The organism is Parasphingorhabdus flavimaris (assembly GCF_013371215.1).
Taxonomy (GTDB): domain Bacteria; phylum Pseudomonadota; class Alphaproteobacteria; order Sphingomonadales; family Sphingomonadaceae; genus Parasphingorhabdus; species Parasphingorhabdus flavimaris.
Genome location: NZ_JABWMH010000002.1, coordinates 115099 through 172769, shown reverse-complemented (window position 1 = coordinate 172769; position 57671 = coordinate 115099). Strand labels below are relative to the sequence as shown.

Sequence of the window (57671 nt, the reverse complement as noted above, 5' to 3'; positions counted from 1 at the left end):
GGCAGAAGCACGGCCCAGCGACAAGTGTTTTTGCTATTTTCAATCGGTGGTGACCTCGGCGAAGTCCTGCGTGTGACCATCGCTCGACAATCACATTTCAACTTTGCTGGTCGGACTAGTGCAATGTGATCGTGGACAATTGTCTGGCGAGATTCAGCGCGGCGACATAATCCGTTTCGAAAAACACCCCGGCATGATCTCCGGACAGGCCCACCCGCACCAACATTTCCTTCGGCTGATGCTGCACACCCGACAGGATTATCTTGGCACCGGAAACCCGGGCCTGCTCGATAAATTCCTCGATCATCGTCACCCCGCTGGCATCGAGCATCGGCACCAGCCGCATGCGCAGGATGATGACCTTCGGCGTGCGTCCGATCTTGCGCATCGCATCCAGCAGCTCGCCCGCCACGCCGAAGAACACCGGTCCGCTGATACGGAAGACTTCGACGCCTTTGGGAAGATCGTCACGCTGGTCCAGCTCGTCGCGATGGAATTCGTCATCATCGTCCGCAGCATTGCCATTGTCGAGCAGTACAGTCTCGCTCATCCGCGCCATGAATAATAGCGACGCCAGAGTGACCCCGACGCCAATCGCCACCGTCAGATCAACCAATATGGTCAGCCCGAAGGTCAGCAACAAAACCGCCCGGTCGCTATTGGGCATGCGCAGCAAGGCTATGAACCGGTCGATTTCGCACATGCCCCATGCGACGACGAACAGAATCGCGGCCAGTGCCGCCATTGGTACATAGGCCATCAGATCGCTGGCGAACAAAACGAAGATCAGAATGAACAGAGCGTGCATCATGCCCGCTACCGGTGTCTTGGCGCCGGCCTTGATGTTGGTCGCGGTCCGCGCAATCGCCCCGGTTGCGGGCAAGCCGCCGAACGCCACCGAGCCGAGGTTGGCGATCCCCTGCCCGATCAGCTCCTGATTGGAACGATGGCGGCTGCCGGTCATGCCGTCCGCGACGACGGCGGACAGAAGCGCCTCGATCCCGGCGAGAAAGGCGATGGTGAAGGCCGAGGGCAGCAGCTCAACCATCCTTGCCCATGATATGGCCGGTAGCGACGGCATTGGAATGGTCGATGCCATATCCGGGAAACGCGTCCCGATGGTATCGACGGGAAGCCCAAGAAACGCGACGACCGCCGCCGTCAATATCAGGGCGATCAGAAAACCCGGTAGTTTCGGCGCAAATCGTCTCAGCGCCACGATCACCGCCAGAGCGCCCAGCCCGACCAGCACCGTTGCAATATGCACCGATGCTATCGCCCCGGCATAAGCCTGCCATTTGGGCACAAATTCGGACGGGACATTTTCGAGCGAAAGACCGAGAAAATCCTTCACCTGGCTGGAGGCGATGATCACCGCGATCCCGGCGGTAAAGCCGGTCACCACCGGATGGGGGATGAATTTGATCAGGCGCCCGATCCTGAAAACCCCGGCGGCGATAAGGATCAGTCCGGCCATCAACGTGGCGATCAGCAAGCCGTCATAGCCGTGCTGGGCGATGACGTTGAACACCACCACGACAAAGGCGCCGGTTGGGCCGCCGACCTGAACCCGCGAACCTCCGAAAAAGGAAATCAAAAATCCGGCTATGATGGCGGTGACCAGTCCCTTGTCCGGCGACGCTCCGCTGGCGATGGCAAGCGCCATGGACAGGGGCAGCGCGACAATGGCAACGGTCAGCCCGGCAATCGCATCGGCTTTATACAGGCTGAAATCATAGCCCTCACGCATGGTTGTGAGGATTTTGGGAGTGAAGCTATCCACCGATCGACTTCTTATTCCGCTTCCGCCTTCGTCTGGTCGAACAGGATCGAGCCCACCGGATTCGCGGCCTTGCCGTCCATCGTATCCCGCAATCGTACACCGCGGCCAATTCCCGTACTCGGCGCATTTTCACCAATCAGCTCGATGCCGGCGCTTTCCAGAGCGCCGATAACCTTGACCAATGTATCGATGACGCCGCGCACCTGTCCGTCCGACGATTCCATGCGCTGAATGGTCGGCAGCGACAACCCGGCCAGCCCGGCCAGCTGCCGCTGGTCAATACCCAACAGGGCCCGCGAAGCCCGCATTTGTTGCGCCGTGATCATCTACAAGCTCCCTTTGATATATGAAACATCAAATATCAGTATTAACAATTTATTCTAAGTCTGTATAGTCAACTTTTGGCTTTGATCATTATTCGGGGCCTGCAATCCCGACACCGCGACAGGCGAATTTTGATGAGTGGATTTGAGACATTGCTGGATAGATTGTTCGACGATTTGCCCGGCGGCGACACAGCAAAAACAAGCCGACCTGGCGAGCATCACTTGCCAAAAACGGCTTTTCAGGCGGCCGTCCGCGGCATTCGCGGTCGCTGCCCCAGTTGCGGCGTTGGCCGCCTGTTTCCGCGACTGCTCAAGCCGGTGGACCATTGCCTGACCTGTGATCAGGACTGGACCGCCCAGCAGGCAGATGATTTTCCTGCCTATGTGGCGATCATTTTGACCGGCCATATACTGGCACCGGTCATCATTTTCATGATCAACGAAACCGATTATACAATGTGGACCAATCTGGCGATTATCATCGTCATGGCACTCACGCTTATCGCTGCTCTTTTGCAGCCGGCAAAAGGCGCGATCATTGCCATGCAATGGTGGATGGGGTTGGATGATTTCGAAAAGCCCATGCGCCCTGCAAAAGACCAGTCACAGGACAGGTCACAAAAACTTCCATGAGCGTTTGACGGTCGCTCCGACTGAAGCTCCAGCCGATCGTCCGCCCCACCGCGCTCCGGGCTATGCAGGCAGGCTGATATTCCATCGACGGCGTCGCAACATGTGCAGGATTTGCATGCCGTAACCAAAGCGTCATCAAAAATTCATCCAGGAGTCGTCCAAATAGACGATTCCCGTCACACCTCACGGCTAGAGGCCCGATACATCAGATTTATCGGAGGGCAAAATGGCTAGAATATCTAATTTTCGCAAAGAGTTACTAATTGGATCGGCGGCTGTTCTGCTCGCACTTCCCGGTACTGCATGGGCCGGCACGGTAAACGGCGTGGTCAGCGACCCCAGCGACACCAGAGGATTGCAATCCGCCCAGGTCCGCATCGTCGAGCTGGACCGGGTGGTCACCACGGACCGCGATGGCAGCTATCGTTTTCCCGATGTACCGGCTGGCACCTATACGCTGGAGGCCCGCTATATCGGCGCAGACACCAGCCAGACCAGCATAACCGTTACCGAAACGGGAATAACCACCGCCGATATTATCCTGAAGACCGGTAATGGCGAAGAAATCCTTGTTATTGGCCAGAGCGCCAATCAGGCGAGTTCCCTGTCCCGCAAGCGCGAAGCCGACGGCGTATCCTCGGTCCTGACCCGCGATGCGATTGGCCAGTTTCCCGATCAGAATGTCGCAGAATCGCTGCGTCGCGTCTCGGGCGTGAACATCCTCAATGACCAGGGCGAAGGCCGTTTCGTCTCGGTCCGCGGACTTGATCCCAATCTCAATGCCTCCTCGCTCAACGGGGTGCGTATCCCCTCACCCGAAAGCGATGTCCGTTCGGTGGCGCTGGACGTGATCTCCAGCGACCTTATCGAATCGATCGAGATCAAGAAGTCTCTGACTCCTGACATGGACGGCGATACCATTGGCGCTTCGATCGAGATCAAGACCGTCAGCGCCTTTGACCGCAAGAAAGACCTGCTGACCGGAAAGATCGAGGGCAGCTACAATGATTATGCCGACCATATCTCGCCAAAGGGCAGCATCGATTTCTCCACCCGTCTGACCGACGATATCGGCGTCGCCGGCGGCCTGTCCTATTACAAGCGCAAGTTTGAAACCGACAATATCGAGGCCGAAGGCTGGGACGTCAACGATGATGGCGTCGTCTATGCCGAGGAAGTCCAGTATCGCGACTATGATGTCGAGCGCGAACGGATCAGCGCTTCGCTCTCTTTCGATTTCCGCGCCAGCGACAGCACCGAACTTTATGCCCGCGGTATCTACAGCCAGTTTGACGACCAGGAATTCCGCGGACGCACGACCTTCAAGCTCGACGAGGAAGCGAGCAGCGGCGATGCCAATAGCGCATTGTTCGATGACGCCGACGGCGAAATCGAGATCGAACGGGACATCAAGGACCGTATGGAAAGCCAGAAAATCCGCTCCGTCGTGCTCGGCGGCAAGACCGAAACCGGCCCCTGGAAAATCGAATATTCGGGCAGCTGGTCAAAATCGAGCGAATATGAAAATGGCTCTCTCGATCCCACTACCTTCTCCAACGCGTTCGAAAATGACGGTGTCAGCGTCCTGTTCGACTATAGCGATCCCCGTATCCCGCTTTACAGCTTCGCCTCGGGTGGCGCGCTGGCCAATGATGCCAGCGTCTACGAGCTTGACGATGTCGAGCTGACAACCCTGTCGGATGCCCGGGACGAGGAATATTCGGCGCGTCTTGATGTGTCCCATATCTTTGCCATGAACGGCGGCGATTTCACCGTACAGGGCGGCTTCAAGGGGCGCTGGCGCGAGAAAAGCCACGATAACAACGTGGAATTCTACGAAGATGGTACCGGCAATTACACATTGGCCGATGTTCTCGGCACACAAACCTATCGCATCACCGACCTCGGCCCGGTTGCCAGCCACACCGGCCCGACCGAATATTTCCGGGCCAATTTCGGCGATTTCGAGCTGCAGGAAACCGACAGCCAGTTTGATTCGGCCGTCTCCGACTATGTGAACCAGGAAGATATTTACGCCGGCTATCTGCTCGGCCGCTGGGACAGCGACAAGCTTCGCGTCATCGGCGGGGTTCGCTTCGAACGCACCGAAAATGTCATTTCGGCCAACACGGTGACCCTGGTTGAGGAGGACGCAACCTTCGGTGGCGTGCTGTTTACCGAAGACACGGTTGTGGTCGCGCCCAACAGCTTCTCGCGCAGCTATGATGACTGGTTGCCAAGCCTCAACATTCGCTTCGAACCACAGCGGAACCTTGTCTTGCGCGCTGCCGGCTATCGCAGCGTTGTGCGCCCCAACCTGTCCAACCTTGCCCCCCGCTTTGCGGTCGAGCAAAATGACGACGATGAACGCGAAGGCGAATTCGGCAACCCGAATCTGCAGCCTTACGAGGCCTGGAATTTCGACGCTTCGGCCGAATTATACTTCAGCTCGAACGGCGCCCTCACGGCCAATGTCTTTTACAAGGATATCAAGAATTTCATCGTCGATTCCCTGGAGGAAGACGGCACCCGCTTCGGCATTGATTTTGACGAGGCCACCATCCCGATCAACGGACCAAGCGCCGAAGTCTTCGGTATCGAGCTGGGCTTTGCGCAAGCGCTCAATTTCCTGCCCGATCCGCTCGACGGCTTTCTGGTGAATTTCAACTATACTTATACCGATGCCACCGGTACCGTACCGACCGACGGCGACATCACCGACTTGCGCAGCATCACTCTGCCAAGCAGTTCCAAGCACACGTTCAACGCGGTTCTGGGTTACGAGAAGGGCCCGTTCGATTTCCGTCTGGCAGGCACCTATCGGGATCGCTATCTGGATGAACTCGGCGCGGAAGCCAGCGAGGACCGCTATGTCGACAATCACTTCCAGCTCGACGCCAGTGTCAAATTCAAGCTGAACAAGAATGTGCGGCTGTTTGCGGAATGGATCAACATCAACAATGCCAAATATTTCGCCTATCAGAATTTTCAATCGACCCAGCGCTTGCTGCAATATGAAGAATATGGCTCGACCTTCAAATTTGGCGCAAAGATAACGATGTGATGAGAAATATAGTCTCACCTCTCCTGCTTGGCAGCCTGATGCTGTCCGGCTGCATGACCACCGCCGCAACAGTCTCTTCGGCACCGACTCTGGACCTGACCGCTGACTCGGAAACGGTTCCGGTCGGTACGGTCAACCGCGACGCGGCCGATGATCCGGCAATCTGGCGCAATGCCGCAGATCCGGCGAACAGCCTGATCATCGGCACCGACAAGCGCGCGGGTCTCTATGTCTACGGGCTGGACGGATCGAAAAAATCCTTCCTTCCCGAAGGCGAACTCAACAATGTCGATCTGCGCGAAGTCATGATCGGCGGCGAAAAGACCGTGCTGGTCGGGGCCAGCATCCGCAACGATCGCGCCAATGCCCAAGTCGGCCTCTACAAGCTCGACACGGAAACCGCGGAACTGTCGCTGCTGGGCAAATATCCGGCCGGTCCCGGCGAAGCCTATGGCTTCTGCTTCGGACAGGACAGCGGCGGAGAGACCTTCGCTTATATGATCGAAAAGAGCGGTTTTGTCCGCGAAATCACCCTGTCCTTTGATGGCGGCACGCCAGCCGCAACCATCGGCCGGGAGCACAAGCTGGCAACCCAGCCGGAGGGCTGCGTCGTCGATGACCGCACCGGACGACTCTACGTCGGCGAGGAAAATGCCGGCATCTGGTTGTTCGATCTGAACGCGGACAATTTCGTCCCGCAACGCTTCGCCAATATCAATGGCAGCGAGCTGGTCGCCGATGTCGAAGGTCTGGCGCTTGCCCCCGAAGGCGCAAATGGCGGCTATCTGGTTGCCTCCAGTCAGGGCGACAATGCCTATGTTCTCTATGATCTGATCACCGGCACCTATGTGAACCGCTTTCGCCTCGTCGACGGCGTCATCGACGGCACCTCGGAAACCGACGGCATCGAAGTCATATTGGGTGATTTTGGTCCGGCCTATCCCGAAGGCCTGATGGTGATGCAGGATGGCGCCAATGAAGGCGGCACGCAAAATTTCAAGCTGGTCAGCTGGTCAAAGATCAAGGCTGCGGTTGCGCCATAATCGCGAAACCTGGAACGGAAGAGAGCGCTTTTGCCGCGTCTCTCTTCCGTCATTCCACCTAAACTGCTTTCCTACAGCTGTGCCAATCTCCTATTCTCTGCCCTGTCCTTCGCTATGCGCAGGACCGGCTCTTTGATAATTGAACAGATTGAAAGGTCACACTAGAAACGCTATTAACGGTCGGGGAACGCTAGAAATCAGAGCTTTCTGGTCAAAAGTCACAGAAAATAAAATCGTCAATCTCTGTCGGGTTCGGAATAGGTTTAGCCGCGTCCGATCAGCGCCATTGCCATATTATCGGCAACATCGGAATCCGGCAATTTCTGCGCCGCGCTCTGTTCCCAGATTTCGGTCAGACGCTGCGGGATCATCGCGACCCTCCGGTTGACTTCGTTGACATCGTCATCGCCCAAATATTCCAGACCAACGCTGATGATGCCACCTGAGTTGATCACATAATCCGGCGCAAACAGGATGTTACGGTCAAAGATTCGCTGCCCGTCTTCAGGCGTCGCCAGCTGGTTATTGGCACCGCCCGCAACGATCGGAACATTGAGATGGGCGATGGAAACCTTGTCCAGTATCGCGCCCAAGGCATTGGGACTGAACACATCTGCCTCGATCCGCATGACCTCGTCGAGGCCGACGACGGTGGCGCCGATTTCCTTGGCCAGCGCCGCTGCATGATCCTTGTTGATATCGGCGATGCTCAGCTTCGCGCCATCCCTGGCCAGCAAACGGGCGAGACCGCCGCCGACGCTGCCGACGCCCTGGATCGCGACATGGACGCCGTCCATATTATCGCGACCGAGCTTGTGAGCCACCGCGGCCTTCACGCCCAGATAGACGCCCATTGCCGTGAACGGACCCGGATCGCCGCCGGCTTCGCCGCTGTTGCTGACCGGCAGGCCGGAGACATATTTGGTCTCCTTGGTCAGAGCGACCATGTCTGCTGCGGTAATTCCGACGTCTTCCGCCGTGACATATCGCCCGCCGAGCGACTCGATCATCCGACCGAATGCGGCAAGCATTTCCGGCGTCTTGGTACGATTGCGGTCGGCGAGAATCACCGCTTTGCCGCCACCCAGCGGCAGACCGGCCATCGCGTTCTTGAAACTCATGCCGCGCGAAAGGCGCAGCACGTCGGTTACCGCGGTTTCGCGATTCTCGTAATGCCAGAATCGGGTGCCACCGGCCCCGGGGCCGCGATGCGTGCTATGCAGGGCGACAATCGCGCTGAGACCGGTTTCGACATCATGGAAAAAATGGACCGCTTCATGGTCGTCAAAATCCGGCAAATCCCACATCACGCTCATGGCGGTAATTCCTAGCAAATTGGTGTAATTAAATGTCCCATAGCTGTAATTTAATTACAAATAAAGAGAGACTTTCCCCGCATGGCCAGGTGGTGATGGCCTTGTGCTGCTTTACTTCTCGGGGAAAAATGGGGCGATCGAGGGGTCTTGAACCCCCGACCTCCGGTACCACAAACCGGCGCTCTAACCAACTGAGCTACGATCGCCACAAGCCGCGCACTATATAGCCGCATTGCGATGGGGTGCATAGGGATAGGCAGTGGCAATCGTCAAGCATTTAGCGGCGCAATTTTGAATTAAAGCGCATCCCCGCGCTGGCGATGGACAAGACGGGCCGGTTGCCGCGCGGCATCGATCAAAGCGCGCTCCTCGACCAGTGCGCTTTGCATCTCGACGGTCAGGTCGGCACGGAACCAGCGCGTGGTCAATTTTGTCTGGCTCTGGACCTCGGGCGCGGCCCCCAGGCTGGCGGGATAGGACTGGGCCCAGAAATCATTGAGGCTCGCATATCCCAGTTCCGGTCTGCGCCCCAGAAACTGCCGCGCAGGCGTTAGGTCCGACGGAACAGCCCCCAGCATCGCCAGCAATATCGCCTGTTCGGGCCGCAAGGTATTGATATTGATCGGGGAAAGGTCGGTGGTCGGCAATGCGCATATCCACGGTGCCAGGCGAACGAAAACATCATCTGTCACCCCCTTGATCGTCCGCAATTCGCTGACATCGACGATCAACGCGTTGGCGGTGCGATAGGGTTGCTCCTGCTGCAGATAATATTGATCCTCGGCCCCGCGCGGGGCAGCGACCATATCGCTATCGATCCAGTCGGAAACCGATGCCGCAATATCGGCGGCATCGCCATCCAATATGCCGAGCATGACCATCAGCCGCGAAAATTGTGCGAGTCCTTCCGGCCTGGCTGACAAGGTCGCTTGCTGTTGCGTCACGAGGCTGTTGATGTTGAAGCAGTTCCCCCCGTCGGCAAGCGATGCCGTGATCATTCCGCCGGGTACCGGAAATGTCTGCTCCCGGCCGTTCCAGCCACCGGCATTGATGGTCCGCCCGGGAGAAGCAGATACGATCTGCCCTGCCGACTGGATCCCGATTGCTTCGGCAGCAATCAGATAGGCTTTCGCCTGTGACAGTTCGCGCGCATTGGAGGCCAGCTTGGTTGCGCCAGCCAGACGGTCGATTCCGTGAGCCGCCAGTATCGCAATCACGGCCACGAGCAACAACACCGTCAACAGCGCCGCGCCGCGTTCTCCGCCGGATATGATATGCTTTGGCGGGCTCACAAATAGCCTGTCCCAACGAGGAAGAGGTGGCGATAGGAGCGCCCTGCCCGTTCGAACCGGATTTCGATCGCCCGCGGCAGATCGGCCAGCCTTTCGGTTTGCCAGCCAGCGGACCACTGGCCGCGCCGGTCGCGGAATCGCACGGTCAGATCTCCGAGATCGGAGATCAGGACAGCTGGTTGATCGATTGAACCGCCATCGGTCATCCGGTATCGCCACCGCTCCAGATTGCCGTCGGTAAGCCGATATTCGACCCGCTCGAGATTGGATCGTGCCTCGCCATTGATATTGCTCTGGCCGCCCCGGGTGAATTTGAGGAAGCCTGCCTCGCTCCCGCCCTGTTCGCTGTCAAACGCAGGCATCTGGTCGCCGGCTTCATCGCGATAGGTTCGTGGCAAAGCCTGGCTCAAATCGGCTTCCATCAAGGAAACGAAACGCTGCATCTCCGCCATTTGACCAAGATTGTCGGCGGTGACCGCATCGCTGTCGACCGCGGAGCGCAACATGATCACGCCCGCCACCGACAGCATCGCAAAAATGAACAGCGCCACCATCATCTCGACCAGAGTGAAACCGTTGCGATCGCAGGAATCAGAGGAACTTTTCACCATTGATCGCGCTTATATGCAAAATGACCGAAGCCGCAAAGAGCGGTTGCGATCAACGGCGATTCATTTATCGTCCTACCGACTAAGCAGGAGCCGGTCCGAACGTTCGCATGACAGATTCCAATGACACATCGGCTGACTATCTCGTGGCCTCGGGAAAGGTGCAGCGCTTTCCACGCGAGGGAATCGAACTATGCATTGTGAAAAACTTCCTCGATCAGGCGGAATGCGAAAAGCTCGTTACGCTGATCGACCAGCAACGTCGCCCTTCGACCATCGCGGATCCCAATGGCGACAACTATTTCCGTACCAGCGAAACCTGCGATCTCGATCATTCGGATGGCTTCGTCGCAGGGATTGACCGGAAAATCTGCGGTTTTTCCGGCATCGACAAAGCATATGGCGAGCCCTTGCAGGGCCAACGCTATGCGGTTGGTCAGGAATTCAAGGCCCATACGGATTTCTTCGATCCGGGCGGCGGAGATTTTGCAAAATATTGCTCCATCTCCGGCCAGAGAACCTGGACATTCATGATCTATCTCAACGAACCGGTCGCCGGCGGAGCAACCCGCTTTCCGCAGTTCAAGAAGAGCTTCACTCCCGTGTCCGGAACGATGCTATGCTGGAATAACCGCAATCGCGATGGTAGCGTCAACGACCGGACCCTGCACCATGGGATGAAGGTCCGGAGCGGCACCAAATATGTGATTACCAAATGGTACCGCAAAAAGCCCTGGCCCTGGAACCGTTGAAGAAATGGCGCAATAATAATGAAACTCAGTCGCTATCGCCCCGGTCCCGGCATGATGGTTTCCGCTGCATTCATCGGCCCGGGAACCGTCACGGCCTGTACCCTGGCAGGCGCCAATTTCGGCTTCGCGCTGCTGTGGGCTCTGGTATTTGCCACCATCACGACGATCATTCTGCAAAGCTTCGCGGTCCGCATCGCGCTGGTCACGCAGCTCGGCCTGGCCGAAGCCATGCTGAAAACCATTGCATCGCCAATTGGCCGCATTCTTGCCTCCCTGCTTCTGATTTCCGCGCTTGTGCTCGGCAACGCAGCATATGAAGCGGGCAACATGTCGGGAGCTGCGCTGGGTCTGGAAGCCATCAATGGAGGCCCACTGGCATTTGGCATAGCGCCGGTGATCATCTCCATTGCCCTGTTCGCGTCGTTGATGCTGGTTTTCACAAAGCCTAAATGGATAGAGAATATCCTGATCGCTCTGGTGATGCTGATGAGCCTGGCCTTTCTTCTGACCTTTCTGCTTATCAGGCCGGATCTGGGCGCTCTGTTGCGAGGCTTCATTCCCTCGGTCCCCGATGGCGGCCTGATGACCGCAATTGCCCTCATCGGCACCACTATCGTCCCCTATAATCTGTTTCTTCACGCGGCGAGTGTCCGGGAGCGCTGGGATGCAAAGCAATTGCCCGACGCACAGCTGGACACGACGCTCTCGATCGGCATTGGCGGACTGGTATCGATGACCATATTGGCAACGGCAGCGGCCAGCCTGTTCGGCAGTGGCAAGACGATCGAAAATGCCGTGGATATGGCCCAGCAGCTTACACCTCTGTTCGGCAGCATGGCGACCTTCACGCTGGGCGCGGGGCTATTCGCGGCGGGCCTGACCTCCGCCATCACCGCCCCGTTGGCGACCGGCTATATCGTGCAAGAGATTTTCAAATCCTCCGGCTCGCGCAGGCCGTTCCAGATCGGTGCCCTGATAGTGATCATCTCCGGCACGGTCGCGGCGCTCTCAGGATATCGTCCGGTTGAACTGATATTTGTCGCCCAGATTGCCAATGGACTGCTGCTCCCTATTGTCGCGCTGTTTCTGCTCAAGCTGGCCAATGACCGGAATTTGCTCGGCCAATATGCCAATGGCCTCAAGGCCAATATTCTGGGTGTCGCCATATTGCTGGTCACTACCGGACTGGGTTTCCGCTTGATTGCCCGTGCATTGGGCTTCTGGCCGTGACGTCGATGATCGATCTGAATGCGGACCTCGGCGAGACCGATAGCCCGGATGGCATCGCCCGCGATATTGCAATCATGGACATTGTCTCCAGCTGCAATATCGCCTGTGGCGGTCATGCGGGGTCGCCAGATGTCATGCGGACCATGTTGATGGCCGCAAAATCCGGTTCAATCGCCCCAGGCGCCCATCCCTCTTATCCCGATCGGGCCGGTTTCGGCCGGACCTCCATGGACATCTCGCCGGCAGATCTCGAAGCCAGCCTGACACGGCAACTGCAGGACATCACAGAGATTGCGGCAGAAGTCCGCGTAAACCTGACCCATATCAAGCCGCACGGCGCACTTTATAACGATGCGCAGGACGACCCCGGCCTGTCGACCCTTCTGGTCGATATGGCAGCGCGCGCCAACCTCGCTCTTGTCGGCATGCCTGGCTCGCTGGTCGAGCGGAAAGCCAGCGACAAAGGGATTTCCTTCATCGCCGAGGCATTCATCGATCGCCAATATAGCAGCAACGGCAGGCTGGTTCCGCGCAGCGAAGCCGGCGCGGTAATTGCAGATGAAGACGACCGGATTCGGCAAGGCCTGAGCCTGGCGAAAGCCACGCCCTTGCCGGCACAAGACGGCACTTCTCTGACGATTGGAGCACAGACGCTTTGCCTCCATTCGGACAGCGACGGTGCCCTGGAAACCGCCAGGCGGATGCGCACGGCTCTGGAACAAGCGGGTATATTGATCGGGTCCGGTAGATAGTGACCATGGACGATGCTGCTATCCACATCTGTGATGACTGGATCAATATCAAGCTGCCCGACTGGGAAGCCATCATTGCCGCTCAGATAGCCTTTTCAGCCAGTCGATACTGGACCGAGATCGTTCCGGGTATCGACAGCATAGCTGTGCAATTTGACCCCGCTCTCACCGCGCCCGACGAAGCTGCCAGAATGGTTTCCAAACAGCTCGCCGACCGGACCGTCGTCACCCCCGGCGCACTCCCAGCCGTAACAATTCCCGTCTGCTACGAGCCGGAATTCGCCCCGGATCGCGACTATATTGCCAATAGACTCGGGATCGCGGCCAAAGACCTGCCATCCTGGCACGTTGCACAACTGCACCGCGTCGCCATGCTCGGGTTCATGCCCGGCTTTGCCTATCTCGAGAGCAACGAAAACAGTCCAGCAATTGGCCGGCTCGACAATCCGCGACAATTGGTTGCCGCGGGTTCAATCGGTATTATCGGCCAGCAAAGCTGCATCTACTCCTTCGACAGTCCCGGCGGTTGGCCGATCATCGGCCGGACGCCGCTCCGCTTGTTTGATCCTTCGAGAGACCAGCCGGCTTTGCTCTCGGCCGGACAGAATATTCGTTTCGAGTCCATTTCAAAGGAAACATTCGAACACTGGCAACCGGAGGCGGATGGATGAGCATCACGGTTATAAAAGCCGGGTTGCAAACCAGCTTGCAAGGCGCTCCATTCACCGGTCATCGGCATCTCGGGATGCCCGCGGCAGGCGCGGCCGATTGCCTGTCACTTGCGCTGGCAAATTTCCTCGTCGGCAAGTCCTTTGGCGCGATCGGCCTGGAAATCACGCTGACGGATGCCATTTTCCAGTTGAACGCCCCATGTTCGATCGCCGTCGTTGGCGCTGCTGCCTATGTCCGGATTAACGGCCACGACCATCCCCAGCATCATAGATTGAGACTGGTTGCGGGAGACAATATCCATATCGGCCCCAGCCGACCCGGATGTCGAACATATCTTGCCATATCGGCAGAAATCGAGGCAGAACCTCTGCTGGGCGGCCAGTCAACCTGTCTGGCCGCTGGCCTCGGTGGCTTTCATGGACGTGCGCTCAGAGCCGAGGACGTGATCGCGTTCGCCGATAGCGAGTCCAGCGTCGAGTCGGCGCGAACCACACCAGAAAATCTGCGGCCATATTACAGCGATGACCATGTTCTGAGGATTACCGCCGGTCCGGAAGCAACCGGACCGAACATGCCGATTTTGGATAACCTGTGTCTGGATCCCTACACCGTCGGAGCCCGCGCCAATAGAATGGGGCTGGTCCTCGAGGGAATATCGCTGATCGCCAGCGAAACATCCAACATGCCAAGCGCAGCCGTGTTTCCGGGAACAATCCAATTGCCGCCCAGCGGACAGCCCTATCTGCTCGGCCCTGACGCTCAGACAACCGGAGGCTACCCCCGGATAGCGCAGGTCATTCGCGCCGACCGTCACTTGATCGGGCAGCTGGGTTCGGGATCGCGGATCCAGTTTGTCCAAACCACAGCTGAGCGGGCCACAGAAATATACCGGGAAAAGCTTTCCCTGCTATCTTCCTGGCTGGGCCAGATCAAATTGTGGTAAAAGTTGAGGCTAATCAATAGCCTCAACCATGTATTAGCTCTTTTTGAGCGACAAACCACCAAAGCGCTTGTTGAAGCGAGCCACCTGGCCACCCTGGTCGAGAAGACGCTGGTTGCCGCCTGTCCATGCAGGGTGCGATGACGGATCAATGTCGAGTTGAAGCGTGTCGCCTTCTTTGCCCCATGTCGAACGGGTTTCAAAAGTCGTGCCATCGGTCATCTGAACGGTGATCATGTGATAATCTGGATGCGTATCGGATTTCATTTTCGGCTCCTAAACAGGCTGGTTACCGACCAGACCCAAAGCGAATAAATTTAACGGAAGCGGCGCATTAACCGCGGCATGGCAAAAGGGCAAGATTCTTTTGCAAAAGCTTACGTCGAAGGCGGATCGGCGATCATCGCGGTGAAGTTCGCTTCGGCAGCCAGTTTGTCGCCGATCATCGCCTGCCCGGAGAATTTGCAGACACGCGCACGCTTCTGTTCAAATTTCACGTTCAAGGACAGCAAGCAACCAGGCTCGACCGGTTGGCGAAACTTCGCCCCGTCGATGGCCATAAAATAGACCAGCTTGCCCGATCCAACCATGTCGAAGCTCTCCATTGCCAGAACGCCGGCGGCTTGCGCCAGCGCCTCGACAATCAGGACACCCGGCATGATCGGACGACCCGGAAAATGCCCCTGGAAAAAGCCTTCGTTTATTGTGACGGCCTTGATCGCCCGGATGGATTCATCCTTGATGAGCTCTTCCACCCGATCGACCAGCAACATGGGATAGCGGTGCGGTAACACCGCCATCACCTTGGTCACATCATAGTTGAGAAGTTCGGTCATCAATACTCAACTAGCGGCTTGCTGGCTGGGCCGCAGGTGGCTGCTGCTGATTTGCTTTGCCTGGCTCCCATCCGGCAGGTGGCGTAATCGATACCGATGGCACCAGCTTGTTCAGTTCGATAACAATCGCATCGGTGATATCAACATGGGGCTCGCGCGCGATAACGGCTTGCGGCGACAGAACCAGATCGACATTCTTTGCTTTCATCGTCGCTTTAACCGCCGCTTCCAGCTTCAAGGCGATCTGTTCTTCGACATATGCTGTTGCAAGATTGATTCTCTGCCGAAGCCCGGCGAGTTCCTGCTGGGCAGATTGCTGCTTTGCCTGCAATGCCTGAGCCTGAGGCTGTACCGATTGCGGGGTTGCGCCAGGTTTTTGAACCGCTGCATTATAAGCTTCTACGACTGGCTTGAGTTCCGTTTGCAGCGCCGCCGCACGAGCATTGATTGCATCAATGTCAGTCTTATAGGTGGTCTGCATCTGCGTCATCGCCACCGTATAAGCCTGCGATTTCGCCATCGCTGCTTCGTAATTGGCCATGGCTATGCTCGACTTCGATTGTGCCATCGCGGGCGCGGACACCAATGCCGGTGCTGTCAATGCTACCATAGCAACTGCGGCTGATTTCAGAATCGTCTTTGAAATAATGGTCATCAGAATTGGGTTCCTACGTTAAATGTGAATAGTTTAGTATCATCACCCGGCTCTTTCAACAGAGCCTTGGCGACGTCGATCCTGAATGGACCAAATGGTGAATTCCAGTTCACGCCAATACCCACCGACAATCGCGGGTTTATCGAGTCGCCGAAGAATCTTTCCGTGAAACTGGTCGCGATCGGATTTGCGACGCCACCGGTCATCGCATCAAATGTCGTCACCGCTTCACCAGCGGCATTGACGGTCAAATATTGCGGCGCTGATTCAAACGTGGCGTTCCCGTTGGCATCGAGAACCGGATCACCGGCCGCATCAAAAACCTGGCGCGAGCCGAAGCTCTGGGTTTGGGCATCGGTCAACAGCAAAGGCTGGACGACATTGAACACGGCCCCGACATCGACGAAGATGGATGGGCGCAGACCAAGTTCGCGCGCACCGGAACCAAGCGGGATTTCAAGCTCTGCCCGTGCCAAATAATAGGCTCGACCGCCGATAGCATCGTCAGTCTGGGTACCATTGGTTACTTCCACAAGCTGATTGATCGGATTGCCGTTGGTATCCAGTCCCGGGATTGTCGTTGAGCGCACGACGCGTGGACCAACACCCCGGATGTCAAAACCCCGAATCTGCGGTTCACCCAGGAAAAAGCGGTCAGTCAGCCGAACATCATCGATACCGTCCGCTGCACTGCCTCGATCTTCAAGCGGGTGGATATATCCACCCTCGGCACTGGCCGTAAAGATAAAGTCGCCCAGGACACGCCAATGTTTGGAAGCATTCAGACGGCCACGGAGATATTTTACGCTACCGCCCAAACCGGCAAAATCTACACTGCCGACTATTGATTGGCCACGGGTCGGCCGGATACGATTGTCGCGATCGTCATAGATTAACGATGCGCCGAGCGACGAGGTTGTGCGACTGCCCAAAGCATCGCAAAGAAAGCGTCCGGCTACAAGCGGGTCACACTGATCGCCCGGACTATTCCCCCTTATCCCATCGCCATTGCTGTCCTGAAAGAACAGGCTTGGTTCGAGCGTCACGTCATCGTGGCTGAGGCCGTAGCGCAGCGAAGCGGACAGATATTCGGTAATCGGGACACCAGCCCGGATTTGGAAACCTGTGGTAAGCTGTTCAAAGGTGGTTTCACGATTGTTATTCACAAAGTTGAAGCTGTTCGTGTCACGGCGAAAAATGTCGGCGCCCACTGCAATATTCCGGTCAAACAGATAAGGTTCGGTAAAACCCAGCTCGATCGATTGGGAGTAGCTAGAATAGCTGGCACTGGCTCGCAGTTCCTGGCCTTTCCCACGGAAGTTCCGCTGCCGGATAGATGCCTGCAGAATAAAGTTTTCAACACTGGAGAAGCCAGCAGAAAGCTGCAGTTCGCCGGTCGCCCTTTCTTCAACATTGGCTTCCAATATGATGCGGTCGGGAGCGCTGCCCTGCCTCTGCTCGATTTCCAGTTCGTCTTGGAAAAAGCCTAAAGATTTAATCCTGTTGGCAGACCGCTTGACCTGGAAACTGTTAAACGCATCGCCTTCGTTGAGACGGAATTCGCGGCGCACGACCTTGTCCTGGGTCAGCGTATTTCCGTTTATGTCGATCCGCTCGACATAAACCCGGTCGCTTTCCGCCACCTGGAACAGAATGTCCATGGTCAGCGTGTCTTTGTTCCGCGTGAATTCGGGCCGGACATCGGCGAAAGCGTAGCCGAACAGGCCGGCAGTTTCCGACAGGCGTTCGACCGTGTCTTCAACCTGCTTGGCGTTATAGAAGTCTCCCGTTTTCATGGGAAGCTGAGGGGTCAGGAATTCCGGCGTGAAATCACGGATGTCGCTTTCCACGGATACTTCACCGAACTGATAGCGATCGCCTTCTTCGACCACATAGGTGATGATGAAATCACGCTTGTCAGGTGTGAGCTCGGCGATCGCGGAAATGACGCGAAAATCCGCATAGCCCTCGGTCAGGTAGAACTGGCGGAGCTTCTGCTGGTCAAATGCCAGACGATCCGGATCATAAGTGTCGCTTGAACTGAAAAAACGGTAGAAACGCGATTGTTTCGTGACCATTTCACCGCGCAACTTGCCGTCGGAAAACTCTTCGTTGCCAATGATATTAATCTGCTGAACCTTCGACTTCGGTCCTTCATTGATCTCGAAGACAATATCGACGCGATTCTGGTCCAACTGTACCATCTTCGGCTCGACATTGGCCGCAAACCGGCCTTTGCGCTTATATAGTTCGATGATTCTAGCCACATCGGCCCGAACCTTTGAACGGGTAAATATCTGTCGGGGAGCCAGGCGGATTTCGGGATAGATCTTGTCTTCCTTGATCCGCTTGTTGCCTTCCAGCAAAATGCGGTTGATCACCGGGTTCTCGACCACGTCGATTACAACCGCACCATCGTTGTTGCGGATGCTGACGTCCTTGAACAATTCTGTCTCGAACAGGTCCTTCAAAGCCTGGTCAGCCGATTCCTGTGTGTAAGTCTGTCCGACGCGTAATTGCATGTAGGACAAAACGGTGGTCGGCTCCAATCGCTGGGCACCGCTGACCACGATGGATTTAATGGTGTCCTCAGCCGGCACCACCGGTGCAGCTTGCGCTGCTTCCTGTGCTTGCAAAGGAACAGCCGTACCACCCAAAATGGTGCCGCACATCAATAAGGGTAGAATCCGCTTTTTATGATTCACAGACCAACTCGCTTTCACACCATAAACCCAAAACAAAATAAAACTGGCACCAGTGCACCAACTTCGCGAACCCCCTGCCCCAATGCAGCGAGTCAATCAATGGTCAATCAGCCGGACAGCGCCCGGAACAGACCAAATGAGGACAAATCATTAAATGTCACCACCAGCATGAACACCATGACCAATGCAAATCCGGACTTGAAAGCCCACTCCTGCACCTTTGGACTGGCTGGCTTCCGCCGAACCGCCTCAATCGCATAGAACATCAGATGCCCTCCATCCAGCATGGGGATTGGCAGCAGGTTGATGAACCCCAAGTTAATTGAGATCAGGGCGACAAACAGAACGAAGGTTTCAAGCCCCATCTTGAACTGCTCGCCGGAAACCTGAGCAATTTTAAGCGGCCCGCCCAGTTCCTTGATCGAGCGCTTGCCGGTGATGACCTGACCGAGAGTGGTGGTGATTTGGTCCACAATCGCAGCGGTCTTTTCCACTGCCACTACCGGAGCCTCGATAGGGCTGACTTCCCGCCACTCCACCTGACTGGATGACATTCCCAGCAAACCGAGCCGATATTCGTTTCCGAACCGGTCTTTCATGATATTGACGCCAATCTTGCCCTGCCCGGCGATAAGCTGACCATCCCGCTCGTAGACAATCTCGACGTTCTGATCGGGTATCATTATAATTTTCTGCTGAAGATCTTCGAACAGGTCAATTTTCTCGCCGGCAACGGATATGACTCTGTCCCCGGGTTGCATACCGATTGCCGCTGCGGTCGAATTTTCCGAAATTTGTTGCGCGATCGGCAGAGCGGCGCTCGTGCCATAAGCGATAACAAAACCCATGATGATCAGTATTGCGAAGATAAAATTGATCGCTGGTCCGGCAATCACGATTGCGGCGCGCTGCCATAGTGATTTGGACTGGAAGGTCTGGTTTCGTTCTGCCGCGGGCAGGCTGAGCCATTCCTTGCTCTTCATGCCCGACGGATCCATATCGCCAGCGAACTGGACGTAACCGCCCAGCGGCAGCATACAGACTTTCCAGCGGGTTCCCCGCTTGTCCGTCCATCCGGCGATTTCCTTGCCAAAACCGATGGAAAAAGTTTCTGCCTTCACACCGCACCAGCGGCCAACCAGATAATGTCCCATCTCGTGCACAAACACGAGTACGCCAATGACAATGAGAAACGCCAGAAGCGTCAGCAATATACCGGGGTTGTCCGTCAAACCTTGAATTCCTCGACCAGTTGCTCGGTCCGAACGCGCGTCTCTTTGTCTATCGCAAAAATGTCCGCCAACACGCTCGGTTCCGGCGGGCTATAACTATCTAACAGCCGCGTTACAATCTCCGTGATGTCCAGAAACTGAACCGCACGATTGAGAAATGCGGCGACGGCGACTTCATTGGCAGCATTGAGCATCGCCGGCTTTGCGCCGCCCGCCGTAATTGCAGCTCTGGCAATCTTGGTGGCCGGGAAACGGTCCTCGTCGGGCCGCTCGAAATCGAGCCTGCCGATTTCAGCGAGATCGAGTGGCGCGCAATTGGTCATCATCCGTTCCGGCCAGGCCAGAGCGCTGGCAATCGGTATCCGCATATCCGGCGAACCCAGCTGCGCCAGCGTCGAGCGGTCATGATATTCGACCATCGAATGAATAACCGACTGGGGGTGTACCAATATCTCGATATTCTCAAGACCGACCGGGAACAGGTGATGGGCCTCAATCAGTTCGAGCCCCTTGTTCATCATGGTTGCGCTGTCGACCGAGATCTTCGCGCCCATATCCCAGTTGGGATGGGCTACCGCCTGCTCTGGCGTAACACCCGCCATCTGCTCCCGCGTCCATGTGCGGAACGGGCCGCCGCTTGCGGTCAACGTAATCTTGCGGACCTGATCGATCTTCCCGCCCTGCAGGGCCTGGAATATCGCATTATGCTCGGAATCGACGGGCAGCAGGGTCGCTCCTGCCTTCCGGGCCTCGGTGATCATCAACGCACCGGCAGAAACCAGCGCTTCCTTGTTGGCCAATGCAACTGTCTTCCCGCAGCGCAAGGCGGCAAGCGTCGGCGGCAGACCGGCACAACCGACAATCGCGGCCATGGTCCAGTCGACACCCCTGGAGGCGGCCGCAATCAGCGCTTCTTTCCCGCTTGCTGCCTCGGTCGAGGTTCCTTCCAGCTGCAGTTTCAGCTCCTCATAGGCATTGTCATCGGCAACAACCGCGATTTCCGCAGAAAATTCCCTGGCCAGGGCGGCAAGCTGCGAAGCATTGCCATTGGCGGTCAGCGCGACGATTTTATATTGTTCCGGATGCTGGCGAACAAGGTCCAGCGTCGACTGACCAACCGATCCCGTCGCGCCAAATATGGACACCGATTTCGTCATCACAGCGCGCCCAGACTGTCGGCAGCCATGATCAGCGCCACAACCGGAGCGACCGGAATCAGACCGTCAAGACGATCCATCACGCCGCCGTGGCCGGGGAAGATAGTCCCGCTATCCTTCGCGCCGGCCTTTCGTTTGAGCCAGCTTTCGAACAAGTCACCCATCTGCGCGAGAACCGCAAGAGGGATGCTGAGCAGCACAAGATGGAAGGGCAGCGCCCAATAGACGTGCAATATGAAGCTCACCGCTGCTGTCAGTATTACACCGCCGATCAAACCAGCCCAGGTTTTATTGGGGCTGAATTGCGGAGCCAGTTTCGGTCCGCCGATGGCCCGACCGGAAAAATAGGCGCCGATATCGGTCGCCCAGACCAGGGCCAGCGTCCAGAGCATGATCAATATGCCATTGTCGATACCGCGCAGATACAGAATCGCCAGAGCCGGAAATCCAGCATAGAGGACACCCGCCGCAAGTTTGAACGAGCGGTCGAATATTGCAACGAACATCGCTGCACCGAGGATCAGGCCAAGCCCCAGGAACGATGGTCCGGCCGCCCACGGAGACATGATCGCCAGGGGAACCGACAGCGCGTACATCGCCAGCCGCCGGTTTTCGTGACGCCCCGTCAGCCCTGCCCATTCACTCATGATGCCGAGCGCCATGAGCACAACCAGCAGCCACAAGAACATCCCGGCAAAATATCCCGCCAGCAAAGCCGCCGCGATCAGCAGCACGCCGACAATGATGCGGGTCTGCAATTCGTTCGACTTGCCGGGTTTCGGAGCAGCGGGCTCATCCATGCTCAGCGTCCACCGAACCGTCGCTCGCGGTCGCCGAATGATTTCAGAGCCTTCTCAAGCTCCTGTTTGTCGAAATCGGGCCAGAGCGTGTCGGTAAAATAGAGTTCGGCATAAGCCGCCTGCCACAAGAGAAAATTGGACAGGCGCAACTCTCCCGAAGTCCTGACCAGCAGATCGAGCGGCGGCAAGTCCGCGGTATCCAGCCCACCGGATATATGGTCGAGAGTGATCCCGTCCGGTTCGACGTCGCCCCGCTTGACGGTGGTTGCGATTTGCTTGACTGCCCTGAGCATTTCGTCCTGCGCACCATAGTTGAGCGCGACCGCGAGCGTCATCCTGTCATTCCCGGCCGTTTTCTCGATCGCACTGTCGATCATCACGACAATATCCGGCTCAAGCGCCTGGTAATTGCCGATGACCTTGAGACGCACGCCATTTTCAACAAATTCATTGATATCCGACTGGATATACTGGCGCAGCAACCCCATGAGATCGCTGATTTCATCCTCTGGGCGATTCCAGTTTTCGGATGAGAAGGCATAAAGGGTCATCACTTCGACGCCCATTTCGCCGGCTACGCGGACAATATTGCGTACCGCCTCGACGCCTTTCTTGTGGCCCAGGGCGCGCGGCAGATGCTTGCGCTTCGCCCAGCGTCCGTTGCCATCCATGATGATCGCTATGTGACGGACACCATGTGTCGGGTCTGCTATTGCGCTAACGCTTTGCGCTGCATCTCCAGAGCCACCCTTGGAACGCGTAAGCTTCACTGGGTGAGGATTTCCTGTTCTTTTGCGTCAGCCAGCTTGTCGGCCTCCGCAATCATCTCGTCGGTCAGCTTCTGCACTTCGGTTTCGAGCCGCTTGCGGTCATCCTCGCTGATTTCCTTCTTGTTCTCGTCGGCCTTCAGATCATCCATGCCATCGCGCCGGACATTGCGGATAGCGATGCGTGCCTTTTCGGCAAATTGACCGGTCAGTTTCGCAAGGTCCTTGCGGCGCTCTTCGGTCAGATCGGGGATCGGAAGCCTGATATTGGGGCCATCCGTCATCGGATTAAGGCCAAGACCGGCTGACCGGATTGCCTTTTCTACCGGCTGAATATTGCTTTTGTCCCAGACCTGCACCGACAGCATGCGCGACTCAGGCACCGACACCGTAGCGACCTGGTTAAGGGGCATTTTCGAGCCGTAAACCTCTACCGTTATCGTATCCAGAAGTGCTATGTTGGCCCGTCCTGTACGCAGACCGCTCAGATCATGCTTGAGCGCTTCCAGCGTGCTGTTCATTCTTTTTTGCAGATCGGCTTTGTCATATTTTGCCATTGCTGTTTCCCCTAAATATTATTCGGTTGTTCCGACCATGGTTGCGGTACCGCCGCCACTCAAGACGGTCGCCAGATTGCCCTGCTCGCGGATCGAGAATACGACAATCGGTATCTTGTTTTCGCGGCAGAGTGCCACGGCGCTGGCGTCCATGACCTTCAGATTGTCTTTGAGCACCTGATCAAAACCCAGTTCATCATAACGCGTTGCGGAGGGATCCTTCTTCGGATCGGCATTATAGACGCCGTCGACGCTGGTGCCCTTGAAAAGCGCCTCGCAGCCCATTTCTGCAGCGCGCAGCGCCGCTGCCGTATCGGTGGTGAAATAGGGATTGCCGGTTCCCGCAGCAAAAATGACGATGCGGCCTTTTTCGAGATGGCGGACGGCCTTGCGGCGGATATAGGGTTCGCACACGCTCGCCATCGGGATTGCCGACAGCACGCGGGTATCACAGCCCATTTGCTCGAGCGCATTCTGGACAGCCAGCGCATTCATCACCGTCGCCAGCATGCCCATATAATCCGCGCTGGTCCGCTCGAAACCCTTGGCAGCTGCAGCCAGTCCGCGGAAGATATTGCCTCCCCCGACCACCAGACATAATTCAAAACCCGCCTCTTTGGCCGACTTCACTTCTGCCGCGATGCGATTGACCGTTTCCGGATCGATCCCGAATTCGCTTGAGCCCATCAAGACTTCACCGGAAAGCTTCAGCAATATCCGTTTGAACGCCGGTCGTTTCATGCAAATCCTATCCCGCCGGAATCAATGCCCGGCCCCAAATACAACAATGGCGCAGACCATAGATAGTCCGCGCCATGCTGCCAAGCGTTACCGCCTGAAATATTCAAACTGCAGCCCGATTAGCCGGCAACCGCAGCAGCAACTTCCGCTGCAAAATCTTCTTCTTTCTTCTCAATGCCTTCACCAAGCTGGAACCGGACATATTCGGTGAGCTTGATTTCAACACCGGCTTCTTTACCGGCTTGCTCGACGACTTGCGCGATAGGAGTTTTATTGTCCATCACGAAAGCCTGGCTGAGCAATGCATTTTCCTTGGCGAATTTTGCCATCGCACCGTCGACCATCTTCTCGACAATATTTTCCGGCTTGCCTGATTCAGCTGCCTTTTCCGTCGCGATTGCGCGCTCGCGTGCGAGCATTTCCTGGTCGAGGCCGTCAGCGTTCAGCGCCAGCGGGAAGGCAGCAGCGATATGCATCGCAATCTGCTTGCCGAGTGGCTCGAGAACGTCAGCGCCAGCCGTGCTTTCCAGCGCAACCAGGACACCGATCTTGCCCATCGTGGGTGTGACAGCGTTGTGGACATAAGGAACGACCAGCCCGCTCGAGACGGCGACCGTCTTCATGCGGCGGATCGTCTGGTTTTCACCAATTGTCGCAACATTGTTGGTCAGCACGTCTTTTACGGTGCCGCCAGCAGGATAATCTGCCGCAGCCAGAGCTTCGACATCGTCATTGTTCAGACCCAGTGCAACGGTTGTTACCTTGGCAACAAAATCCTGGAACTGGTCATTCTTGGCAACGAAATCGGTCTCGCTGTTCACTTCGACAGCAACACCCTTGGTGCCTTCGACCGAGACGCCGACGAGGCCTTCTGCTGCCGTACGGCTAGATTTTTTCTGAGCTGCGGCGAGACCTTTGGTCCGCAACAGATCAACCGCTGCTTCGACGTCGCCATTGGTTTCGTTCAGCGCTTTCTTGCAATCCATCATGCCAGCGCCGGTGCGCTCGCGCAGTTCTTTCACTGCTGCTGCTGTAATAGCCATAATCTGTTCCTCAATTTCTTGATCGGGAAATGTGAAATTGGGGCGACAAAAATGTCGCCCCGCTTATTTTTCGTAGCAGCCAATATATGGCTGCAAAAAGATGCTTCAAGCTCAGGCTTTTTCGTCTGCCTTTTTGTCATCTTTTTTCGCGGCAGCTTTCTTGGGAGCCGCTTTTTCTTCCGCTTTCGGAGCTTCAGCAGGAGCTGCTTCAGCCGGTGCCATTTCTGCTGCAATCTCAGCAATATCGGCAATAGCTGCTTCCTCTCCGGAAGTCATCGCACTTGCATTGGCTTCGCTCGAAACAATTTGCTCGACCGGAGGAGCAACCGCTGCTCCGAGATCTGTGCCAGCTGCAACCGAAGCGTCCTGGCCGCCCTTGGTGGCTGCTGCAGCAACCGATTCGCAATAGAGGCGAATGGCCCGTGCGGCATCGTCATTACCCGGAACCGGGAAAGCGATGTTGCTGGGATCAACGTTCGAATCGAGAATCGCGACAACCGGAATACCCAGAACATTGGCTTCCTTGATGGCGAGCTCTTCCTTGTTGGCATCGATCACGAACATGACATCGGGAATGCCGCCCATGTCACGGATACCGCCAAGCGACAGTTCCAGCTTGATGTGCTCGCGCGTCATCTGCAGGACTTCCTTCTTGGTAAAGCCAGCGGTGTCACCACCGAGCTGCTCTTCCAAAGTCTTCATCCGGCGGATCGAGTTGGAAATTGTCTTCCAGTTGGTCAGCATGCCGCCGAGCCAACGATGGTTGACAAAATGCTGGCCGCTTGCGCGCGCTGCTTCGGCAATCGGCTCTTGCGCCTGACGCTTGGTACCGACGAACAGGACCTTGCCGCCAGCCGATGTGGCGTTGGCGATAAAATCAAGTGCCCGTGCGAACAAGGGCACGCTCTGCGAAAGGTCAAGAATGTGGACGCTGTTGCGGGCGCCGAAGATATATGGCTTCATCTTCGGGTTCCAGCGGTGGGTCTGGTGGCCGAAATGCGCTCCGGCTTCAATCAATTGCTGTAGGGTGACGACAGGGGCCGCCATAATATTTCTCCTTATCCGGTTATGCCTCTGGAAAGCTGAGAACCTCAAACGACCTGAAAGACCGCTATCGGCACCGGTATGAGTGCTTTCCATGTGGAATGAGCGTGCCGTTAAGGCGAAGCGGAGTAGAATGCAACCCTAAATTGGGTTCAGGCGAACATGTTTGCGCCCTCTTGCTGCGCCAACCATTTCACCGGCCGGTATCACAAGCCCTTCCGAACACTAAAGAACTTGCGGAGATAGAAGTCATGGTCGGAAACCAGCGGTACCAGTGCGTCCGTCGCCGATAACCAACGACTGACCGCGTCTAAATGGCATCATGCAACCTTTTGATTCCCGATTCGTATTTTTGTCATGATTTGATAAAGCGCTTGACAATGAGAACAGAAATAGAACATTAAGCGCTCATTGAAAGAACAAACGAGGTCGTATCATGCTCACTATCGCTATCGCCACTTTTTTTGCGCTCGCCTTTGCCGGCGCCCTGTTGGTCATCGGCCTGATGTTTGTTCAATATCACGGAAAAATCCGCAGCGTCATTGAGAGCGGAATTGCGACCAATCAAACGTCAGCAGCATCGCATTCGCCGACCTATCGTCATCGGACGGTAAAAACGCAGCAGCTGGCTACGCGCCACCGCTCGCTGCAGTCCGCTCCGCTGCGCGCTGCCGCTTGACCTTGGCATAGCTTCTGACGCTGAACGGGATCATCGACAGATAGGCGATGCTTATCGCCGTCAGCATGATCCACGGCGCGCTGATCAGGGCAACGCCGAGCAGCCCGATCACCGCTATGCCCTCCAGTCTGATATTCTTGCGGAGCCGCAGCGACGACCAGCTGTAGGTCGCGGTATTGGAAATCATCAGAAAAGCGATGATCACGATCCACGGAGATACCAGCGCATAATGGCGGAAGATTTCCTGATCGGTTATCAACCACAAATATAACGGTAGCATCGCCAGACCCGCGCCGACGGGCGCCGGAATACCGGTCAGGAAGCCTGCTGATTTGTGAGGCTGGTCTTCATCATCGATCAACGCATTGAAGCGCGCCAGCCTGAGCGCACAACCGACGGCCATGGTCAGCGCCAACACCCACCCGAATTGCGGCATATATTGAGTCGACCAGAAGAACATGACCAGCGCCGGGGACACGCCAAAAGCGATAACATCCGACAGCGAGTCTAGTTCCGCGCCAAAACGGCTCTGTGCATTCAGCAATCGGGCAATGCGGCCATCAAGACCATCCAATATGCCTGCCAGCACAATCGCTGACGCTGCCAGCACCCAATTTTCCATATAGGCAAACCGGACGCTGCTCAAACCGACGCAAAGCGCGAGCGCAGTGACCGCATTGGGCACAAAGGCCCGCAACGGGATGCCTCTCTCGGGCCTTTTCATCGAACCTTTGTCAGCCATCAAATTTGCTCCGATCGAAAGCCGGTCAGCCTGCTGATCATTGGCCGACGCCTTCAATCTCTTTCATCTGGCCGGTGACCGCGATCACCGTTTCTCCGGCGATGGTCCGTTGACCGAGGACGACATTGGGCTCTGTCCCCTTGGGCAAATAGACGTCAACCCGGCTACCAAATCGAATCAGCCCTATTCGTTGTCCGACAGCTACGAAATCGCCTTCCTTGACAAAGGACATGATCCGGCGTGCCACAAGGCCAGCGATCTGCGTAAAACCGACCTTCAGACCATCATTGCGCTCGACCAGAAAATGCTGCCGCTCGTTTTCTTCGCTCGCCTTATCCAGGTCGGCGTTAAGGAACTTGCCCGAAATATAGGCCTGTCGCCTTACCGTTCCTTCGATGGGCGTGCGGTTGATGTGAACATCAAACACGCTCATGAATATAGACACCCGGATGAGTTCCTCATTACCGAGGCCGCCTTCGCCCTGCAATTCGACAGGTGGCTTTACCGGCATGATGAGATTCACGAGGCCATCGGCCGGCGCAACGATATATTTTTCGTCAAGCGGCGTAACCCGCTTGGGATCGCGGAAAAACGCCAACACCCATATGGTAATGCCGGCCATCGGCCAGGCCAGGGTTTCCCATGCCATGACGGCAAAAAACGCAGTGACCAGCCCTGCGATAACCGCAAATTTGCGACCTTCAGGATGGATCGGCGGAAAAGCCCACTTGGCTTCTCCCAGCCCCTTGTTCGAATATTTCTCAATTGCCATGAACGCTACTTAGGGACGGCCCATTAATCTGACAACACTCCCGTTGATTTATCGAGAAGACGGTCATCAGGCTTTTGCGCGAGCGTCCGCAACTCGAGGTTGAACAAATGACAATCTTTGCTAAGAGGCTCGCAACATCTATTCCTCCCTTTTGCTCCCGTTGCAGGAAAGTCTAAGCGATATGTCGAAAATTAAGGTCAAAAACCCGGTCATCGAAATTGATGGCGACGAAATGACACGGATCATCTGGCAATGGATCCGTGAACGGCTGATTGAACCTTATCTCGACATCGATCTTCATTATTACGATCTCTCGATCGAAGTGCGCGACGACACCAATGACAAAATCACCGTCGATGCGGCCAATGCGATCAAGAAGCACGGCGTTGGCGTCAAATGCGCGACGATCACCCCTGACGAAGACCGGGTCGAGGAATTTGGTCTGAAGCGGATGTGGAAATCGCCGAACGGCACCATTCGCAACATTCTTGGCGGGGTTGTCTTCCGCGAGCCAATCGTGATCGACAATGTCCCGCGTCTGGTACCGGGCTGGACCGATCCAATCGTTGTCGGCCGTCACGCATTCGGCGACCAATATCGTTGCACAGACTTCAAGGTACCGGGCCCCGGCAAGCTTCGGCTGGTCTTCGACGGTGACGATGGCACGAAAATTGACGAAGAAGTGTTCCAGTTCCCGTCACCCGGCATTGCCATGGCGATGTACAATCTCGACGATTCGATTCGCGATTTTGCCCGCGCCTCGATGAACTATGGCCTCAACCGCGAATGGCCGGTCTATCTGTCGACCAAGAACACGATCATGAAGGCCTATGACGGCCGCTTCAAGGATCTGTTCGAGGAAATTTTTCAGGCAGAATTCAAGGACAAGTTCGACAAGGCCGGAATCACTTACGAACATCGTCTCATCGATGACATGGTTGCTTCGGCTCTGAAATGGAGCGGCAAATTTGTCTGGGCCTGCAAAAACTATGATGGCGACGTCCAGTCGGACACGGTTGCACAGGGCTTCGGTTCGCTCGGCCTGATGACCTCGGTGTTGATGACACCGACCGGCGACTGCGTCGAAGCGGAAGCAGCGCACGGCACGGTTACCCGCCACTACCGCCAGCATCAGCAAGGCAAGGCGACATCAACCAATCCGATCGCGTCGATCTTCGCTTGGACACGCGGCCTGATCTATCGCGGCAAATTTGATGATACACCTGATGTCACGCGCTTTGCCGAAACACTGGAGCGCGTCTGCATCCAGACCGTCGAAAATGGTCACATGACCAAAGATCTCGCGATCCTCATCGGACCAGACCAGTCGTGGATGACGACCGAGCAGTTTTTTGAAGCGGTTCGTTCCAATCTCGAAAAAGAAATGGAAAACTGGAAATAGTCATTCCGGAATGGTGGGAGCTTCGGGCGATTGGATATCCTCTCGCCCGAATCCCAATCCGATGACCCGCCCGGGAATCCGTCGCAGCAACGGCACCCGGTTTAGCAACCTCAATGCAAATAGCGGCCTCTCGATCGGCTTTGCCCGTCGCAACAGCGGCGCAATCACCCTGTCCTGAGCAAGTTTCTGCAGCGTCTGCATCCGCCGCACCGGCTTTATCCGGCGCGCGCAGACCTGCTCCAGCAGCGGATCGGGATCCTCTCCCGCCGCCATTGGGCCGGCCAGAATATTAGCCGCTGAGACGGCGTCCTGCACCGCCATATTGATCCCGACACCGCCAATCGGCGACATTGCGTGCGCTGCATCGCCAATCGCCAGCAATCCCGGACGATGCCAGCGCTCAAGGCGATCAAGCGCCACTTCCAGCATCTTGACCTGGTCCCAGCTGATGATTTGATTGAACGCCGCAGTCAGATCCGGGACAAGCGAGCGCAATCCCGCGCGAAACGCGTCCAGCCCTGCGGCCTTCACCTGATCGGCCTGTCCCTTGTTGACGATATAGGCGCATTGATAATAATCATTGCGGTCGATCAGCACCATGAACCTGCCCGCTTGCACGGTTCCGAAGACGTCACCGCCCTGCCCCTCCGGCTTGTTGATGCGGAACCACAGAACATCCATTGGCGCGCCGATATTCCGCAACGGCAGTTCGGCTTTGCCGCGCAACACCGACCTTCTGCCATCGGCAGCGATGACCAGCCCGGCATTCAGGCTCTGCCCGTCGCGCGTCTTGACCCCGCAAACCCGGTCGGTCTTGTCGTAGAGAAGGTCCACCGCTTCGGTCTCCATCCGCAAGTCAAAGCCGCGATAATGCCTTGCCTTGCGCGCGATGAAATCGAGCAAATCCCATTGCGGCATCATCGCTATATAGGGCGCCGCCACCGGCAAATGGCGAAAGTCGACGGCCTTCATCCGGCGACCGGCGATATCGATCGAGGCTTGCTCCAGCCTGCTATGTGGCAATTGCAGCAATTCATCCAGCATGCCCAGCTGATGGAACAGCTCGAGCGTCGACGGGTGAACCGTGTCCCCGCGGAAATCCCGAAGAAAGTCGGCATGTTTCTCCAGCACAGCCACTTTCAATCCGGCGCGAGCGAACAGCAATCCCGCCATCATCCCCGCCGGACCGCCGCCGACGACCACAATATCCCGATCCATTTCCATCATTCGCGCCTTCCATCACGTAAGCTGCTGACAAATAGCATCGTTCGCGTATAGAGTCGCCCCATGCACAGTCCGCTCGAAAACCCAGCCTTCATTGACGCCATCGTGATTCTCGGTGCGGCAGGAATCATAATTCCCGCATTTGCCCGGTTCAGGATCACGCCGATCATCGGATTCATTCTGGTCGGCATCCTGCTCGGTCCCTCGGGACTGGGATCGTTGCAGAACCAATATTCCTGGCTGCAATTCGTCACCATTAGCGATCGCGAGGCAATCGAGCCGTTCGCCGAAATGGGGATCATATTGCTGCTCTTCTCGATCGGACTGGAACTGTCGTTCAAACGCCTCTGGTCGCTCCGCCGGCTCGTTTTCCGCGTCGGCGCGGCGGAGTTGCTGGCATCCGGATTGATCATTGCGTCTGTTCTCTATCTTCTCGGCCAGAATGCCCCCGGCGCGCTCGGGCTGGGGCTGGCGCTGGCGCTGTCGTCGACAGCTCTGGTGCTTCCCATGTCCGGCACGAAAAGCCCGGTTGGCCGCGCGGCGCTGGCGATGCTTCTGTTCGAGGACGTCGCCATTGTTCCGATCATTTTCCTGCTCGGCGCGATCTCTCCCGCGATCACCGCCGATGGCGGCTGGGATGATCTGGGACGAACATTGCTGCTGGGCGGTGCGGTCATTGTCGGCATGCTTGTTCTCGGACGGCTCGTTCTTCCGCGAATTTTTGCCCAGGCGGCACGGACCAAGAGCCCCGAACTGTTTCTGGCGGTAAGCCTGCTCGTCATCATCCTCGCCAGTCTGGCGACCGCCGCAACCGGATTGTCACCGATCGTCGGCGCCCTGCTCGCGGGTCTGCTGATCGCAGAAACCGAATATCACGGCGAAGTCGAGGTCATCACGCAGCCGTTCAAGGGACTGGCGCTGGGCGTATTCCTGATCACCGTCGGTATGCAGGTCGATATTCGCGTGGTGATTGAAAACTGGGCCAGCCTGGTTACCGCCGTCGTCGGCGTCGTGCTGGTAAAAGCGGTGGTCACCGGCAGCCTGCTCCGCTTCGCCGGTGCCCGGGCCGGCACCGCCACCGAAGCCGGCGTCCTGATGGCCAGTCCCTCCGAAACCACATTGATTGTCCTGGCGGCCGCCACGCAAGCGCAGCTGATCCAGCCACAGACCGCGGCCTTCTGGCAGATTGTCACCGCCATCGGCCTGACCATCACGCCGCTGCTGGCCCGTTTCGGCCATGACATCGCGCGGCGTATGGAAATGCGCAGCGGCGGTGGCACAGCCTCCGATGAATTGCCGGTGGAAGCGCAGCAGACCATCATCATCGGCTTTGGCCGGGTGGGCAAGCTGATCGCCGACCTGCTGACCACCCATAATCAGAAATATCTCGCGGTGGAGACCAATATCGACACCGTCGCCAGAGCCCGCCGCGAGGGCTATCCGATCATGTTCGGCAATGTGTCCCGCAACGAAATGCTCGACCGTTTGCGGCTTGGCCATGCAAAGGCTCTGGTCCTGACGATGGACGAGCCGGTGCTCTCGGTACAGATTGTCAAAAAGGTCCGGGCCTGGGTACCCGACTTGCCGATCATTGCGAGGGCGCGGGACATTGAACATGCCGCCGAACTCTATCAGGCCGGCGCAACCAATGCCGTGCCAGAAGCGCTCGAGGGATCCCTGCAATTGTCAGAGGCCGTGCTGGTCGAAAACGGCGTTGCCATGGGACCCGTCATCGCCTCGATCCATGAATTGCGCGATATCTACCGCAAGCAGATTCAGGAAGAAGGCGATCTGGAACACGAACCCAAGCTGAAATCCATGTCGACATCTACCGGTCAGGCGACCGCCGACGATCTGGTGCCCGACGGACTCAGCCCGCAAGAACAGACCTGATAGCCGCAATCGCATCGTCGGCCTTGGCCCCGTCGGGACCGCCTCCCTGCGCCATGTCCGGACGACCGCCGCCGCCCTTGCCGCCGACCGCTGCAACGCCCGCCTGAACCAGATCGACAGCGCTCAGTCGCTCGGTCAGGTCATCGGTCACACCAACCGCAACCGTCGCGCGGCCGTCATTGACGGCTACCATAGCACTGACGCCGCTACCCAGTTGCTGCTTGGCCTGGTCGACCAGACCGCGCAGTTCCTTGGGGTTCAGGCCCTGAATGACCTTGCCGCTGAACGCGACATCGCCGATCGTTTCTGTCTCGGTCGCCTGCGCGCCGCCGCCACCGTCGCCGGCCAGCGCCAGCGCGGTTTTCGCCTCGGTCAGTTCCCGGTCGAGCTTCTTGCGCTCTTCCATCAGAATGGCGACACGGTCAGCCGCTTCTTCGGGTGAGGATTTCAGCGTCGCTGCGATCGATTTGAGCTTGGCGTCACGATCGGCAAACCACAGCCGTGCCGCTTCGCCGGTAAGCGCTTCGATCCTTCTGACTCCGCTGGCAACCGCCGATTCAGAGACGATCACCATCAGCCCGATATCACCGAGCGCGTGGACATGCGTCCCACCACACAGCTCTACTGAATAATCGAGATCGGCCTCGCGGCCCATCGAAAGCACACGCACTTCCTCGCCATATTTCTCGCCGAAAAGCGCTAGCGCGCCGGCTTCGACCGCCTCGTCGGGACTCATCAGCCGGGTGGTGACCGGGCTGTTGCCGCGAATCTGCGCGTTCACATCCGCTTCGACCGCCTTGATCTGGGATTCGGTCAGGGCAGAGGGGTGCGAAAAGTCGAACCGCAGGCGGTCGGCTGCGACCAGACTGCCCTTCTGGGTCACATGGTCGCCAAGATGATGCCGCAACGCCTTGTGCAGCAAATGGGTGGCGCTGTGATTGGCACGCAGCGCGCTACGCCGGTCTTCATCCACTTTCAGATGAACCAGGTCGCCGACCGACACCGAACCCGACTTGATTTCGATCTGATGGGCATGGAGCCGTCCTAGCGGCTTTCGAGTGTCGGTCACGCTCGCGGCGAAACCGTCTTCACCGGATATCTTGCCGGCATCTCCCATCTGGCCGCCGCTTTCGCCGTAAAATGGCGTCTGATTGGTCAGCAGCGTGACCGTGTCACCGCTCTGCGCGGTTTCAATTTCGCTACCATCCCTGACCAGAGCCACGACAACGCCCTCGCCTTCCTCTGACGTATAGCCGGTAAATTCGGTACTGCCTTCGCGCTCGGCAATGTCGAACCAGACCGTGTCGGAAGCCTGGTCGCCGGAGCCTTTCCATGCGGCGCGGGCGGCTGCCTTCTGCTCGGCCATTGCCTTGTCGAAGCCTTCGCGATCGACACCCAGTGACTTGGCGCGCAGCGCATCTTCGGTGAGATCATAGGGGAAGCCATAAGTGTCGTAGAGCTTGAACGCCGTTGCCCCGGGCAGGACATCGCCCTCGCCCATATCAACGATTTCCGCGTCGAGCAGCTTCAGGCCATTGGCCAATGTCTGCCGGAAATTGGTTTCCTCACGCAGCAAGGTTTCCTCGATCAGCGGTTGCGCGCGGATCAGCTCGGGAAAGGCATTGCCCATTTCACCGGTCAGCGAACCGACCATCCGGTGCATCAGCGGATCGGCAGCACCCAGCAAATGGGCGTGGCGCATGGCCCGCCGCATGATACGGCGCAGCACGTAGCCACGACCCTCGTTGGACGGCAGGACGCCATCGGCAACCAGGAAGGAAGAGGCGCGCAGATGATCGGCGATCACCCGGTGGCTGGCCTGGTTGTCGCCGGTGGTGGCCGTGCCGGTCAGCGATCCCGATTCCGCGATCAGCGCCTTGAACAGGTCGATGTCGTAATTGTCGTGCACGCCCTGCATGACAGCGGCCACACGTTCCAGCCCCATGCCGGTATCGATCGACGGCTTGGGCAGATCAACGCGATCGCCTTCACCGCGCTGGTCATATTGCATGAACACCAGATTCCAGATTTCTACGAAACGGTCGCCGTCTTCATCCGGACTGCCCGGAGGGCCGCCGGGAATATGTTCGCCGTGATCATAGAAAATCTCGCTGCACGGACCACAGGGTCCGGTATCGCCCATCGACCAGAAATTGTCGTCGGTGGCGATGCGAATGATCCGCTCGTCCGGCAGGCCGGCGATTTTCTTCCACAGGTCAAAGGCCTCATCATCATCATGATAGACGGTCACGGTCAGCCGGTCGGGCGAAATGCCCCAGTTTCTGGTGATCAGGTCCCACGCCTGATGGATCGCCTGTTCCTTGAAATAATCGCCGAACGAAAAATTGCCGAGCATCTCGAAGAACGTGTGATGCCGCGCCGTATAGCCGACATTGTCGAGATCATTGTGCTTGCCGCCGGCGCGAACGCACTTCTGGCTGGAAGTGGCCGTCGAATAAGGGCTTTTCTCCGCTCCGGTGAAGATATTCTTGAACGGGACCATCCCCGCATTGATGAACATCAACGTCGGATCATTATAGGGAATGAGCGGCGAAGAGGGGACGATCTCGTGACCCTGAGCGGCAAAATAGTCTAGAAAAGACCGTCTGATATCATTGGTGGTTTGCATCGTTTCGACTTAGGCGAGCGATCTGCCGTTGACAATCCCGAGAATGGATCAAACGTCACGCATAAGCGTAAGGGCCGCCCTTTTCGAGCGCCGTGCGATATTGCGGGCGGGCATGGATACGCTCCAGCCAGGCCAGCAGATTGGGATAGCGTTCGTCCAGTCCCGCGCGAACCTGGCAGGCCTCGAGCGGGAAGCTCATCATGATATCCGCCGCGGTGAGCTGGCTACCGGCAAAATAGTCGCGGCCCGCCAGTTCGCTTTCCAGCCAGACGAGCAGGTCCGTGACCATCTGGCCAACCGGCTTGCGGGCCGGCCATCCGAGCGGGCCGAGACGTCCCACCACCAGCAGGCCATAGAGCGGCGGCATCATCGAACCTTCGGCAAAATGGAGATACTGGTTGTAAAGCCGCGCTCCCTTTTTGTCGGCAGGTGCACCCAGTTTTCCACCGGCCTTCTCGACCAGATATTCGGCGATCACGGCGGTTTCGATAATCACTTCGCCATCATCCTCGATCATCGGCGACTTGCCGAGCGGATGAATGGCCTTCAGACTTGCCGGCGCCTTCTGGGTTTTGGGGTCGCGTTCGTAACGCTTGATTTCATAGTCGAGGCCAAGCTCCTCCAACAGCCAGATTATGCGTTGCGAGCGGCTGTTTTCGAGATGATGCAGAATGATTGTCATTGCAATTAGGCCCTTCCGGAATGCGCAAAGTTTGCCAAAGTTGGGGCCAAGCAAGCGTTGTAAACGGCCAGTTGTCAATCTTTTCCAACATTTCGGAACATTATTGCCGATAGGAAATGCCAATAAAATGGGCCGTCCTACAGTCGGGGGACAGAAGGACGGCCCTATGCCAGGGATCGCCTCGGGGGAGAGTGATCCGGCAAAACTGGTAATATTCTGATTTCACGGTTTCGGCGCAAGCCGACCCACCGGAAAGATCTTCGACCGGTAGGCGCGACCATCAAGACGGCTATCCGTCTTGATGATCCAGTCACCTATTTCTCGTCATCGCCGTCATCGGCCTTGCCAATCGGACCGGTCATCATTTCCTCGGCCACTTCTTCCTGCTTGCCGCGGATCTGATTTTCCAGCTTGGCCATCATCTCGGGATTTTCCAGAAGGAAGCGTTTGGAATTCTCACGCCCCTGCCCGATGCGGACCGAGTCATAGGAGAACCAGGCGCCGGATTTCTCGACAACCCCGGCTTTCACGCCGAGATCGATAATCTCGCCAACCTTGGAAATGCCCTGGCCGTACATGATGTCGAATTCGACCTGCTTGAACGGCGGAGCGACCTTGTTCTTGACCACTTTGACCCGGGTCGAGTTGCCGACGATATCGTCGCGTTCCTTGATCTGGCCGGTGCGCCGGATGTCGAGCCGGACCGATGCATAGAATTTCAGCGCATTGCCGCCCGAGGTGGTTTCCGGATTGCCGTACATCACGCCGATTTTCATGCGGATCTGGTTGATGAAGATCACCATACACTTGGATCGACTGATCGAGCCGGTCAACTTGCGCAGCGCCTGACTCATCAAGCGGGCTTGCAGGCCGACATGGGTATCGCCCATTTCGCCTTCGATTTCCGCGCGCGGCACCAGAGCAGCGACCGAGTCGACCACCAATATGTCGATCGCATTGGATCGGACCAGTGTATCGACAATCTCCAGCGCCTGCTCGCCGGTATCGGGCTGGGAGATGATGAGTTCGTCGGTATTGACACCCAGCGCCTTGGCATAAACGGGGTCGAGCGCATGTTCCGCGTCGACAAAGGCAGCGGTGCCGCCGTTTTTCTGCGCTTCGGCGATGACGTGCAAGGCGAGCGTGGTCTTACCGGAGCTTTCCGGCCCATAGACTTCGATCACGCGTCCTTTCGGCAATCCCCCGATGCCAAGCGCAATATCCAGTCCCAGGCTACCGGTAGAGATAGCCTCCACTTCGAGCGCCTTGCGCTGTCCGAGCTTCATCGCCGAGCCTTTGCCGAAGGCACGATCGATTTGCGCCAATGCGGCGTCCAATGCTTTTTGTCTGTCTGATGAGTTCAACTGATTATCCGATTCTACGACTTTTAAATTGCCGGCCATTTGCCTGTCCCCTTCGCTAAATGCTTAACCATCATCAATCAATGATTGTGATGATGTACCGCATTTGTTCTCATAGAACAAGGGGAGAACATGAATTTTTTGCTTCGCGTCTATTCTACTGAAAGATAACGACAAAAAGACATATCTTTGCTATGACTTGGCATGTTCGGCCAATGTCTCTCCCACCGCCTCGGCTATCTGCGCCACTGAAAACGGCTTGGGAAGGAAATTGACCTTGTCGAGATCGATCGATTTGCGCAATTGCTCCTCGGCATAGCCTGACATGAACAGGATCGGCAGGTCGGGATAATGTTTGCGAACATGCTTGGCCATGGTCGGCCCATCCATGTTCGGCATCACCACATCCGAAACGATGATATCGAACGGCTGGTCCGCGTCTCCGCGGGCGGAGAGCAAGCCCAGGGCTTCCTCGCCCTCGCTGGCGGTTTCCACCGTATAGCCCTGACGGATCAGCGCACGTTCCGCGACCGCCCGCACCATGTCCTCGTCCTCGACCAGCAGGATATGACCATTGCCCCACAGTTCCTTTCGGGCCGTGGCCTTGACCGGCGGCGAACTCAAAGTGGCGCGCGCAACATCTTCCTGCGTCGGGACGTGGACCGGGAAATAGATCGAGAAAGTTGTCCCTTGGCCGGGAGTGGAATCGGCGAAAATATAGCCGCCGGACTGCTTGATGATCCCGTATACCGTCGATAGCCCCAGTCCAGTGCCCTTGCCAACGGCCTTGGTGGTGAAAAACGGTTCGAAAATCTTGCCGATGACATGCGGGGGAATGCCGTTGCCGGAATCGGTGAAGATCAACGCGGTATAGTCGCCGACCGGCAGAATATCGCTCTTTAGCGCCCGGACATCGGTGGCTCCGATCGACCGGGTCGAAATCGAAATCTTGCCGCCCTTTGGCATCGCATCGCGGGCGTTGACACCGAGATTGATGATCACCTGCTCGAGCTGCCCCGGATCTGCACGCACCAGACCGAGATTACGACCATGCCGCACCTCCAGTTCGATCGTCTCGTCGAGCAGACGCTTGAGCAGATTCGAAACATCCGCCACCACGTCGGGCAGTTGCAGCACTTGCGGCCGCAACGTCTGCTGGCGCGAAAAAGCGAGCAACTGGCGAGTCAGCCCGGCCGCCCGGTTGCTGTTATTCTTGACCTGCTGGATATCGTCATAATCGCTGTCACCCGGCGCGTGGCGCAGGAGCATGAGGTCGCAATGGCCGATGATCGCGGTCAGAATATTGTTGAAATCATGCGCCACGCCCCCGGCCAGCTGCCCGACGGCCTGCATTTTGGTCGCCTGCGCGACCTGGCTCTTCAATTTCGATTCTTCGCTATTGTCGCGAATGGACAGCAGCACCGCCGCTTCGCCGAGCCCGCGAACGCCGGCAATGCCGAGCGCAACCGGTTCTTCGCCGCCATTGCGCAATCGTACCGCGAGATCGCCCGCCTTTGGCGGACCGCTGGCGTAGCGACGCACGGCATCGGCGACCGCCGACTTGTCGTCGCGGATCATCAGGTCACCAGGATAGAGCGGCTGCTCCTTCTCGCCAATGCCTGCGGTTTTGGCAAAGGCCTCGTTGAGGAACAGGAACCGTCCGTCACGGTCGGTCAGCGCCAGTCCCAGAGGCAGCAGAGAGAGCATTGACTCAACTTGCTCCAGTGCCTTGCCGCGTTCGACCATCCCGCCATCGTCATCGATCAGCAGGATCAACGCGGGGGCTTTCTCCTTTTCCCGGTCAAGCGGGATATGGAAAAGCCGGACCGGCGTGCCATGCCGCCCTTCCCGTTCGAAAAAGATCGTGCCCTTGTCGTCCGAACGCAGGAAATTGATGAAATTGCGCCCGGCAATATTGGCATCCACCCGGCCGGTCGCGCGCAGCGCAAAGGCCTGGTTGGAAGCCCGTATCCGTCCTTCGCCGCCTATGACACTTGCCAGAATTCCGGATTCCGAAAAGGCCCGGCCCCCGCCGCCACTGACCAGGCGGGTCATGTCGTCGAGTATGTCCGCCTGAATTTGCGGGATCATCTGCCACAGCAGATATTCGTCGCCCTGCCCGGCCCTTACGACCTTGGCGTTATATTCCGCGATCCCCCGCTTCAGGCCTTCAGCATAGCCGCGACCATCCCGCCAGGCGGTGCGGCCAGCGGTCGCGAGCAGTTCGTTACCGCCGGCCTGCAGCGGCAATTCTGGCGGAACCGCCGGACCATTGAACCATTTGGTGAAAAGCTCGTTGGCGCAGACCAGCCGGCCGGCCCGATCGGTGATTGCCAGACCGATTTCCGACTGATCGGCGACCATCCGGGTGACCGCCCAATCCCCCGGTTCGGCATAGTCTCGATCGGCCGAGGCCGCCTGTGGCCTCAGAAAATAAGCGATCGCCGTCATGCTCATAACCAGAGCGACAAAGGCGCTGATCACGGCAATATTCTGCACCTGCCAGTAGAGCAGCCCGGCCGAAGCCACCATCGCCACAACCAGCAAAGCCGCTCTTATCCGGACGCCTGTCTGCGCCTTGCGCGTACTCGGGTTCAACAACCCGCTATCGATTTTAGCCTTACTGGCCATCGCCAGATCTTTCCCCGAGAATCTTGTTGAGCCGGTCCCGGCGTTTTCGTCCGATCCACCAGCGCCATCCCCAGCTGCTGATCAGATAGCCGATGGCGGCAAAAAATATTGCGAACACGAAAAAGCCGAAGGCGGTCACTCCCGCCTCGCGCACCAGCCAGGTCAGCCATTGACCAAATTCGCTTTGCATTTGCGTGTTGATCGGCTGGCCGGCGGTCATCGCATCCATCTGCAATATGAATTTTCCGATATGGTTCGCTGCTGCGATCCAGAACGGATAGGTCAACGGATTGGTGATAAAGGTGGTGACCGCCGCGATCGGAACGTTGGCACGGACCGGCAGCGCAAGGAAAACCGCCGCGAATATTTGCCCGACGGGGACCAGAAAAGCGGCCAGCATGCCCAAGGCGACGCCGCGCGGCACCGACCGGCGGGTGAATCGCCACAGCTCCGAAACCAATATGCGGTGGGCGATCGGCTTGAGATATTTGCTGCGTTCCATCGCTGCGCGGGTCGGCATTTTCCTCTGTACCCAGTGGAATATCGCCATGATCAACCGGGCAGCAAAATCCTTGTCGCGGATATTGGGCTTGTGGTCATCCATGTTCGCGCATCAGCCGGCCCTGTTGCCGTTTCCAGTCACGATCCTTTTCGGTCTGGCGCTTGTCCGGTGCTTTCTTGCCCTTCGCCAGCGCCAGTTCCAGCTTCGCCTTGCCCTTGCTGTTGAAATAGATCGACAGCGGCACAACCGTCATCCCCTTGCGCATCACGGCCGCATATAATTTGTTGATCTCGCGGCGGCTCAGCAGCAGCTTGCGGGGACGGGTCTGCGTGTGATTGTGACGGTTGCCGTGGCTCCATTCGGGAATATTGGAGTTGATCAGCCAGGCTTCGCCGTCCTTCACCTCGGCATAGCTTTCCGCGATTGCCCCCGAACCGAAACGCAACGACTTCACCTCTGTACCGGTCAGCATGATCCCCGCCTCGAAATGCTCCTCGAGAAAATAGTCATAGCGGGCGCGCCGGTTCTCGGCGACGATCTTTTGCTTGTCGAATTCCACCGGCCGCGGTTTTGCCATCAGATCAGACCTGCCCCTTCCAGGGCTGCATCCACGGCCTTGCGACTGGCTTCCGACGGCGGCGTCATCGGCAACCGCAGGTCGGTCGAGAAGTCCGGCAACACGCGGGACAAAGCATATTTGATCGGCCCGGGCGAAGCGTCGGAGAATAATGATTTGTGCAGAGGATAGAGGACATCGTTCAACTCGCGCGCCTTGGCATAATCGCCGGCCGCACAGGCTGCCTGAAACTCCGCGCATAATTTCGGAGCCACATTGGCGGTAACCGAAATACAGCCGATGCCGCCAGCCGCATTGAACGCCAGCGACAGCTCGTCGACGCCGGACAGCATGACAAAATCATCGGCACAATCGAGGCGATGTTCGGTGACCCGGTCGAGAACGCCGCTGGCATCCTTGATCGCCACGATGCCGGGCAACTGCGACAGGGCAGCAACGGTTTCCGGCTGGATATCGGTGACAGTGCGCGCCGGTACATTATAGAGCACCAGAGGCAGGTCGATGCTCTCGGTCAGGGTGGTGAAATGGGCGGTGATGCCTTCCTGATTCGGGCGATTATAATAGGGCGCAACAACCAGACCGGCGGCCGCTCCGCATTTTTTTGAAAAGGTCAGATGCAGCAGTGCGTTGGTGGTATCGTTCGAGCCGCAACCGGCAATGATCGGCACCCGGCCAGCGGCCTGCTCGACGCACACTTCGATAACCCGATGATGCTCGGCATTGGACAATGTCGACGCTTCGCCGGTGGTCCCGCAGGGCACAAGAGCGCTGCTGCCCTGGTCAATCTGCCAGTCGACAAGTGCACGAAACTGGTCTTCGGCAAACGATCCGTCGCGAAAGGGGGTCGCCAGAGCCGGGATGGAGCCGGAAAACATGGAATAATCCTTTATATTTACCTTGGAAATTGCCAAAGCCACCACCAAGTTATTTTTAACATTAACGGTGATATAGTTCGCCGTTCAGCGCCTGATAAGGAGCCTACCCCCAAAATGTCCAGCATGGTATCAAGAATTGTCATCGCGGCGCTGCTTTTATCCCCTGCTACATGCATGGCAGCCGAACAGATCAGCTGGCAGGGAAGCGAAAGCGGATTGTCCGATCCGACCGGCGGCAACGCCGTTCTCGGCCTGCAGCGTTGGCGGGTGCTCACCCAGTCCGACAATTATTCCTTCGAGGATTATGCAGGCTTTCTGGTGACCTATCCAGGCTGGCCGGAAGACACGCGGATGCGGCGCAACGCGGAGCAGGCGATCAACATCAACAGCTTCTCGCCGAGCCGGGTTCTCGCCTTTTTTGAAAAATTTCCACCGACCACCAACGCCGGTGCCGCAAAATATGCGGTAGCGCTGCAGGCGTCGGGTCAGAGCGACAAAGCCACGGCCATGGCGCGGCAGGCATGGCGTGGCGGCACGCTGACCGAGGACGATGAAACCGCCCTGATATCGCGATTCAGTTCGGTCCTCTCGATCGACGATCACGATGCCCGGATGGATGCCCTTCTGTGGGCGCGGGCGACGCGCGATGCGGCAGGCCAGCTTGCCTTCACTTCCCCTGCCCGGCGCGCGGTCTTCGCTGCCCGGCTGGCGCAACTGACCGAATCGTCGGACGCCAACACACAGGCCAGCGCAGTCGGCGCCATCGCGCGCGATGATGCCGGCTATCTTGCGGATCGTGCCCGCTATCTGCGCAACAGTGGCCAGAGCCATGCCGCACGGCAACTGCTCGCCAGCAGACTGCCGCTGCGGGTCAAACCGGCGATGCCGGAAACATGGTTCGAAGCCATGCTGATCAACGCCGAAGCGGCCGCCAATGACCGGCAATGGACGACGGCTTATGACATCGCCTCGAAAATCGAGGATGCCTACGACACGCCAACCCGGATAGCCGAGCAGAACAGCCGTGTACGCGACAAATATTCCGATCTCGCCTGGGTAGCGGGAACCTCCGCGCTCAACGGCATGCGCCAGCCCGCCAAGGCGATCCGCATGTTCGATCTCTATGCGCAATCCTATGATTCGCCCAATATCACCTCGAAAGGCTATTATTGGGCCGGCCGTGCCGCAGCAGATGCGGGCCAGACCGAACAGGCCAATGCCTATTTCGAGAAAGCGGCCAAATTCCCCGACTATTTCTATGGCCAATTGTCGCTGGAACGGCTCGGCCGTCCGCTGCCGGTGTTCAACCGCAAGCCGGATGTCGAAATTACCGCGGCCGACCGCGCCGCCTATGACGTCGACCCGCTGGTTGTTGCCGTAAAGGCCTCGGTGCGCACCGGTCCGTGGCGCGAACAAATCCGCTTTCACCGCGCCCTGGCCAGCAACGCAAAGACCGCGAAAGACTATATGCTGATCAGCGATCTTTCCACCCGCATCGGCGCCCGCGATCTTGGCGTGATCAAGGGGATCAGCGCGCTCGGGTCCGGAATTGGCGCGATTGATGAAACCGCCTTCCCGACCATGCCCGTCCCATTCGGTCATGAAAGCACCTGGACCCTGATCCACGCGATCACCCGTCAGGAAAGCCAGTTTGCCGAAGGCGCGATCAGCCATGCCGGCGCTCGCGGTCTGATGCAGCTGATGCCCGGCACCGCGCGCGAACAGTCCGGCAAGGCGAACCTGTCCTATAATCTCTCGTCGCTGACCGACGATCCGCAATATAATATCAAGCTCGGCAGCGGCTATATCCAGCGGATGATGGACTATTACGGTGGCAGCTACCCGCTCGCGGTCGCGGCCTATAACGCTGGCCCGGGCAATGTGAACAAATGGATCCGCGCCAACGGCGACCCGCGCATGGGCGGGATCGACTGGATTCAGTGGATCGAGGAGATCCCGATCTCCGAGACCCGCAACTATGTCAAACGGGTGCTCGAAAATGCGGTGGTCTACGACACGAAAAACCCGCGCGGCCCGACGATCCGCAGCGAGACGCCCTTGTCGCGCTATATTGGGAAAAACAGCCGGGGATAGCGGTCAGAGCAATGTCAGATCGTATAGCATCGCGTCTCCATCCCGGTCGTTTCCGATCGACTGGTCACGACCGCTCTGTCCAACAATTCTGGAAACGGCTATCCGGCAGGCGACTTGCTCAGCACGAGCGCGGAAGTCCCTGACCAGTCCGGGAAACCCCAGTCTGCGGGGTCTTCGACCGCCACCAGCTTTCTTGACCGCTCCCGGCCGAGGTCGATATCCTTCCCGGAAATGGGAAGGTCTGTCTCCAGAGAGTGAAAGCTTCGCACAATCGGTACGGAATAGTTGGAGGGAGATTCTCCGATGACGATGGCCAGTTCATCCTGGTTCAGGCGCACCAGCGTTCCCACCGGCAATATGCCAAGGCTATCGACAAAGTCACAGAAGATCAGCTGGTCGAAGTGACCCGACCAGGACATCATTTCGGCAAGCGCCTCCGAGGCAGACAGCGGCGCGTTATAGGGCCGCTGGGAGGTGATCGCGTCGTAGACATCGCAGATGCTCGCCATACGCGTAAAGATGCTGAGATTGTCGGCGAATAATTTTCCCGGATAGCCGGTTCCGTCCATTTTCTCGTGATGCCTCAGGCAGACCTCGAGCACGACGTCGCTGATGCCCTCCGACTCCGTCAATATTTCATGTCCCCGCTGCGGATGGTTGCGGATCACATCCCATTCACTTGCATCGAGCTTGCCCGGCTTTGACAATATGCTGTCGGGAATGCATGTCTTGCCGATGTCGTGCAGGAGACCGGCCAGGCCGATATCGTGCATCTGTCTCTCGGGAAAACCCATTTTACGGGCCAGGTTGATCATCAGCGCGCATACCGAAACCGAATGCAAATAGGTATATTCGTCCTTGGTTTTGATCCGGGCGATATTGAGGATGATCGTCGGATCGATATTCACCGATCTGGATATCTGCTTGACGAGCGGTGCCAGTTTGCGCGGCTTGACCGCCTTGCCATGGCGAGCGTCCTCAAACATCGCCATAACCGCTGCTCGTGACCGTTTTATCGTGCCGGATGCCTTGCGAACCTCTGCTGCACGCTCGCGCGGCGTCAGGCGGTTGAAGACCGGTTCCGCAACCTCCCGCAGATAGGAGCGGGGCCGTTCCTGGGCCGATTGCTTCAGCACCTTCGCCAGCTTTGGCGTGTAGACCTTGGCCTCCTCCGCTGCGAGCACCGCCAACGGCTTGGACGAGGCGGATAATTTCTTGCCCCGCGATTCATCGATGGTTACCCGGGTTACGTCGCTGGACAGGATCTGCTCGATCTGGCTCTCGTCGTTGAGCAAGAACCGTGATCGCCAGAACGGGTGGTCAAACCACGAGCCTTCCATCGAATGAATGAACATTCCCGGCTCGAGTTGGCTAGCCTGGATTTTACGCAGCATCTGCCAATTCCTGTAGTCCCCGTTTCTAGTTAACTCCCATTAACGGCGAAATCGGTTTTCGTTTCAGATGGCAATCGGCTTTTTTTGATCGCGGGTGTAACAATCGTCCGGCTCTGTTAGAATGAAGATCATAGGATCAGAAATACCGGAGAGTTCATGCCCCAGACAACGCGCACCATAGCTGCATCACTAGCGATCATGCTGATACTCACGGTAGCCACGCAAATATTATATGTCGCGACCCTCAGCGGAGTCGGAGTTATCGAGGGCTGGCCGCTGCGGTCGACAATCTGGACCGCAGAACTTCTGCTGTTCACCGGCATTGCAATGGTTTCGCTGGTCGGCCTGGTCCGGTCACCCAACTTGCAATTGGGATGGGCTGCTCTGGTCGTGGCCGGGCTGATCAACATGATCCAGTCGGGCATCGGCCTGTCCATGTTTGTCCCTGCGACCAAAGCCGGTGCCGATTTCGCGCCGCTTATGGGCACTGTGCTTGCAGGTTCGTTTCTCTTCTACAATCTGGCAAAGGCGATCATCGGACTGGCCGCGCTGATTTTCGGCCTGTCGCTGTTTCGCGAAGGCCAATCCGTCGCCCGGGTGGTCGGTTTGGCCAGCGTGGTAGCCGGTGCGGTTGCAATCGCCCTGAACCTCACCGCGGTCAATCTGGGACTGGGTTCGGTGCCCTTCTCCGGTGCAAGCGGCGCGATTGCAACATTTCTGGCAGGCTGGGCCATCTGGCTATCCTCCCGCCAGCCCGAATGAGTCGATTGCTATCGAGACATTTGACGATCTGATCCAGTCGGAAGAGCTTCGGTCATCTTGTTGAATCCCCGAAGCTCTTGTTCGTGCGGTTGGCGATTGCCACCAGCGACAGCATGACCGGAACCTCGACCAGAACGCCGACCACGGTGGCCAGTGCCGCGCCGCTGGACAGACCGAACAGGCCGATTGCCACCGCAACCGCAAGCTCGAAAAAGTTGGACGTACCGATCAGTGCGCAAGGCGCAGCGATATTATGCGGCAATTTCCACGCCCACGCCGCTGCATAGGCAACCGCGAATATGCCGTAGGATTGCAATATGATCGGAATAGCGATCAACACGATCAGCACCGGTTGCGAGACGATCGTCTCGGCCTGGAACGCGAACAGCAGAACCACCGTTGCCAGAAGACCGATCATCGATGCAGGCTTCAGGCGTGCAGTGAAGCGGTCGACCGCCCCGATATCGCCAGCATGGCCGGCAATGACAGCGCGCCGGGTCAACGCGCCGGCGGCCAGCGGCACGACCACATAAAGTCCCACCGACAGCAGCAAGGTCTGCCACGGAATAGCGATGTCCGTGACTCCCAGCAGCAAGGCCACGATCGGCGCAAAGGCGACGATCATGATAAGGTCGTTCACCGATACCTGCACCAGTGTATAGGCAGGGTCACCCTTGGTCATCTGCGACCAGACAAAGACCATCGCCGTGCAGGGGGCTGCACCGAGCAGGATCAGGCCGGCAATATATTGCTGGGCATCCTCGCCGGATATGATCCCGCTGTAGATATAGTCGAAGAACAGGACCGCAAGCGCAGCCATGGTGAACGGCTTGATCAGCCAGTTCACCACGACGGTGATGATCAGCCCCTTCGGCTTGCCGCCAATGTCGCGCAAGCTTCCGAAATCGACCGCGACCATCATCGGGTAGATCATCGCCCAGATCAGGACCGCGACCACCAGATTGACCGAGGCATATTCAAGGCCGGCGATCAGGTTGAACAGCCCGGGTGCCATATTGCCGAGCAACAGGCCTGCCAATATGGCAAGGCCGACCCACAGAGAAAGCCAGCGTTCGAATAGTCCCATTATATATTCCGTTCCTTGGCGCTTTCGTCAGCGCCGATGGCGGCCAGACGGGTCTTCAGGCTGAGCTCGTCGAGAGCATCGATCGGCAGATTGAGCAGCAGGCTGATCCGGTTGCGCATATAGCGCAACGCCGTCAGAAAGGCCTCGCGCTGGCCGTCGCCCTCGACAGCGGCCGGGTCTTCAATGCCCCAATGGGCTGTCATCGGGTGGCCCGGCCATATCGGGCAGGTTTCGCCCGCGGCATTGTCACAGACGGTTATGATGAAATCCATCTGGGGGGCGTCCGGTGCCGAAAATTCATCCCAGCTTTTCGACCGCAGCCCGTCGGTATCAAATTCCAGCTGTTCCAGAATTTCAATCGCCATGGGATGGGGCTCGCCCTTTGGAAAACTACCCGCGCTATAGGCGCGAAAGCGACCCGCACCATCGCGGTTGAGCAATGCCTCGCCCAATATCGAGCGCGCCGAATTTCCCGTGCAGAGAAACAGCACGTTGTAGATCTTGTCTGACATTAGGATTATCCGCAACAGGAGGAAGAGGTGGCGGGTTGCGGCGCCATTTGCGGCGTGCAGCATGCTCCATCCGACGCATTGGCCGAAGTGAGCTGGTCGAGATCGACGCGATTGCCATATTCGGTCACTTCGCCGTTGGTCAGAAACGCCTCCCAGGCAATACCATCGGGATCAACCGTCCAGTTTTTCTCCGACTGGGCATAGCAGCAGGTCGTCGCACCTTCGTCGAAAATCGCACCGCCAGCGTCCTTGATCCGGCCGTAAACGCCGGCCAGTTCTTCGGCATTTTCCGACTGGATGCCAATATGCTCGATACCGCGCTTGGTGCCCGGATTGCTCGACATCGCAAAATTGACGCGCGGATCTTCGAGCATCCATTTGGCATAGTCAGCCTTCAGCACGCTGGGTTCGGTGCCGAAAAGTTTCGAATAGAAAGCCACTGATTTTTCAAGGCTTTCGACGGAAAGGTGAATATGCATTCTGTTCATTTGCAAGCTCCTTTGGATGTAAGAAGGTCAACCGCGCAGGCATCCCCTGCGCAGCAATTTTCGAGTAGATAGGCAACAAGCCGGTTCATGACCGCATAGTCGGCGCGGTAGATCAGTGTCCGCGATTGCCTTTCCTGACTGATCAGGTCCGCCCGGGTCAGGTGAGCCAGATGGAAGGACAAGGAACTCGGCGGAACGCCGAGCTTCTCGGCAATCGCGCCAGCCGCAAGGCCGTCGTTTCCGGCCTGCACCAGCAAGCGGAATATCGACAATCTATGCTCTTGGGCGAGCGAGGCCAAAGCGGTTACGGCTTGATCGGGGTGCATGAAAGACTCCAACGATTCGATAATCGTCGAAATATAGAATCATGATCACGGGGTCAATGACATTTCGACTATTGTAGAAATATCATTGACCAGGGCCCGCGCCATTTCTGTCCCGGAGAGAAAAACATGCTTCCAACTCTTCCAGTGACAGCAGACTGCATCACCGTTTCGGGTCTCGACTATCTGGAAGATATGCGCAGAAAACAGGTCCCGACCAGCCGCGTTTTGGCGTCAGTCCCGGGCCTCATAGCCGAAAGCATCCTCGGCCAGTTTGACCATTTCCGGGTCGGCCTCGGGCAAATCATCCGGCAGCGCCGCTTCCAGCGTCTCGGCGACATGGGTCATTGCCGCGATCCGCGCCGATTTCTTGTCATTGCCGTCGATCACCTTCCACGGCGCCCAGCGGGTGTCGGTATTTTCGAACATGTCGTGGATCGCCTCGAGATATTCATCTCGCTTTTCCCGGTTGCGAAAATCCTCGGCGGTAATCTTCCAGCGCTTGTGCGGCGTGTCCAGCCGCTTGGCCAGTCGCTCGTCCTGCTCTTCCTGCGTGGTGTGGAAGAACAGCTTCACCAGATTGGTGCCGCCATCGATCTGCTGGGCTTCAAATTCGTTGATCTCGTCATAGCCGCGCTTCCAGTCGGCCTTGGTGCAGAAATTCTCGACCCGTTCGACCAGCACGCGACCGTACCAGCTGCGATCGAACACGCCGATCTCCCGACTTCCCGGCAGTTTCTGCCAGAACCGCCAGAGAAAATGGCGGTCTTTCTCTTCCCTGGTCGGGGCACCGATCGGCCAGACATCAAAATAGCGCGGGTCCCATTCGCCGGTCATTCGGCGGATCGCCCCGCCCTTGCCTGCGGCGTCCCAGCCTTCGAATACCAGGATCGACCGGCTGCCATGGATGATATGTTTGAAATGAACATGCGCCAGCCGGTCCTGCAGCGCCTTCAGCGCCTCGTCATAATCGCCGTCATATTTGTCCCCGGATTCATAATCAGACAGATCTATGGTCATTTGTGCTCCGTCACCCCCATGTTTCCGCCGGGGCCCAGGGTCAGTGGTCACTCCCGTCGCTACCAGACGCTCTGGCCAAAGCGCCCGTTCAGCCGGACGATATACTATAGTCTACGCAATGGGGCCAACCGGTTAACCCTGTTCATCAGCTTTAATTTTCAGCGCTGCCGGATTGACGCAAATCCCATTCATCCAGCGCGCGCTGGTGGGCGCTGACGCGATTTATCGACTGGGTCACTTCAAGCTTTCCCGGCGACAGACTTATTGCCTCATCATAATGAGCCAGCGCCGAGTCAAGGTCGCCGCGCTGTTCTGCACAAAGGCCGCGATTGAACGCCAGCGACAGGTGGATCAGCCCGTTTTCTGCGGCTTCGTCCCACATCCGGCAGGCTTCTGCGGCGTCGGATTTGGTCATCTTGATTGCCGCCTTGAAATATTGCCCCTCCGCCTTGGACATGCCCTTGCGGCTTTCCAATATTCTGACGTCCGACCGATACTCTTTCGGGGCCAGATCATCGCGGACAGCCGTGGCAGCATCCGAGACCATCGACCGGATCACGGTTTCGCTGCTCCTGAATTCCTCGTCATCGCCGAAACAGACGGTCTGCTCGTCCTTGGCCGGAAAGGATTCCGTATAGATGCTGCGACCATCGCTGTAGCGCGTCGCACGCACCTGGGCGCGAAAATCAATCCTGCGGCTCAGACAGTCGACCTCGAGATTCTTGTAGGTGATGCATTTGTCCTTTTCGCCGCGCTTCACGCAGCGCCGCCGCTTGGCGACCGTTTCATATTCTTCAATGCCTGCAGTAACATGGCCCGAAAGACTGGCGTCGGATTCCACTGCAGATCGCCCGCCGATGACATCAAAATAGGGCTGGCCAAATACCGTCACGGCAGAGAGCCGATCTTCCAGTTCAAAGGCCAGCGCCCGACCGTCGCTGCCGCCAAAATCGTCAATCGCAACGGTCTGGATTTCGGCAAATTCGGGAGCACCGGCAGGCGTCAGCCCCTCGATCGTGAGCACCTCGGCCTGCGCGACATGCGACAGGCTGCACAGCATCAGCGTGCCGACGACAGTTGCAGTGAATAATCTGTTCATGTCCATCCCCTCCCAAGGTCTATTCGTTCACAAATATCGGACGCAATATGAATGGACTATTAGCCTGCGAGGATCAAGCCTGCAATCCGCTCCGGATCCTGCATCGGCATGAAATGGGTAAGGTCGGGCAGATAATGGTCGCTACCCCGGGCAAAACTGTCCGCCAGTCCCGGCGGTGTCGGTGAGGAGGCAAAGTCGAAGATACCATCCTGCTTGATCTGCGGCGCGCGCAATATCGTTACCGGCTGGTCGATTCCGTCGATCATCGGCCAGGGATCGATCGATGTGCTGGAGGCATAGATCGAGGCCTCTGTCGCCGGCGGACAGGCCAGTTCGAAGCCGCCCTCGCCGTCCGGTAGCAGACCATATTCACAATAGTCGCGCAACACCGCCGGGTCCCACAGCTTGTAGGGATGACGGTCCTTGAACCGTTCGATCATCTCGTCCGGACCGGCCCAGCTGTTGCGGCGCTTGGCGACCATCTCGTAGGTGGCGCTAAAATCCGCCGAGCTTTCATAGGCCGCACGCTCCATGATTACCGGGTCGATCAGCACCAGCCGTTCGAACAGATCGGGCTGTCGCGCGACAACCTGCACCAGACAGTTGCCGCCCATGCTGTGCCCCGCGCCGACGGTGAACCTGGTATCGAGCGATTCGACCAGTTCGGCAGTGGCACCGGCGATCATTCCCCAGTCGCTGATCGGCGGACTGGCGCTGCGTCCATGACCCAGTTGGTCTACTACGACAACATGTGTACCATCCGGAAAGGCGCCGACAACCTGGTCCCAGCACCGCGCATGGAATCCCGTGGCGTGGAGCAGCAAGACCGACTGGGCGTCTCCTGCCCTGCCCCATTCGAAATAGCAGATGTCGCCGCGGGTGGACGAGAAGCGATGTTCGGTCGGTTGATTACCGGTCAATGCAATAACTCCGTTCGTCTCGAGCGAGGTCGAGAGACATTTTTTCCGACCCGCATGTCTCGACAGCGCTCGACAGGAACAGAACTGATTTTATCGCCGACGCTAGCCTTCCTTCGGCGGTTCCACCACCCGGATGTGCAATTCGCGCAGCTGTTTCGCCGCCACCGGGCTCGGCGCGCTCATCATCAGGTCTTCGGCCTTCTGGTTCATCGGGAAGAGTACGACCTCGCGGATGTTCGGCTCGTTGGCCAGCATCATCACGATCCGGTCGACGCCCGGCGCCGAGCCACCATGCGGCGGCGCGCCATATTTGAGCGCGTTGATCATGCCGGAAAATTCCGTGTCGACCTGCTCCTTGGTGTAACCGGCGATCTCGAACGCCTTGTACATGATGTCGGGCCGGTGGTTCCGGATCGCCCCGGAGGACAGTTCGATGCCGTTGCAGACAATATCATATTGCCACGCGAGAATGTCGAGCGGGTCCTTGCTTTCCAGCGCTTCCAGCTCGCCCTGCGGCATCGAGAAGGGATTGTGCGAGAAATCCATTTTCTTCAGCTCGTCATCATATTCGAACATCGGATAGTCGACGATCCAGCAGAATTTGAACGCATTCTTGTCGATCAGGTCGAGTTGCTCCGCAGTGCGGGTCCGTGCAACACCTGCAAGCTTGGCTGCATCGGCTTCCTTGCCGGCGGCAAAGAATACACCATCGTCAGGACCACAACCGAGATCGGCGAGCAGCTTCGCCGTGCCTTCCTCGCCATGGTTCTTGGCAATCGGCCCGCCAGCCGAGCCCTCTTTCATATTGATATAGCCGAGCCCGGCGAAACCTTCGCCGCGCGCCCAGTCGTTCATCGCGTCAAAGAACTTGCGGCTGTTCTTGCCCGCTTCCGGCGCGACAAAGGCGCGCACGGTGCCGCCGGTCGAGGTGATCTTGTCGAACAGGCCGAAACCGGAGCCCTTGAAATGCTCGCTGACGTCCTGGATGATGATCGGGTTGCGCAAATCTGGCTTGTCATTGCCATATTTCAGCATCGATTCCTTGTAGGGAATGCGCGGAAACTCGCCAGCCGGCGTCACCGAGCGGCCATTGGCAAATTCCTCGAACACACCGGCCAGAACCGGTTCCAGCGTCTGGAACACATCTTCCTGGGTGACGAAGCTCATTTCGAAATCGAGCTGGTAAAATTCGCCCGGCGAACGGTCGGCGCGGGCGTCCTCGTCGCGGAAACAGGGGGCGATCTGGAAATAGCGGTCGAAACCGGCGACCATCAGCATCTGCTTGAACATCTGCGGCGCCTGCGGCAGCGCATAGAATTTTCCGGGATGAACGCGGCTCGGCACGAGATAGTCGCGTGCACCTTCCGGTGACGATGCGGTCAGGATCGGCGTCTGGAATTCGGTAAAGCCCTGCTCCGTCATCCGGTTGCGCAGGCTTGCAATCACCTTGGAGCGCAGCATCATATTGGCGTGCACGCTCTCCCGACGCAAATCGAGGAATCGATAGCGCAGACGGATATCCTCGGGATATTCCTGCTCGCCGAACACCGGCATCGGCAATTCGTCGGCCGGGCCCTGCATGCTGACCGTATCGGCGACCAGTTCGACTTCGCCGGTCGGCAGGTTCTTGTTCACCGTTTCATCATCGCGGGCGACAACCTTGCCGGTCACCGTGACGACCGACTCCACGCGCGCACCATCGAGAATCTTGAACGCCTCGCTGCCGGTTTCGCTGACGATCTGGGTCAGACCGAAATGGTCGCGCAGATCGACGAACAGCAGATTGCCGTGGTCGCGCTTGCGGTGGACCCAGCCGGACAGACGGACTTCCTCGCCGACGTGCGAAGAGCGAAGCGCGGAACAATTATGGGTGCGATATGCGTGCATGATGGACCTTTGGAATTGGGTGCTTTCCTCGATGGAAAGATTGCAGGCGTAACACAGGTCTGCGCGCCATTTGTCAAGGCTTGAGATTGGTGGAAGAGGCTGTGCTTGGCAGTAGATGCGGAGTTTTGGATGTCAGGTGTATTCCGAAATCGGCCTCTAGCTTTAGCTTTCGTGAACGGCAAAAATTGGGTGGGGAGCGAACAGGCAGCTTTCGCATCCGCAAAGCCTTCTTTGTGGCCCATAACAGTCATCGGCGGGACGGCTGCGTAGACGATGTGCTTAATATTAGCCGCTTCAAGGACTGAGGTCATCCCTCATAGTCTGCTTGTGCATCCGCACGATTTAAACTGAATTTGCCATCCGCCCGATATCCCAATACCTTGGCCGGACCATAGAACATCCATTGTTCGTCGGTTGGATCGTCGCCGTATGACCAAGTTTCCAGTTTCCCGCCTAAATCAAAGATGAATGCGGAACTACCCTGCTGAGGTTCGACGGTTACAGAGGTCAGCTTTTGACCATTTAGAATCGCAGTTGCCTTTCCGATTAACTTGTCATCACTTTCGCTCCATGCGATTTGCTCATCAAGTTGAAAAATGCGCCAATTACAGCAGTAAATCCAAAGATGCCAATCGCCATGAACATGTGCATTTCTTCGAAACTTTCCGTCCGCCAATTTGGACTCAACAACTTCCAGTTTTGGTTCGCCAAACTCAAATGTGAGAAAACTACCATGGCCCTTCTTGACTCCCCAAGCAGGTAGGTTGAGCATAGGAGCGACAAAGACATCAACGGGATTGATTGGTAGTTTGTGACTCTTCATTCGTGACTTCTACCTATATTTTAGACGTCCGCAATTGGGAACAGCTAGTGGTGACCTGAACGACGCCAACTGGGGCGGAAGCGGAATGGCAGCTTCAGCATATTTTTTATCGAACAACCTAGATCAACCCCAGTTTCACCAGCTCATCATTGGCAAACACCTGCCGATCCGCCGCATCCGGCATCACCTGCGCCTGGGCCCATTTCCAGTCGGCGAAGTTCTGCTCATAGTCCCGCATCACTCGATGCTCGTCGAGATTGTTGGTCTTGCCCCAGTGTCGCGTGAAGGCGATCCCCGCATCATCGAGCGCCTCGACCACTTTCTTGTAGCCTTGATGACTGGATTCGACGTTCGGCCCGTCAAAGTCGATCACGACATTGTCCGGCCAGTGCGCGGGCGCGAGCAGGCCCTTGGCCTTGCGGACGAAGCGCAGGGTGACGACCGTGCCGCCGCCACCGCGCCGGAAGCTGTCGATAATCAAGTCAAAGGCTTCGCTCAACTTGCTGCGGTCCAAAGTTACCGATCCGTTGAAAAGGCTGGCGATCGGCGCATGTTCTTCGGTCGTGTGGCCCCAGGTCGCAATCGCCGGCGGGTCATCGACATTGCGGTTGTCGGGATAGGCCTGCTCCATCGCCAGTTGCAGGATCTCCGCCTTGAATAAATCACTTTCCGCCATCGCCTTGCCGAGCAGGGTCAGGGCGTCATAGCCAGCCCCCATGTCGCCCGGCGGCGGTGGCGGGATACCGGGATCATACGGGCGCTTGTAGAGGAAGCGCAGCAGGCTCTTTTTGTCGAACGGGTCAAAAGGATTCATTATAAGTTGTTGGAAATATGGCTCTTCATGGAGTCCGAATTCGCAGGAGAATCTTTTGAATTCGCCACGGCACAGCCAGTCTATATGCTCGCGCTTTATCCTGGCTGCTTTCTGGATATTCTGCACCATATAGATCGGGTCGGTCTCGATCAGCATCGCCGTGACAAAGCCCATCGCGCCGACATGCAGCTGGGCGGCGGCGAATATCCGGTCATCGCGGATGATCTCCGAGCCCGTCTGGGCGATAAACGCATCGGACAGCACGCCCTTTTCCGGTTCAATCCACAATATCCGGTCGGGCGTGACCAGTTGCACCGCCCGGACATGGTCCTGGATGCCGCCCGCCTGCCAGACGCTGCCATGAGTTCCGGTCGCGCAGGCGCCGGCAAAGCTCTGGCCATTGCTGGCCCCGCCGGTACGCAGCGACCGGCCGATTTCTTCCGCGCTTTCATAGACCTCGTCTACCGTCGCACCGGCCTGTACCAGCAGCAGCGATTCGGCGTCGACATCACAATCTGCGTGCAGATTCTCTGCGGACAGCTTGTAAGTCCGGTTGAGCCGCAAGGTCTCCACCAGCCAGCCGTCTTCCACGACATTGATCGGCGACGGCGACCAGCCCGCTCCGATCGGCCGCACCGGTATCTGATATTGTCTGGCTTCCCTGAGCAGTTCCAAGACGGTTTCCGCCACGCCTTTCAGATGCGCCCGGCCATTTTCCTCGTCGCCATTGACCAGCTCGATCCGGCCCTTGAGATTGCATTCCGCGGTCTGATGATAGTTGGTCCAGACCTGCTGGCCGAGATTCACGATCCGCGCCATCAGGCTTCTCCCACGTCATGGTCCCCGGCATAGCAGCGATAGGCGATGCTGACCTTCCGCACGAAGCCGAAGGTGATCAGACAGACCAGTACGGCCTTGCCGGTCATGAAAAACCGCATGTCGTTGATGCCGAGCTGATAGCAGTCGTCTACCTGCAGAGCCCGCCCTCTTCGCGCAGCAAAGCCCCAGGCCATTATCGTGATCTCGATGGTCTTGCCGCCAATCGGTCGCGGATCGGCAACCGCCAGACAGGCATCCCCCCACTGCGCCATAATCTGCCCCAGCAACAGCAGTGCCAATATGGCGATCAGAATCAGTGACCAAAATGCCATGGTTTCCCCCCATTTTTATCCTGCATTCACGAAATGTTTGCGGGATGAGCCGCCCGCTGTATAGGATAAAAATGCACATCCATAATTTGCTGACCGACAATCAGGACATCGCCGATATTTGCGCCCGTTTTTCGACGGCAGATTTCGTCACCGTTGATACCGAGTTCATGCGCGAGAATACCTATTGGCCCATTCTCTGCCTCATCCAGATATCAGACGGCAAGGAAGCCGCCGCGATCGACCCGCTCGCCAAGGGCGTTGATCTCGGGCCGCTCATGGAGCTTCTGGTCAACAATGAAAATGTCCTAAAGATTTTCCACGCCGGCGGGCAGGATGTCGAAATCATCCACAATATTACCGGCAAGACCCCGCATCCGATTTTTGATACCCAGATCGCGGCTATGGCGATCGGCCAGAGCGAACAGATCGGCTATGCCAATCTGGTCGACAGCTGGCTAGGGATCACATTGGACAAAGGCGCACGGTTTACCGACTGGTCGCGCCGCCCGCTCAATGCGCGGCAACTGGAATATGCGGTGGCCGATGTCACCCATCTCGCCAAGATTTTCCCGATGATGCTGGAAAAATTGCGCGAAACCGGTCGCGGCATGTGGATCAACGCCGAGATGGAAAAGCTCGCCGATCCCGACAATTATGTCAATGATCCGGAAATGTCATGGCTGCGGGTCAAGTCTCAGGGGCGCAATCTCGAGATGCTCGGTCGGCTGAAGGCGCTTGCCGCCTGGCGGGAGCGCGAAGCCCAGTCGAAGGATCTGCCACGCGGACGGATCATGCGCGATGAAACTCTGGCCGATATTGCCGCGCACCCGCCGAAGGATCAAAACAAGCTGGGACAGGTTCGTGGCCTGTCCGCCGGCTGGAAGAACAACGATATCGGCGCGCGTCTGATGGATATCATCGAGCAGGCAGAACCATTGTCGCGCGATGACCTGCCGCTGAAAATTGGTCGTCGTCCCAAGAATGGCAAGTCCAATGCGCTCGTTACCGACCTGCTCAAACTGCTGCTCAAAATCCGCTCGGCCGAGATGAACGTTGCATCACGTCTGTTGGCTCGCGCTGATGACCTGGAGAGCATCGTCGCCGGAGAACGCGAAGGCGTCGGGCTGCTGGAAGGCTGGCGCTATGAGGAATTTGGTCGGGATGCTCTGGATCTGGTTGAAGGCCGGGTGAGCTTCACGGTCAAGGATGGCAAATTGAAAATGACCCATCAGCAAGAAGGCGATGAACCGGCCAGCGATTAGGCAGGATATCGGACTATTCGGAGGTCACTACCGGCTCCAGTCCCATGATGCTTGCCAGATGCCCGTGCCGCTTGGCAACCGCATCGCCGTAAAGATCGATCAGATCACAGGAAATTGT

53 protein-coding genes and 1 tRNA gene (1 of these 54 running past the window's edge) are annotated in these 57671 nt (G+C 57.5%); 13 read left to right on the top strand and 41 right to left on the bottom strand.

The genetic code is table 11. The features are described 5' to 3' along the window. Positions 1 to 115: 115 nt before the first annotated feature. Positions 116 to 1783 carry a SulP family inorganic anion transporter gene (locus HUO14_RS05530; protein ID WP_343046061.1) on the bottom strand — a complete coding sequence of 556 codons (1668 nt, stop codon included), beginning with the start codon at positions 1781 to 1783 and terminating at the stop codon, positions 116 to 118. 11 nt (positions 1784 to 1794) lie between these two features. Then, positions 1795 to 2109 carry a helix-turn-helix domain-containing protein gene (locus tag HUO14_RS05525; protein ID WP_176278896.1) on the bottom strand — a complete coding sequence of 105 codons (315 nt, stop codon included), beginning with the start codon at positions 2107 to 2109 and terminating at the stop codon, positions 1795 to 1797. A gap of 132 nt (positions 2110 to 2241) precedes the next feature. Here HUO14_RS05525 and HUO14_RS05520 point away from each other — a divergent pair, with 132 nt between their 5' ends. From HUO14_RS05520 to HUO14_RS05510, 3 genes are all read left to right on the top strand, one after another. After that, complete coding sequence (locus HUO14_RS05520; protein ID WP_176278895.1) at positions 2242 to 2742, top strand: DUF983 domain-containing protein; 501 nt, start codon at positions 2242 to 2244, stop codon at positions 2740 to 2742. A gap of 226 nt (positions 2743 to 2968) precedes the next feature. Continuing rightward, positions 2969 to 5806, top strand: coding sequence for a TonB-dependent receptor (locus tag HUO14_RS05515; protein ID WP_176278894.1), 2838 nt, complete (start codon positions 2969 to 2971; stop codon positions 5804 to 5806). Continuing rightward, positions 5806 to 6849 carry a phytase gene (locus HUO14_RS05510; protein ID WP_176279493.1) on the top strand — a complete coding sequence of 348 codons (1044 nt, stop codon included), beginning with the start codon at positions 5806 to 5808 and terminating at the stop codon, positions 6847 to 6849. Before HUO14_RS05515 ends, HUO14_RS05510 begins: the two co-directional genes overlap by 1 nt. Positions 6850 to 7112: 263 nt before the next feature. Here HUO14_RS05510 and HUO14_RS05505 read toward each other — a convergent pair whose 3' ends face one another. From HUO14_RS05505 to gspJ, 4 genes are all read right to left on the bottom strand, one after another. Beyond that, on the bottom strand, positions 7113 to 8165 hold the full coding sequence (locus tag HUO14_RS05505) for a Leu/Phe/Val dehydrogenase (protein ID WP_176278893.1): 1053 nt from the start codon (positions 8163 to 8165) through the stop codon (positions 7113 to 7115). 129 nt (positions 8166 to 8294) lie between these two features. Beyond that, positions 8295 to 8371, bottom strand: a tRNA-His gene (locus HUO14_RS05500). Between the two features lie 90 nt (positions 8372 to 8461). After that, positions 8462 to 9457 (bottom strand): type II secretion system minor pseudopilin GspK, encoded by a 996-nt coding sequence (gene gspK, locus HUO14_RS05495; protein WP_343046060.1) that lies wholly within the window; start codon positions 9455 to 9457, stop codon positions 8462 to 8464. Next, positions 9454 to 10068, bottom strand: coding sequence for a type II secretion system minor pseudopilin GspJ (gene gspJ, locus HUO14_RS05490; RefSeq protein ID WP_176278892.1), 615 nt, complete (start codon positions 10066 to 10068; stop codon positions 9454 to 9456). The genes gspK and gspJ overlap by 4 nt, the downstream gene beginning before the upstream one ends. A gap of 107 nt (positions 10069 to 10175) precedes the next feature. Between gspJ and HUO14_RS05485 the strand changes: the two genes are divergently transcribed. Genes HUO14_RS05485 through HUO14_RS05465 form a run of 5 tightly spaced genes read left to right on the top strand, consistent with a single transcriptional unit; the run spans position 10176 to position 14414 of the window. Beyond that, a complete protein-coding gene (locus HUO14_RS05485) occupies positions 10176 to 10817 on the top strand; it encodes a prolyl hydroxylase family protein (protein ID WP_176278891.1) in 642 nt (213 codons plus the stop codon). Between the two features lie 18 nt (positions 10818 to 10835). Continuing rightward, positions 10836 to 12047: an Nramp family divalent metal transporter gene (locus tag HUO14_RS05480; protein WP_176278890.1), complete on the top strand. Its 1212-nt coding sequence runs from the start codon at positions 10836 to 10838 to the stop codon at positions 12045 to 12047. A 5-nt stretch (positions 12048 to 12052) separates the two neighbouring features. Next, positions 12053 to 12799 (top strand): 5-oxoprolinase subunit PxpA, encoded by a 747-nt coding sequence (gene pxpA, locus HUO14_RS05475; RefSeq protein ID WP_176278889.1) that lies wholly within the window; start codon positions 12053 to 12055, stop codon positions 12797 to 12799. A 5-nt stretch (positions 12800 to 12804) separates the two neighbouring features. Continuing rightward, positions 12805 to 13470 carry a 5-oxoprolinase subunit B family protein gene (locus tag HUO14_RS05470; protein ID WP_176278888.1) on the top strand — a complete coding sequence of 222 codons (666 nt, stop codon included), beginning with the start codon at positions 12805 to 12807 and terminating at the stop codon, positions 13468 to 13470. Continuing rightward, positions 13467 to 14414, top strand: a complete 948-nt coding sequence (locus HUO14_RS05465; RefSeq protein WP_176278887.1) for a 5-oxoprolinase subunit C family protein — start codon at positions 13467 to 13469, stop codon at positions 14412 to 14414. Before HUO14_RS05470 ends, HUO14_RS05465 begins: the two co-directional genes overlap by 4 nt. A 33-nt stretch (positions 14415 to 14447) precedes the next feature. On the opposite strand, the gene rpmE is transcribed toward HUO14_RS05465, so the two are convergent. From rpmE to HUO14_RS05395, 14 genes are all read right to left on the bottom strand, one after another. Next, positions 14448 to 14678 (bottom strand): 50S ribosomal protein L31, encoded by a 231-nt coding sequence (rpmE, locus tag HUO14_RS05460; RefSeq protein WP_067198668.1) that lies wholly within the window; start codon positions 14676 to 14678, stop codon positions 14448 to 14450. A gap of 110 nt (positions 14679 to 14788) precedes the next feature. Beyond that, positions 14789 to 15247: a 3-hydroxyacyl-ACP dehydratase FabZ gene (fabZ, locus tag HUO14_RS05455; protein ID WP_176278886.1), complete on the bottom strand. Its 459-nt coding sequence runs from the start codon at positions 15245 to 15247 to the stop codon at positions 14789 to 14791. Between the two features lie 10 nt (positions 15248 to 15257). Continuing rightward, positions 15258 to 15902 carry an OmpH family outer membrane protein gene (locus HUO14_RS05450; protein WP_176278885.1) on the bottom strand — a complete coding sequence of 215 codons (645 nt, stop codon included), beginning with the start codon at positions 15900 to 15902 and terminating at the stop codon, positions 15258 to 15260. After that, positions 15902 to 18574: an outer membrane protein assembly factor BamA gene (bamA, locus tag HUO14_RS05445; RefSeq protein WP_176278884.1), complete on the bottom strand. Its 2673-nt coding sequence runs from the start codon at positions 18572 to 18574 to the stop codon at positions 15902 to 15904. Before bamA ends, HUO14_RS05450 begins: the two co-directional genes overlap by 1 nt. A 140-nt stretch (positions 18575 to 18714) precedes the next feature. After that, positions 18715 to 19839 carry an RIP metalloprotease RseP gene (gene rseP / locus HUO14_RS05440; protein WP_176278883.1) on the bottom strand — a complete coding sequence of 375 codons (1125 nt, stop codon included), beginning with the start codon at positions 19837 to 19839 and terminating at the stop codon, positions 18715 to 18717. Continuing rightward, positions 19836 to 20996, bottom strand: coding sequence for a 1-deoxy-D-xylulose-5-phosphate reductoisomerase (locus tag HUO14_RS05435; protein ID WP_176278882.1), 1161 nt, complete (start codon positions 20994 to 20996; stop codon positions 19836 to 19838). The genes rseP and HUO14_RS05435 overlap by 4 nt, the downstream gene beginning before the upstream one ends. After that, a complete protein-coding gene (locus tag HUO14_RS05430; protein WP_176278881.1) occupies positions 20996 to 21796 on the bottom strand; it encodes a phosphatidate cytidylyltransferase in 801 nt (266 codons plus the stop codon). The genes HUO14_RS05435 and HUO14_RS05430 overlap by 1 nt, the downstream gene beginning before the upstream one ends. Positions 21797 to 21798: 2 nt before the next feature. Further along, on the bottom strand, positions 21799 to 22467 hold the full coding sequence (gene uppS / locus HUO14_RS05425; RefSeq protein WP_246255399.1) for a polyprenyl diphosphate synthase: 669 nt from the start codon (positions 22465 to 22467) through the stop codon (positions 21799 to 21801). A gap of 95 nt (positions 22468 to 22562) precedes the next feature. Further along, positions 22563 to 23120: a ribosome recycling factor gene (gene frr, locus HUO14_RS05420; RefSeq protein ID WP_176278879.1), complete on the bottom strand. Its 558-nt coding sequence runs from the start codon at positions 23118 to 23120 to the stop codon at positions 22563 to 22565. Positions 23121 to 23138: 18 nt separating this feature from the next. Further along, entirely contained in the window at positions 23139 to 23861 is a 723-nt protein-coding gene (pyrH, locus tag HUO14_RS05415; protein WP_176278878.1) for a UMP kinase, read from the bottom strand. A 119-nt stretch (positions 23862 to 23980) separates the two neighbouring features. After that, complete coding sequence (gene tsf, locus HUO14_RS05410; protein ID WP_176278877.1) at positions 23981 to 24904, bottom strand: translation elongation factor Ts; 924 nt, start codon at positions 24902 to 24904, stop codon at positions 23981 to 23983. Positions 24905 to 25015: 111 nt separating this feature from the next. After that, positions 25016 to 25951, bottom strand: a complete 936-nt coding sequence (gene rpsB, locus HUO14_RS05405; protein WP_176278876.1) for a 30S ribosomal protein S2 — start codon at positions 25949 to 25951, stop codon at positions 25016 to 25018. A gap of 626 nt (positions 25952 to 26577) precedes the next feature. Next, positions 26578 to 27369, bottom strand: a complete 792-nt coding sequence (locus tag HUO14_RS05400; protein WP_176278875.1) for a CDP-alcohol phosphatidyltransferase family protein — start codon at positions 27367 to 27369, stop codon at positions 26578 to 26580. Positions 27370 to 27406: 37 nt separating this feature from the next. Further along, on the bottom strand, positions 27407 to 28141 hold the full coding sequence (locus HUO14_RS05395) for a phosphatidylserine decarboxylase (RefSeq protein WP_176278874.1): 735 nt from the start codon (positions 28139 to 28141) through the stop codon (positions 27407 to 27409). Positions 28142 to 28322: 181 nt separating this feature from the next. On the opposite strand from HUO14_RS05395, the gene HUO14_RS05390 reads away from it, so the two are divergent. Then, positions 28323 to 29543 (top strand): NADP-dependent isocitrate dehydrogenase, encoded by a 1221-nt coding sequence (locus HUO14_RS05390; RefSeq protein ID WP_176278873.1) that lies wholly within the window; start codon positions 28323 to 28325, stop codon positions 29541 to 29543. Here HUO14_RS05390 and HUO14_RS05385 read toward each other — a convergent pair whose 3' ends face one another. Further along, positions 29544 to 30770, bottom strand: coding sequence for an FAD-dependent oxidoreductase (locus tag HUO14_RS05385; protein ID WP_343046059.1), 1227 nt, complete (start codon positions 30768 to 30770; stop codon positions 29544 to 29546). Between the two features lie 60 nt (positions 30771 to 30830). On the opposite strand from HUO14_RS05385, the gene HUO14_RS05380 reads away from it, so the two are divergent. Beyond that, the gene (locus HUO14_RS05380; RefSeq protein WP_176278872.1) at positions 30831 to 32660 is read left to right on the top strand and encodes a cation:proton antiporter domain-containing protein; all 1830 of its coding nucleotides are present in this window, start codon (positions 30831 to 30833) and stop codon (positions 32658 to 32660) included. On the opposite strand, the gene alaS is transcribed toward HUO14_RS05380, so the two are convergent. From alaS to dapA, 7 genes are all read right to left on the bottom strand, one after another. Next, positions 32638 to 35289, bottom strand: a complete 2652-nt coding sequence (gene alaS / locus HUO14_RS05375) for an alanine--tRNA ligase (RefSeq protein WP_176278871.1) — start codon at positions 35287 to 35289, stop codon at positions 32638 to 32640. The two genes, HUO14_RS05380 and alaS, sit on opposite strands and share 23 nt — an antisense overlap. Before the next feature lie 55 nt (positions 35290 to 35344). After that, complete coding sequence (locus tag HUO14_RS05370) at positions 35345 to 35971, bottom strand: glutathione S-transferase family protein (protein WP_176278870.1); 627 nt, start codon at positions 35969 to 35971, stop codon at positions 35345 to 35347. A gap of 314 nt (positions 35972 to 36285) precedes the next feature. Further along, on the bottom strand, positions 36286 to 37374 hold the full coding sequence (gene recA, locus HUO14_RS05365; RefSeq protein ID WP_176278869.1) for a recombinase RecA: 1089 nt from the start codon (positions 37372 to 37374) through the stop codon (positions 36286 to 36288). 150 nt (positions 37375 to 37524) lie between these two features. After that, positions 37525 to 39864, bottom strand: coding sequence for a response regulator (locus HUO14_RS05360; RefSeq protein WP_246255396.1), 2340 nt, complete (start codon positions 39862 to 39864; stop codon positions 37525 to 37527). An 88-nt stretch (positions 39865 to 39952) separates the two neighbouring features. Continuing rightward, positions 39953 to 40567, bottom strand: a complete 615-nt coding sequence (locus HUO14_RS05355) for a DUF2062 domain-containing protein (RefSeq protein ID WP_246255341.1) — start codon at positions 40565 to 40567, stop codon at positions 39953 to 39955. After that, positions 40560 to 41042, bottom strand: coding sequence for an SsrA-binding protein SmpB (gene smpB, locus HUO14_RS05350; RefSeq protein WP_176278867.1), 483 nt, complete (start codon positions 41040 to 41042; stop codon positions 40560 to 40562). The genes HUO14_RS05355 and smpB overlap by 8 nt, the downstream gene beginning before the upstream one ends. Next, positions 41042 to 41917 carry a 4-hydroxy-tetrahydrodipicolinate synthase gene (gene dapA / locus HUO14_RS05345; protein WP_176278866.1) on the bottom strand — a complete coding sequence of 292 codons (876 nt, stop codon included), beginning with the start codon at positions 41915 to 41917 and terminating at the stop codon, positions 41042 to 41044. Before dapA ends, smpB begins: the two co-directional genes overlap by 1 nt. Positions 41918 to 42031: 114 nt before the next feature. Between dapA and HUO14_RS05340 the strand changes: the two genes are divergently transcribed. Beyond that, a complete protein-coding gene (locus tag HUO14_RS05340; RefSeq protein ID WP_176278865.1) occupies positions 42032 to 44011 on the top strand; it encodes a lytic transglycosylase domain-containing protein in 1980 nt (659 codons plus the stop codon). A gap of 98 nt (positions 44012 to 44109) precedes the next feature. Here the strand turns inward: HUO14_RS05340 and HUO14_RS05335 are convergent, their stop codons facing one another. Beyond that, positions 44110 to 45405, bottom strand: a complete 1296-nt coding sequence (locus HUO14_RS05335) for a cyclic di-GMP phosphodiesterase (protein ID WP_176278864.1) — start codon at positions 45403 to 45405, stop codon at positions 44110 to 44112. 156 nt (positions 45406 to 45561) lie between these two features. Here HUO14_RS05335 and HUO14_RS05330 point away from each other — a divergent pair, with 156 nt between their 5' ends. Beyond that, positions 45562 to 46167, top strand: a complete 606-nt coding sequence (locus HUO14_RS05330) for a hypothetical protein (protein WP_176278863.1) — start codon at positions 45562 to 45564, stop codon at positions 46165 to 46167. Positions 46168 to 46219: 52 nt separating this feature from the next. Here HUO14_RS05330 and arsB read toward each other — a convergent pair whose 3' ends face one another. The 11 genes from arsB to HUO14_RS05275 all read right to left on the bottom strand — a co-directional run bounded on the left by arsB (position 46220) and on the right by HUO14_RS05275 (position 56291). Continuing rightward, complete coding sequence (gene arsB, locus HUO14_RS05325; RefSeq protein WP_176278862.1) at positions 46220 to 47254, bottom strand: ACR3 family arsenite efflux transporter; 1035 nt, start codon at positions 47252 to 47254, stop codon at positions 46220 to 46222. Further along, positions 47254 to 47766, bottom strand: a complete 513-nt coding sequence (locus HUO14_RS05320) for an arsenate reductase ArsC (protein WP_176278861.1) — start codon at positions 47764 to 47766, stop codon at positions 47254 to 47256. Before HUO14_RS05320 ends, arsB begins: the two co-directional genes overlap by 1 nt. A 5-nt stretch (positions 47767 to 47771) precedes the next feature. Further along, positions 47772 to 48254 (bottom strand): ArsI/CadI family heavy metal resistance metalloenzyme, encoded by a 483-nt coding sequence (locus tag HUO14_RS05315; RefSeq protein WP_176278860.1) that lies wholly within the window; start codon positions 48252 to 48254, stop codon positions 47772 to 47774. Next, entirely contained in the window at positions 48251 to 48580 is a 330-nt protein-coding gene (locus HUO14_RS05310) for an ArsR/SmtB family transcription factor (RefSeq protein ID WP_176278859.1), read from the bottom strand. The genes HUO14_RS05315 and HUO14_RS05310 overlap by 4 nt, the downstream gene beginning before the upstream one ends. Positions 48581 to 48811: 231 nt before the next feature. Beyond that, a complete protein-coding gene (locus HUO14_RS05305) occupies positions 48812 to 49597 on the bottom strand; it encodes a polyphosphate kinase 2 family protein (protein WP_176278858.1) in 786 nt (261 codons plus the stop codon). 151 nt (positions 49598 to 49748) lie between these two features. Next, entirely contained in the window at positions 49749 to 50696 is a 948-nt protein-coding gene (locus tag HUO14_RS05300) for a tetratricopeptide repeat protein (protein WP_176278857.1), read from the bottom strand. A gap of 59 nt (positions 50697 to 50755) precedes the next feature. Further along, positions 50756 to 51616: an alpha/beta fold hydrolase gene (locus tag HUO14_RS05295; RefSeq protein ID WP_176278856.1), complete on the bottom strand. Its 861-nt coding sequence runs from the start codon at positions 51614 to 51616 to the stop codon at positions 50756 to 50758. A gap of 102 nt (positions 51617 to 51718) precedes the next feature. After that, positions 51719 to 53503, bottom strand: coding sequence for an aspartate--tRNA ligase (gene aspS / locus HUO14_RS05290; RefSeq protein WP_176278855.1), 1785 nt, complete (start codon positions 53501 to 53503; stop codon positions 51719 to 51721). 307 nt (positions 53504 to 53810) lie between these two features. Then, a complete protein-coding gene (locus HUO14_RS05285; protein WP_176278854.1) occupies positions 53811 to 54326 on the bottom strand; it encodes a hypothetical protein in 516 nt (171 codons plus the stop codon). A 118-nt stretch (positions 54327 to 54444) separates the two neighbouring features. Then, the gene (locus HUO14_RS05280) at positions 54445 to 55959 is read right to left on the bottom strand and encodes an FAD-binding protein (protein ID WP_176278853.1); all 1515 of its coding nucleotides are present in this window, start codon (positions 55957 to 55959) and stop codon (positions 54445 to 54447) included. Further along, on the bottom strand, positions 55959 to 56291 hold the full coding sequence (locus HUO14_RS05275) for a hypothetical protein (RefSeq protein ID WP_176278852.1): 333 nt from the start codon (positions 56289 to 56291) through the stop codon (positions 55959 to 55961). The genes HUO14_RS05280 and HUO14_RS05275 overlap by 1 nt, the downstream gene beginning before the upstream one ends. A 71-nt stretch (positions 56292 to 56362) precedes the next feature. Here HUO14_RS05275 and rnd point away from each other — a divergent pair, with 71 nt between their 5' ends. Further along, complete coding sequence (gene rnd, locus HUO14_RS05270) at positions 56363 to 57553, top strand: ribonuclease D (RefSeq protein WP_176278851.1); 1191 nt, start codon at positions 56363 to 56365, stop codon at positions 57551 to 57553. A gap of 13 nt (positions 57554 to 57566) precedes the next feature. Here rnd and HUO14_RS05265 read toward each other — a convergent pair whose 3' ends face one another. Beyond that, positions 57567 to 57671, bottom strand: partial view of a Ppx/GppA phosphatase family protein gene (locus HUO14_RS05265; RefSeq protein ID WP_343046058.1) — the 3' end only. 1416 nt of this gene lie beyond the right edge of the window; only the last 105 of its 1521 coding nucleotides appear in the window; its start codon lies beyond the right edge, outside the window — the gene reads right to left on this strand; it ends in the stop codon at positions 57567 to 57569.

Excerpts from the sequence above, each read along its gene's own strand:
- HUO14_RS05395 (WP_176278874.1), bottom strand. The coding sequence starts at position 28,141 with ATGGCAATTGAGAAATATTCGAACAAGGGGCTGGGAGAAGCCAAGTGG.
- HUO14_RS05380 (WP_176278872.1), top strand. The coding sequence starts at position 30,831 with ATGCACAGTCCGCTCGAAAACCCAGCCTTCATTGACGCCATCGTGATT.
- HUO14_RS05300 (WP_176278857.1), bottom strand. The coding sequence starts at position 50,696 with ATGAACAGATTATTCACTGCAACTGTCGTCGGCACGCTGATGCTGTGC.
- HUO14_RS05355 (WP_246255341.1), bottom strand. The coding sequence starts at position 40,567 with ATGGATGACCACAAGCCCAATATCCGCGACAAGGATTTTGCTGCCCGG.
- HUO14_RS05320 (WP_176278861.1), bottom strand. The coding sequence starts at position 47,766 with ATGTCAGACAAGATCTACAACGTGCTGTTTCTCTGCACGGGAAATTCG.
- arsB (WP_176278862.1), bottom strand. The coding sequence starts at position 47,254 with ATGGGACTATTCGAACGCTGGCTTTCTCTGTGGGTCGGCCTTGCCATA.
- HUO14_RS05370 (WP_176278870.1), bottom strand. The coding sequence starts at position 35,971 with ATGACAATCATTCTGCATCATCTCGAAAACAGCCGCTCGCAACGCATA.
- HUO14_RS05515 (WP_176278894.1), top strand. The coding sequence starts at position 2,969 with ATGGCTAGAATATCTAATTTTCGCAAAGAGTTACTAATTGGATCGGCG.
- HUO14_RS05505 (WP_176278893.1), bottom strand. The coding sequence starts at position 8,165 with ATGAGCGTGATGTGGGATTTGCCGGATTTTGACGACCATGAAGCGGTC.
- HUO14_RS05435 (WP_176278882.1), bottom strand. The coding sequence starts at position 20,996 with ATGACGAAATCGGTGTCCATATTTGGCGCGACGGGATCGGTTGGTCAG.
- HUO14_RS05390 (WP_176278873.1), top strand. The coding sequence starts at position 28,323 with ATGTCGAAAATTAAGGTCAAAAACCCGGTCATCGAAATTGATGGCGAC.
- HUO14_RS05360 (WP_246255396.1), bottom strand. The coding sequence starts at position 39,864 with ATGGTGGCTTCGGCCGGGCTGCTCTACTGGCAGGTGCAGAATATTGCC.
- pxpA (WP_176278889.1), top strand. The coding sequence starts at position 12,053 with ATGATCGATCTGAATGCGGACCTCGGCGAGACCGATAGCCCGGATGGC.
- HUO14_RS05280 (WP_176278853.1), bottom strand. The coding sequence starts at position 55,959 with ATGGCGCGGATCGTGAATCTCGGCCAGCAGGTCTGGACCAACTATCAT.
- pyrH (WP_176278878.1), bottom strand. The coding sequence starts at position 23,861 with ATGAAACGACCGGCGTTCAAACGGATATTGCTGAAGCTTTCCGGTGAA.
- HUO14_RS05285 (WP_176278854.1), bottom strand. The coding sequence starts at position 54,326 with ATGAAGAGTCACAAACTACCAATCAATCCCGTTGATGTCTTTGTCGCT.
- dapA (WP_176278866.1), bottom strand. The coding sequence starts at position 41,917 with ATGTTTTCCGGCTCCATCCCGGCTCTGGCGACCCCCTTTCGCGACGGA.
- aspS (WP_176278855.1), bottom strand. The coding sequence starts at position 53,503 with ATGCACGCATATCGCACCCATAATTGTTCCGCGCTTCGCTCTTCGCAC.
- HUO14_RS05520 (WP_176278895.1), top strand. The coding sequence starts at position 2,242 with ATGAGTGGATTTGAGACATTGCTGGATAGATTGTTCGACGATTTGCCC.
- HUO14_RS05335 (WP_176278864.1), bottom strand. The coding sequence starts at position 45,405 with ATGCTGCGTAAAATCCAGGCTAGCCAACTCGAGCCGGGAATGTTCATT.
- HUO14_RS05310 (WP_176278859.1), bottom strand. The coding sequence starts at position 48,580 with ATGCACCCCGATCAAGCCGTAACCGCTTTGGCCTCGCTCGCCCAAGAG.
- HUO14_RS05510 (WP_176279493.1), top strand. The coding sequence starts at position 5,806 with ATGAGAAATATAGTCTCACCTCTCCTGCTTGGCAGCCTGATGCTGTCC.
- HUO14_RS05315 (WP_176278860.1), bottom strand. The coding sequence starts at position 48,254 with ATGAACAGAATGCATATTCACCTTTCCGTCGAAAGCCTTGAAAAATCA.
- HUO14_RS05450 (WP_176278885.1), bottom strand. The coding sequence starts at position 15,902 with ATGACCATTATTTCAAAGACGATTCTGAAATCAGCCGCAGTTGCTATG.
- HUO14_RS05385 (WP_343046059.1), bottom strand. The coding sequence starts at position 30,770 with ATGATGGAAATGGATCGGGATATTGTGGTCGTCGGCGGCGGTCCGGCG.
- smpB (WP_176278867.1), bottom strand. The coding sequence starts at position 41,042 with ATGGCAAAACCGCGGCCGGTGGAATTCGACAAGCAAAAGATCGTCGCC.
- rpsB (WP_176278876.1), bottom strand. The coding sequence starts at position 25,951 with ATGGCGGCCCCTGTCGTCACCCTACAGCAATTGATTGAAGCCGGAGCG.
- HUO14_RS05275 (WP_176278852.1), bottom strand. The coding sequence starts at position 56,291 with ATGGCATTTTGGTCACTGATTCTGATCGCCATATTGGCACTGCTGTTG.
- fabZ (WP_176278886.1), bottom strand. The coding sequence starts at position 15,247 with ATGACCGAACTTCTCAACTATGATGTGACCAAGGTGATGGCGGTGTTA.
- HUO14_RS05430 (WP_176278881.1), bottom strand. The coding sequence starts at position 21,796 with ATGGATGAGCCCGCTGCTCCGAAACCCGGCAAGTCGAACGAATTGCAG.
- HUO14_RS05525 (WP_176278896.1), bottom strand. The coding sequence starts at position 2,109 with ATGATCACGGCGCAACAAATGCGGGCTTCGCGGGCCCTGTTGGGTATT.
- HUO14_RS05465 (WP_176278887.1), top strand. The coding sequence starts at position 13,467 with ATGAGCATCACGGTTATAAAAGCCGGGTTGCAAACCAGCTTGCAAGGC.
- HUO14_RS05480 (WP_176278890.1), top strand. The coding sequence starts at position 10,836 with ATGAAACTCAGTCGCTATCGCCCCGGTCCCGGCATGATGGTTTCCGCT.
- recA (WP_176278869.1), bottom strand. The coding sequence starts at position 37,374 with ATGGCCGGCAATTTAAAAGTCGTAGAATCGGATAATCAGTTGAACTCA.
- uppS (WP_246255399.1), bottom strand. The coding sequence starts at position 22,467 with ATGGATGGCAACGGACGCTGGGCGAAGCGCAAGCATCTGCCGCGCGCC.
- tsf (WP_176278877.1), bottom strand. The coding sequence starts at position 24,904 with ATGGCTATTACAGCAGCAGCAGTGAAAGAACTGCGCGAGCGCACCGGC.
- HUO14_RS05330 (WP_176278863.1), top strand. The coding sequence starts at position 45,562 with ATGCCCCAGACAACGCGCACCATAGCTGCATCACTAGCGATCATGCTG.
- rnd (WP_176278851.1), top strand. The coding sequence starts at position 56,363 with ATGCACATCCATAATTTGCTGACCGACAATCAGGACATCGCCGATATT.
- rpmE (WP_067198668.1), bottom strand. The coding sequence starts at position 14,678 with ATGAAATCCGATACGCATCCAGATTATCACATGATCACCGTTCAGATG.
- alaS (WP_176278871.1), bottom strand. The coding sequence starts at position 35,289 with ATGCAAACCACCAATGATATCAGACGGTCTTTTCTAGACTATTTTGCC.
- HUO14_RS05470 (WP_176278888.1), top strand. The coding sequence starts at position 12,805 with ATGGACGATGCTGCTATCCACATCTGTGATGACTGGATCAATATCAAG.
- bamA (WP_176278884.1), bottom strand. The coding sequence starts at position 18,574 with ATGTGCGGCACCATTTTGGGTGGTACGGCTGTTCCTTTGCAAGCACAG.
- gspJ (WP_176278892.1), bottom strand. The coding sequence starts at position 10,068 with ATGGTGAAAAGTTCCTCTGATTCCTGCGATCGCAACGGTTTCACTCTG.
- HUO14_RS05485 (WP_176278891.1), top strand. The coding sequence starts at position 10,176 with ATGACAGATTCCAATGACACATCGGCTGACTATCTCGTGGCCTCGGGA.
- HUO14_RS05400 (WP_176278875.1), bottom strand. The coding sequence starts at position 27,369 with ATGGCTGACAAAGGTTCGATGAAAAGGCCCGAGAGAGGCATCCCGTTG.
- frr (WP_176278879.1), bottom strand. The coding sequence starts at position 23,120 with ATGGCAAAATATGACAAAGCCGATCTGCAAAAAAGAATGAACAGCACG.
- HUO14_RS05340 (WP_176278865.1), top strand. The coding sequence starts at position 42,032 with ATGTCCAGCATGGTATCAAGAATTGTCATCGCGGCGCTGCTTTTATCC.
- HUO14_RS05305 (WP_176278858.1), bottom strand. The coding sequence starts at position 49,597 with ATGACCATAGATCTGTCTGATTATGAATCCGGGGACAAATATGACGGC.